51 protein-coding genes (1 of these 51 running past the window's edge) are annotated in these 57,671 nt (G+C 50.3%); 8 read left to right on the top strand and 43 right to left on the bottom strand.

Features of this window, described 5'->3' with window-relative positions:
- Nucleotides 1–222: the end of a DMT family transporter gene (locus P6574_RS00255; protein ID WP_310618411.1), read on the top strand. 681 nt of this gene lie to the left of the window's left edge; only the last 222 of its 903 coding nucleotides appear in the window; its start codon lies off the left edge, out of view; its stop codon occupies nt 220–222.
- Nucleotides 223–445: 223 nt separating this feature from the next.
- Here the strand turns inward: P6574_RS00255 and P6574_RS00250 are convergent, their stop codons facing one another.
- From P6574_RS00250 to P6574_RS00100, 31 genes are all read right to left on the bottom strand, one after another.
- Entirely contained in the window at nt 446–619 is a 174-nt protein-coding gene (locus P6574_RS00250; RefSeq protein WP_310618410.1) for a hypothetical protein, read from the bottom strand.
- Between the two features lie 58 nt (nt 620–677).
- Nucleotides 678–2,795, bottom strand: a complete 2,118-nt coding sequence (gene pnp, locus P6574_RS00245) for a polyribonucleotide nucleotidyltransferase (RefSeq protein WP_310618409.1) — start codon at nt 2,793–2,795, stop codon at nt 678–680.
- 245 nt (nt 2,796–3,040) lie between these two features.
- A complete protein-coding gene (gene rpsO, locus P6574_RS00240) occupies nt 3,041–3,310 on the bottom strand; it encodes a 30S ribosomal protein S15 (protein WP_310618408.1) in 270 nt (89 codons plus the stop codon).
- 222 nt (nt 3,311–3,532) lie between these two features.
- Nucleotides 3,533–4,480: a tRNA pseudouridine(55) synthase TruB gene (gene truB / locus P6574_RS00235; RefSeq protein ID WP_310618407.1), complete on the bottom strand. Its 948-nt coding sequence runs from the start codon at nt 4,478–4,480 to the stop codon at nt 3,533–3,535.
- A 32-nt stretch (nt 4,481–4,512) separates the two neighbouring features.
- The gene (rbfA, locus tag P6574_RS00230; RefSeq protein WP_310618406.1) at nt 4,513–4,935 is read right to left on the bottom strand and encodes a 30S ribosome-binding factor RbfA; all 423 of its coding nucleotides are present in this window, start codon (nt 4,933–4,935) and stop codon (nt 4,513–4,515) included.
- Between the two features lie 81 nt (nt 4,936–5,016).
- On the bottom strand, nt 5,017–7,992 hold the full coding sequence (infB, locus tag P6574_RS00225) for a translation initiation factor IF-2 (protein WP_310618405.1): 2,976 nt from the start codon (nt 7,990–7,992) through the stop codon (nt 5,017–5,019).
- 52 nt (nt 7,993–8,044) lie between these two features.
- Nucleotides 8,045–8,647 (bottom strand): RNA-binding protein, encoded by a 603-nt coding sequence (locus P6574_RS00220; RefSeq protein ID WP_310618404.1) that lies wholly within the window; start codon nt 8,645–8,647, stop codon nt 8,045–8,047.
- A 111-nt stretch (nt 8,648–8,758) separates the two neighbouring features.
- Nucleotides 8,759–10,459, bottom strand: a complete 1,701-nt coding sequence (gene nusA / locus P6574_RS00215) for a transcription termination factor NusA (protein ID WP_310618403.1) — start codon at nt 10,457–10,459, stop codon at nt 8,759–8,761.
- A 93-nt stretch (nt 10,460–10,552) separates the two neighbouring features.
- Nucleotides 10,553–11,143 carry a ribosome maturation factor RimP gene (rimP, locus tag P6574_RS00210; RefSeq protein ID WP_310618402.1) on the bottom strand — a complete coding sequence of 197 codons (591 nt, stop codon included), beginning with the start codon at nt 11,141–11,143 and terminating at the stop codon, nt 10,553–10,555.
- A 269-nt stretch (nt 11,144–11,412) separates the two neighbouring features.
- Nucleotides 11,413–12,099: a tRNA (guanosine(46)-N7)-methyltransferase TrmB gene (gene trmB, locus P6574_RS00205; protein WP_310618401.1), complete on the bottom strand. Its 687-nt coding sequence runs from the start codon at nt 12,097–12,099 to the stop codon at nt 11,413–11,415.
- Between the two features lie 66 nt (nt 12,100–12,165).
- On the bottom strand, nt 12,166–13,350 hold the full coding sequence (gene metK, locus P6574_RS00200) for a methionine adenosyltransferase (protein ID WP_310618400.1): 1,185 nt from the start codon (nt 13,348–13,350) through the stop codon (nt 12,166–12,168).
- Between the two features lie 124 nt (nt 13,351–13,474).
- Nucleotides 13,475–13,882 (bottom strand): helix-turn-helix domain-containing protein, encoded by a 408-nt coding sequence (locus P6574_RS00195; protein WP_310618399.1) that lies wholly within the window; start codon nt 13,880–13,882, stop codon nt 13,475–13,477.
- 190 nt (nt 13,883–14,072) lie between these two features.
- On the bottom strand, nt 14,073–15,683 hold the full coding sequence (gene lnt / locus P6574_RS00190) for an apolipoprotein N-acyltransferase (protein WP_310618398.1): 1,611 nt from the start codon (nt 15,681–15,683) through the stop codon (nt 14,073–14,075).
- Between the two features lie 132 nt (nt 15,684–15,815).
- Nucleotides 15,816–16,928: a hemolysin family protein gene (locus P6574_RS00185; RefSeq protein ID WP_310618397.1), complete on the bottom strand. Its 1,113-nt coding sequence runs from the start codon at nt 16,926–16,928 to the stop codon at nt 15,816–15,818.
- 66 nt (nt 16,929–16,994) lie between these two features.
- Nucleotides 16,995–17,507 (bottom strand): rRNA maturation RNase YbeY, encoded by a 513-nt coding sequence (ybeY, locus tag P6574_RS00180; protein WP_310618396.1) that lies wholly within the window; start codon nt 17,505–17,507, stop codon nt 16,995–16,997.
- Between the two features lie 3 nt (nt 17,508–17,510).
- Nucleotides 17,511–18,545 carry a PhoH family protein gene (locus P6574_RS00175; protein WP_310618395.1) on the bottom strand — a complete coding sequence of 345 codons (1,035 nt, stop codon included), beginning with the start codon at nt 18,543–18,545 and terminating at the stop codon, nt 17,511–17,513.
- Nucleotides 18,546–18,640: 95 nt separating this feature from the next.
- Nucleotides 18,641–20,044, bottom strand: a complete 1,404-nt coding sequence (miaB, locus tag P6574_RS00170) for a tRNA (N6-isopentenyl adenosine(37)-C2)-methylthiotransferase MiaB (RefSeq protein ID WP_310618394.1) — start codon at nt 20,042–20,044, stop codon at nt 18,641–18,643.
- 144 nt (nt 20,045–20,188) lie between these two features.
- A complete protein-coding gene (locus P6574_RS00165; RefSeq protein ID WP_310618393.1) occupies nt 20,189–20,983 on the bottom strand; it encodes a lysophospholipid acyltransferase family protein in 795 nt (264 codons plus the stop codon).
- Between the two features lie 2 nt (nt 20,984–20,985).
- Nucleotides 20,986–21,363: a Fur family transcriptional regulator gene (locus P6574_RS00160; protein ID WP_405048060.1), complete on the bottom strand. Its 378-nt coding sequence runs from the start codon at nt 21,361–21,363 to the stop codon at nt 20,986–20,988.
- Nucleotides 21,364–21,481: 118 nt separating this feature from the next.
- Nucleotides 21,482–21,970, bottom strand: coding sequence for a GNAT family N-acetyltransferase (locus P6574_RS00155; protein ID WP_310618391.1), 489 nt, complete (start codon nt 21,968–21,970; stop codon nt 21,482–21,484).
- Nucleotides 21,967–22,647: a tRNA (adenosine(37)-N6)-threonylcarbamoyltransferase complex dimerization subunit type 1 TsaB gene (tsaB, locus tag P6574_RS00150; RefSeq protein ID WP_310618390.1), complete on the bottom strand. Its 681-nt coding sequence runs from the start codon at nt 22,645–22,647 to the stop codon at nt 21,967–21,969. The genes P6574_RS00155 and tsaB overlap by 4 nt, the downstream gene beginning before the upstream one ends.
- Nucleotides 22,648–22,881: 234 nt before the next feature.
- Nucleotides 22,882–23,442 (bottom strand): NifU family protein, encoded by a 561-nt coding sequence (locus P6574_RS00145; protein ID WP_310618389.1) that lies wholly within the window; start codon nt 23,440–23,442, stop codon nt 22,882–22,884.
- A 155-nt stretch (nt 23,443–23,597) separates the two neighbouring features.
- Nucleotides 23,598–24,092 carry a universal stress protein gene (locus tag P6574_RS00140; RefSeq protein ID WP_310618388.1) on the bottom strand — a complete coding sequence of 165 codons (495 nt, stop codon included), beginning with the start codon at nt 24,090–24,092 and terminating at the stop codon, nt 23,598–23,600.
- Nucleotides 24,093–24,167: 75 nt separating this feature from the next.
- A complete protein-coding gene (hslU, locus tag P6574_RS00135) occupies nt 24,168–25,475 on the bottom strand; it encodes an ATP-dependent protease ATPase subunit HslU (protein WP_310618387.1) in 1,308 nt (435 codons plus the stop codon).
- Between the two features lie 6 nt (nt 25,476–25,481).
- Entirely contained in the window at nt 25,482–26,555 is a 1,074-nt protein-coding gene (locus P6574_RS00130; protein WP_310618386.1) for a hypothetical protein, read from the bottom strand.
- A complete protein-coding gene (gene hslV / locus P6574_RS00125) occupies nt 26,533–27,102 on the bottom strand; it encodes an ATP-dependent protease subunit HslV (protein WP_310618385.1) in 570 nt (189 codons plus the stop codon). The genes P6574_RS00130 and hslV overlap by 23 nt, the downstream gene beginning before the upstream one ends.
- 106 nt (nt 27,103–27,208) lie before the next feature.
- Nucleotides 27,209–27,799 (bottom strand): NADPH-dependent FMN reductase, encoded by a 591-nt coding sequence (locus tag P6574_RS00120; protein ID WP_310618384.1) that lies wholly within the window; start codon nt 27,797–27,799, stop codon nt 27,209–27,211.
- 129 nt (nt 27,800–27,928) lie between these two features.
- Nucleotides 27,929–28,537: a class I SAM-dependent methyltransferase gene (locus P6574_RS00115; RefSeq protein WP_310618383.1), complete on the bottom strand. Its 609-nt coding sequence runs from the start codon at nt 28,535–28,537 to the stop codon at nt 27,929–27,931.
- Between the two features lie 67 nt (nt 28,538–28,604).
- Nucleotides 28,605–29,744, bottom strand: a complete 1,140-nt coding sequence (gene dnaJ, locus P6574_RS00110) for a molecular chaperone DnaJ (protein WP_310618382.1) — start codon at nt 29,742–29,744, stop codon at nt 28,605–28,607.
- 306 nt (nt 29,745–30,050) lie between these two features.
- Nucleotides 30,051–31,970, bottom strand: coding sequence for a molecular chaperone DnaK (gene dnaK, locus P6574_RS00105; RefSeq protein ID WP_310618381.1), 1,920 nt, complete (start codon nt 31,968–31,970; stop codon nt 30,051–30,053).
- A 252-nt stretch (nt 31,971–32,222) separates the two neighbouring features.
- Nucleotides 32,223–33,725 carry an FMN-binding glutamate synthase family protein gene (locus P6574_RS00100; protein ID WP_310618380.1) on the bottom strand — a complete coding sequence of 501 codons (1,503 nt, stop codon included), beginning with the start codon at nt 33,723–33,725 and terminating at the stop codon, nt 32,223–32,225.
- A 140-nt stretch (nt 33,726–33,865) separates the two neighbouring features.
- On the opposite strand from P6574_RS00100, the gene P6574_RS00095 reads away from it, so the two are divergent.
- Nucleotides 33,866–34,468, top strand: coding sequence for an alpha-ketoglutarate-dependent dioxygenase AlkB (locus tag P6574_RS00095; RefSeq protein ID WP_310618379.1), 603 nt, complete (start codon nt 33,866–33,868; stop codon nt 34,466–34,468).
- A 6-nt stretch (nt 34,469–34,474) separates the two neighbouring features.
- On the opposite strand, the gene P6574_RS00090 is transcribed toward P6574_RS00095, so the two are convergent.
- From P6574_RS00090 to ubiE, 3 genes are all read right to left on the bottom strand, one after another.
- Nucleotides 34,475–35,137, bottom strand: a complete 663-nt coding sequence (locus tag P6574_RS00090) for a TetR/AcrR family transcriptional regulator (RefSeq protein WP_310618378.1) — start codon at nt 35,135–35,137, stop codon at nt 34,475–34,477.
- 281 nt (nt 35,138–35,418) lie between these two features.
- The gene (ubiB, locus tag P6574_RS00085) at nt 35,419–37,002 is read right to left on the bottom strand and encodes a 2-polyprenylphenol 6-hydroxylase (RefSeq protein WP_310618377.1); all 1,584 of its coding nucleotides are present in this window, start codon (nt 37,000–37,002) and stop codon (nt 35,419–35,421) included.
- A 6-nt stretch (nt 37,003–37,008) separates the two neighbouring features.
- Complete coding sequence (ubiE, locus tag P6574_RS00080) at nt 37,009–37,812, bottom strand: bifunctional demethylmenaquinone methyltransferase/2-methoxy-6-polyprenyl-1,4-benzoquinol methylase UbiE (RefSeq protein WP_310618376.1); 804 nt, start codon at nt 37,810–37,812, stop codon at nt 37,009–37,011.
- A 109-nt stretch (nt 37,813–37,921) separates the two neighbouring features.
- Here ubiE and mutM point away from each other — a divergent pair, with 109 nt between their 5' ends.
- From mutM to P6574_RS00055, 5 genes are all read left to right on the top strand, one after another.
- Entirely contained in the window at nt 37,922–38,812 is an 891-nt protein-coding gene (mutM, locus tag P6574_RS00075; protein WP_310618375.1) for a bifunctional DNA-formamidopyrimidine glycosylase/DNA-(apurinic or apyrimidinic site) lyase, read from the top strand.
- A gap of 189 nt (nt 38,813–39,001) precedes the next feature.
- Nucleotides 39,002–40,429, top strand: a complete 1,428-nt coding sequence (gndA, locus tag P6574_RS00070; RefSeq protein ID WP_310618374.1) for an NADP-dependent phosphogluconate dehydrogenase — start codon at nt 39,002–39,004, stop codon at nt 40,427–40,429.
- A gap of 107 nt (nt 40,430–40,536) precedes the next feature.
- The gene (locus P6574_RS00065; protein WP_310618373.1) at nt 40,537–41,178 is read left to right on the top strand and encodes a GntR family transcriptional regulator; all 642 of its coding nucleotides are present in this window, start codon (nt 40,537–40,539) and stop codon (nt 41,176–41,178) included.
- Nucleotides 41,179–41,470: 292 nt separating this feature from the next.
- A complete protein-coding gene (locus tag P6574_RS00060) occupies nt 41,471–42,175 on the top strand; it encodes a hypothetical protein (protein ID WP_310618372.1) in 705 nt (234 codons plus the stop codon).
- A 137-nt stretch (nt 42,176–42,312) separates the two neighbouring features.
- Entirely contained in the window at nt 42,313–43,617 is a 1,305-nt protein-coding gene (locus P6574_RS00055; RefSeq protein WP_310618371.1) for an HlyD family type I secretion periplasmic adaptor subunit, read from the top strand.
- 99 nt (nt 43,618–43,716) lie between these two features.
- On the opposite strand, the gene P6574_RS00050 is transcribed toward P6574_RS00055, so the two are convergent.
- The 4 genes from P6574_RS00050 to P6574_RS00035 form a co-directional block, all read right to left on the bottom strand.
- Nucleotides 43,717–44,250 carry an NADPH-dependent FMN reductase gene (locus P6574_RS00050; protein ID WP_310618370.1) on the bottom strand — a complete coding sequence of 178 codons (534 nt, stop codon included), beginning with the start codon at nt 44,248–44,250 and terminating at the stop codon, nt 43,717–43,719.
- 24 nt (nt 44,251–44,274) lie between these two features.
- Nucleotides 44,275–44,967: a pirin family protein gene (locus P6574_RS00045; protein ID WP_310618369.1), complete on the bottom strand. Its 693-nt coding sequence runs from the start codon at nt 44,965–44,967 to the stop codon at nt 44,275–44,277.
- 564 nt (nt 44,968–45,531) lie between these two features.
- Nucleotides 45,532–47,802 carry a type I secretion system permease/ATPase gene (locus P6574_RS00040; RefSeq protein ID WP_310618368.1) on the bottom strand — a complete coding sequence of 757 codons (2,271 nt, stop codon included), beginning with the start codon at nt 47,800–47,802 and terminating at the stop codon, nt 45,532–45,534.
- 53 nt (nt 47,803–47,855) lie between these two features.
- A complete protein-coding gene (locus P6574_RS00035; protein WP_310618367.1) occupies nt 47,856–49,217 on the bottom strand; it encodes a TolC family protein in 1,362 nt (453 codons plus the stop codon).
- Between the two features lie 406 nt (nt 49,218–49,623).
- Between P6574_RS00035 and P6574_RS00030 the strand changes: the two genes are divergently transcribed.
- Nucleotides 49,624–50,397 (top strand): GntR family transcriptional regulator, encoded by a 774-nt coding sequence (locus P6574_RS00030; RefSeq protein WP_310618366.1) that lies wholly within the window; start codon nt 49,624–49,626, stop codon nt 50,395–50,397.
- 65 nt (nt 50,398–50,462) lie between these two features.
- Here P6574_RS00030 and gyrB read toward each other — a convergent pair whose 3' ends face one another.
- The 5 genes from gyrB to dnaA form a co-directional block, all read right to left on the bottom strand.
- Nucleotides 50,463–52,916, bottom strand: a complete 2,454-nt coding sequence (gene gyrB / locus P6574_RS00025) for a DNA topoisomerase (ATP-hydrolyzing) subunit B (RefSeq protein ID WP_310618365.1) — start codon at nt 52,914–52,916, stop codon at nt 50,463–50,465.
- A gap of 140 nt (nt 52,917–53,056) precedes the next feature.
- On the bottom strand, nt 53,057–53,677 hold the full coding sequence (locus P6574_RS00020; protein WP_310618364.1) for a LysE family translocator: 621 nt from the start codon (nt 53,675–53,677) through the stop codon (nt 53,057–53,059).
- Between the two features lie 14 nt (nt 53,678–53,691).
- Complete coding sequence (gene recF, locus P6574_RS00015) at nt 53,692–54,807, bottom strand: DNA replication/repair protein RecF (protein ID WP_310618363.1); 1,116 nt, start codon at nt 54,805–54,807, stop codon at nt 53,692–53,694.
- 97 nt (nt 54,808–54,904) lie between these two features.
- The gene (gene dnaN, locus P6574_RS00010; protein WP_310618362.1) at nt 54,905–56,023 is read right to left on the bottom strand and encodes a DNA polymerase III subunit beta; all 1,119 of its coding nucleotides are present in this window, start codon (nt 56,021–56,023) and stop codon (nt 54,905–54,907) included.
- Between the two features lie 178 nt (nt 56,024–56,201).
- Nucleotides 56,202–57,671, bottom strand: a 1,470-nt coding sequence (gene dnaA / locus P6574_RS00005) for a chromosomal replication initiator protein DnaA (RefSeq protein WP_310618361.1), incomplete at its 5' end; no start/stop codon positions are given.

The following is a 57,671-nucleotide window of genomic DNA, read 5'->3' as shown; positions in this document are numbered from 1 at the left end:
ATGAGAACCGGAGAAGTGTCCGTGGTAACTCCGTTCCGCTATTCCCGTCTCCTGTTCGGCCTGTTTCTCGGAGCTGTAATTTTCGGGGAACGTCCAGACATGATGACCTTGGGTGGTTCTGCTGTCATTGTCGCCAGTGGTGTTTATATCCTGCTCAGTATGAGACAGTCTCCCCGCGCAGTTTCAGCGACTAAAGAAACTCTAGTATCCTCTCGAGACTAGAGTTACACCGAACCGATCAAATCAATAAGCCCCCGATTGCTAATCAGTCGGTGGCTTTTTCCGAATGGTCATAACAATGCCGCCAGACAAGACAAGAGCAGCACCGGTATATACATTCCATGTTGGATTATGGCCGTAGACCAGCTAATCAAGGAAACCGGAAGTAGTGGACAACAAGGTCCCGATAAGAAGCAATCCATCACGCAAATAGAAGAAAAATAGCTTAGTCTAGCCCAATACCGCCTGTGAGAATTTTGCTGAAAAGGGCCACCAAGGCCGCACACAAGGATGCGCTGGCCATCACCAGAATACTGATAGCAAAATCACGATTTAAAATGCGTTTTATAGCCACCTCCCGTATGCAAGCCAGATACGAAAATATTCTAATCGCAATCAAAAAAGGCCAGCTCGGTTGAGCTGGCCTTTTTTCTATCGAGCATTAAAAGCGCGGGAAATTAGCCCTCTTCGCGAGGAATTTCCTTACCAGTTTCCTGATCAACCACTTTCATGGAGAGACGGACTTTGCCGCGCTCGTCGAAGCCCATGAGCTTGACCCAGACTTTCTGACCTTCTTTTACAACGTCAGTTGTCTTGGCAACTTTGCGCGGAGCAAGCTGGGAGATGTGGACGAGACCGTCGCGTGCACCGAAGAAGTTTACGAATGCGCCGAAGTCCACTGTCTTCACAACAGTACCTTCATAGATCACGCCAACTTCTGGTTCAGCTGCGATGGAGTTGATCCAGTTCAGGGCAGCCTTGATGGCTTTACCGTCGTTGGACGCAACTTTCACAGTGCCGTCGTCTTCGATGTTCACTTTCGCGCCGGTTTTCTCAACGATCTCACGGATCACCTTACCGCCGGAGCCGATCACTTCACGGATCTTGTCAACCGGGATCTTGATGACTTCGATGCGCGGAGCATGCTCACCAAGCTCGGAGCGGGCTTCTGTGATGGCGTTTGCCATTTCGCCGAGGATGTGAACGCGGCCACCTTTAGCCTGCTCCAGAGCCACCTTCATGATCTCTTCGGTGATACCGTCGATCTTGATGTCCATCTGCAGGGCAGTGATGCCGTTTTCAGAACCGGCTACCTTGAAGTCCATGTCGCCGAGGTGATCTTCATCACCAAGGATATCGGAGAGAACTGCAAAGCGCTCGCCTTCCTTGATGAGACCCATTGCGATGCCCGCGACTGGTGCTTTCAAAGGCACACCAGCGTCCATCAGGGACAAAGATGCACCACAAACGGATGCCATGGAGGACGAACCGTTGGACTCAGTGATTTCGGATACAACACGCAGGGTGTATGGGAAATCGTGGTGAGCAGGCAGCATTGGGTTTACAGCGCGCCATGCCAGTTTACCGTGACCGATTTCGCGGCGTCCCGGAGAACCCATGCGACCAGCTTCACCTACAGAGTAAGGAGGGAAGTTGTAGTGCAGCATGAAGGTTGCTTTTTTGGTGCCTTCCAGCTGGTCAACGAACTGCTCGTCTTCACCTGTACCCAGTGTTGCAACAACAAGACCTTGAGTTTCACCACGAGTGAACAAGGAGGAGCCGTGTGCGCGTGGCAGGATGCCAACTTCAGACATGATCGGACGAACAGTCGCCAGATCGCGGCCATCAATACGCTTACCGGTGTCTAGAATAGAACCGCGAACGATTTCAGCTTCCAGTTTCTTGAACTGTTCGCCAACAACAACAGCTTCAGGAGCATCTTCCACGCCAGTTACCAGCGCTTCAATTACTTTCGCCTTTGCAGCGTCAACAGCTGTTTTACGCTCAACTTTCTGCGTGATTGTGTAGGCAGCTGCCAAATCCGCACCAGCGATTTCTTTCACTTGTGCAAACAGAGCAGAGCGGTCTTCAACAATCAGTTCACGCGGGTCTTTAGCAGCCTGCTCAGCCAGCGAGATGATGGCGTCGATTACAGGCTGGAATTCGCGGTGACCGAACATGACAGCGCCCAGCATGACTTCTTCGGTAAGCTCTTTAGCTTCCGATTCAACCATGAGAACAGCATCGCCAGTACCTGCAACAATCAGGTCCAGATCGGTTTCAGCCATTTGGTCAACGGTCGGGTTCAGTACATATTCGCCGTTGATCATGCCAACGCGTGCACCGCCGATTGGGCCCATAAATGGAACACCGGAAATTGTCAGCGCTGCGGATGCACCAACCATTGCCAAAATGTCAGGAGCGTTTTCAAGGTCGTGGGACAGAACTGTCAGAACAACCTGAGTTTCGTTCTTGTAGCCATCAACGAACAGCGGGCGGATCGGACGGTCGATCAGGCGGGATGTGAGTGTTTCATGCTCACTTGGACGGCCTTCGCGCTTGAAGTAACCGCCTGGAATGCGGCCAGCTGCGTAAGCTTTTTCCTGATAGTTCACTGTGAGCGGGAAAAAGTCCTGACCCGGCTTTGCAGTCTTTGCGGAAACAACGGTGGCAAGAACTTTGGTTTCGCCGTATGTCGCGAGAACCGCGCCATCAGCCTGACGTGCAATTTTACCAGTTTCGAGGATAAGCGGACGGCCGCCCCACTCAATTTCAACGCGATGCGTATCAAACATATTTTTTCCTAGCGTACGTTTATTTCCCATCCGGCAAGAATTGGAGGGGAAATACGAATCAATAAACAAGAGTTGAGCAGACCCATCCAAATTGATGGGCCTGCCCGTTCTGTTTGGTAGGTTTCATAAAGGCAAGACAGCAAGAAGCTCGACTTCAAGCATCTGGCAATCCTGCCCTTTTTAAAAAACCTACTCCTTCATATACAAAACGCGGCGGTTTGGAAACCGCCGCGTTTGAGGGTGCCTTAGCGGCGGATACCCAGACGCTCAATCAGAGACTGGTAGCGTGCAACGTCTTTGCCCTTAACGTAGTCAAGAAGCTTACGACGCTGGCTAACCATTTTCAGCAGGCCACGACGGGAGTGGTTGTCCTTTTTGTGACCTTTGAAGTGCTCGGTCAGAACAGTGATGCGGTGTGTCAGGATAGCAACCTGCACTTCTGGAGAACCGGTATCACCTTCTTTGGTAGCGAATTCTTTAATCAGTTCAGCTTTGCGCTCAGGTGTAATCGACATCGATTAGTCCTTATAAGTTCAGCTCTTATTGAGCATTTTCAAAATCACGCATGTGAATGCGCGCTGCTTCTTTTTGAAGCCCTTCCCCCAATCGGCCATGCCAAGATGTCGTCCAGCATGGTGTCATCGGGAAAGCTCGGATCGCTCAACATGAAGCAATCCGCGTGGACTATGAAGCAATCTCCTTTAAAACGCCAGAGATATTTTCATGGCCCATAACCCTCAGAGATTAAACACTCTTTTGGGTTTAAATTCTCCTTTGGAAACCTCACCAAAGGCGATGAGAGTGCCCCCGCTGGTCACATAAATGTCCTCGGGTCCGATTGGAGCATTTGCACCGCGTAAGATAATCGGCATACCACGCTTCAGCCTTTGCGCGGCCTCCCCATTAACCGTAACCCCTTCCAGGAGGGAGAGACCGGATTCAACAGGTAGCAAGGCCTCCATCAACTCGGCACTTTCCAAGGGAGACTGCCCCTCTTCCAGTTGTCCGGCCGCGTCCTCAAGCTCCTCCAGTGTCACCATATCGGCTTCACCGAACGAGCCGACCAGCAAACGGCGCAGGCCAGTCACATATCCGCGCGTTCCCAACTCCAAAGCAATATCACGGGCAAGAGAGCGTACGTAGGTGCCTTTACCGCACTCGGCTTCAAACACCGCTTTGTTTTCATCGATTATCTCCCGAAGGGTTAAACGATGAATATCAATGGGCCGCGCTTCCAGTTCCACGTCTTTCCCGTCACGCGCCAGATCATAGGCACGGTTCCCGTCCACTTTAATCGCCGAGAACTTGGGGGGAACTTGCATGATCTCCCCCTGAAACTGCGGGAGAACATTCTCGATCTCTTCACGGGTGGGCCGCTGGTCGCTGGAAGCGATTACGTCCCCTTCTGCGTCATCCGTTGAAGTTTGTGTGCCCCATGTCACTTCAAACTGGTAAACCTTGCGCCCGCCCATCACAAAGGGAACTGTTTTGGTAGCTTCACCAAAAGCAATTGGAAGGCAGCCACTGGCAAGAGGGTCCAGCGTACCTGCATGACCAACCTTTTCGGGGTTGAATACACGCTTCAGCTTACCAAGTGCTTGGTTTGAGGTAAGGTTCAAGGGCTTGTCCAAGACAAGCCATCCATTGACGGGGTAGCGTATTCTGCGCCGCTGCTGCTTCGCCATTCTCTGTGCAATCTCAGTTTTATTTCTAGTTTTTAGTCGCGATCTTCATAATCATCCGAAGGCTCATCAAGGTCACGGCGAACAGCTGGTTCGTTGAGCAAACGGGTGATCCGGTCATCGTCATCAAAACGCGTATCCGCAACAAAGCGCAGGTCGGAGGAGTATTTCATGGTCATGCGACGGGAAACCTGACCTCTGAAGTACTTTGCACTGCGGTTGAGAGCTGCGACAACCCGCTCCACATTCTGCCCCCCCAAAGGCATAACCAGAACAGTTGCAAGGCGCAGGTCAGGTGTCATCCGAACTTCGGGGACAGTGACGATCACGCCATCAAGATCAGGATCACTGAGCCGTCCACGAGAAAGAATGTCACTCAGTTCCTTGCGCACCAATTCTCCAACGCGCAATTGACGCTGGGATGGACCATTGGCCATTTCGTTGTGTGCTTTTGCCATTTTTTGTTCTCACAAGGTCAGAACGCCGACGAAGGAAAACCCACGCCGGCGCCACTATTCATTTATTGCAATTGGTCGAACTTAGAGCGAGCGTGCGATTTCTTCTACCTGGAAGCACTCGATCACATCACCAACACGCATGTCTTTGTAGTTGGTGAAGTTCATGCCGCATTCAACACCGGACTCAACTTCTTTAACTTCATCCTTGAAGCGTTTGAGTGTGCCCAGCTCGCCTTCGTGAACAACAACGTTGTCACGCAGCAAGCGAACCTGTGCACCGCGCTGGACAACACCTTCGGTGACCAGACAACCAGCAACACGGCCAATCTTGGTGATGTTGAAGATTTCCTTGATGTCCGCGTAACCCAGGAAGGTTTCACGGCGCTCAGGAGCCAACATGCCGGACATGGTTGCCTTTACGTCGTCGATGAGATCGTAAATCACGCTGTAATAGCGGATTTCGATACCTTCGCGGCGGGCAGCTTCCTGTGCCTGTTTGTTAGCACGCACGTTGAAAGCCATGATAGGTGCTTTGGAGGCCATCGCCAGAGTGATGTCACTCTCGGTGATACCGCCAACGCCGGCAGCCATTACACGGGCACTCACTTCATCGTTACCAAGCTCTTCCAAGGCACCAGAAATTGCTTCTGCAGAACCTTGAACGTCCGCTTTGATGATAAGTGGGAACTCTTTGTGACCTGTGTCCTGCAAGCCCTTCATCATAGCTTCCAAAGAACCACGGGCACCTGCAATTTTAGCAGCTACCTTGTCGCGCTTCATGCGGAGGCGATATTCAGAGATCTCACGGGCACGGCCTTCTGTCTCAACAACAGCAACCATATCACCGGCTGCAGGAGTTGCCTGGAAGCCCAGAACCTCAACCGGTTTGGAAGGACCAGCTTCCTTAACCTGTTTGCCGTTTTCATCAAGCATTGCACGGACACGGCCCCATTCGCTACCAGCGATGAGAATGTCACCAACGCGCATTGTACCTTTTTGAACCAGAACTGTTGCAACAGGACCGCGGCCCTTGTCCAGCTTGGCTTCAATAACAGTACCTTCAGCAGCACGGTTCGGGTTGGCCTTCAGTTCCAGAACTTCAGACTGAAGCAGAACCATTTCGATCAGCTTGTCCAGACCCGTGCGCTCTTTTGCGGAAACTTCCACATCGATCACTTCACCGCCCATGGCCTCAACAACCAGCTCTTCACGAAGAAGGTCGGTACGGATACGGGACGGGTCAGCACCCGGCTTATCCATTTTGTTGATTGCGACGATGATCGGCACATCAGCTGCACGAGCATGCTGGATCGCCTCTTTCGTCTGCGGCATCACACCATCATCCGCGGCAACAACCAGAATAACGATATCAGTCGATTTGGCACCACGAGCACGCATCTGGGTAAAGGCTGCGTGGCCCGGAGTATCGATGAAGGTAACCTTCTGATCGTTCTGCTCGACCTGATACGCACCGATATGCTGCGTAATACCGCCGGCTTCACCGGAAACCACATTGGCTTTGCGCAGTGCATCAAGCAAGGATGTCTTACCATGATCAACGTGACCCATGATGGTGACAACCGGAGCGCGCTGCTCAAGTGTACCGTCATCGTCTTCTACGGTGAACAGACCCTCTTCAACGTCCGCTTCAGATACACGCTTAACAGTGTGACCAAACTCAACAGCGATCAGTTCAGCGGTTTCCGCGTCGATCACGTCGTTGATTTTCATCATCTGGCCCTGCTTCATCAGCAGTTTGATGACATCAACAGAACGCTCCGACATACGGTTTGCCAGATCCTGAATGGTAATTGCGTCCGGCAGCGTAACTTCACGCATGACCTTTTCACGCACAACCTTCTGCTGACCGGCACGACGCTCTTTTTCACGACGGCGGCGCAAGGATGCCATAGAACGGCTGCGGCCTTCATCACCACCGGTTGCCCGGGTAATCGTCAGCTTCGAGCGACGACGGTCATCGTTACCGCGTGGTGAAGGCTTTTGTGCAGAATCGTTTGTCTTCTTGCCACGAATAGGTGCCTTAATCGGCCCCTTAAAGGTCTTCTTGGTGTTCTCTTTTGCACCCTCGCCTTCCATTGGCGGTGGTGTCGCAGTCGTCAGCGGACGCGTGCCAGCTGGACGAGCCCCGGCAGCGCCTGGACGGCCTGCAGCAGGTTTTGCACCAGTAGTACGCGCACCTGGACGTGGACCATCAAGACGCGGCGGCTTACCATCACGCTGGCGTGGTGCACGTGTCTCGCGACCTGCGCCCTCACGTCCGGCACCCTCACGGCGCGGGCCGGCACCATCACGGCGAGGACCTGCACCATCACGGCGCGGGCCATCACGGCGTTGGCCGTCGCGACCTTGTGAAGGACTGCGTTCTTGAGTTTTTGCAGGTGCAGCAGCTTTTTTGGCCGCAGCTTCAGCATCTGCCTTAGCTTTCGCCTCTGCATCAGCCTTAGCTTTGATAGCAGCTTCTTCAGCTTCTTTTTTCTTGCGAGCTTCTTCCTCAACGCGGGCTTTTTCAGCCTCGATCGCACGTAGACGAGCCAGCTCTTCTTGACGCTTGGCTTCTTCTACGCGGCGTTTTTGGTCTTCAACTTCGCGGATTTTGGCTTCACGCAGCGCAGCCATACGCGCATCGGCTTCGCCCTTGGTCAGCGTGCGAAGGATGTTGCCTCCACCTTGACCCTGGCCTTGGCCACTGCCGCGTCGCTGGTTATTGCGGTTACCGCTGCGATTGGAACCACCACGGTTCGGGCCATCGTTACGACGCCCGTCGCCACGATTTTGTTGCGGTCTTGCAGCAGGCTTTGCAGCTGGTTTGCTTGGTGATGCGGTCGGCGCGGATGCGGAAGACGTGGAAGCCGATGCGGAGCCTTCTTGGCCCGGCACAACGACACGACGTTTCTTCTTTTCCACAACGACAGCCTTTGAGCGCCCGTGAGAAAAGCTCTGCTTTACAGTGCCTTTTTCCACTCCACCTCGTTTGAGGCCAAGCGTTTTACGTTCGCCGCCGCTTTGTTTGTCGTCAGTGTTTTTGCTATCGCTCATATTGCCTTCAGTCCTGCGCCACTGCACCTAATTTGCTATCTACGTTACATCTTCAAGAACCCGTTCGATAACTGGTCAACCGACCAGCTGCGTTTCGAAAGTTTCTACCTGCCTGTCCCGCGAGTAGTGCAGCATGTATTACATTGTCCCGACCCAGTGCCATATTCATCTGAGCCGAGTTAAACAAGCGGATCACATCGAGTGGATCCTCCTTGCCGAATCTCGAAGCGGCTACTGCCGCCAGTTTGCGCACGCCATCTTCCGAAGCGTCTGTTGCGTGCACGAGAGCAAGCACCGCTTCTCCTCGAAGCGCCGCTTCAACTTTCGCAAACCCCGTCGTTAAATTTCCGGCTTTGCGACTAATGGAGAAAGCACCCAGTGCTGCCTGCTCCAACAGTATCTCGACTTGGTCCGCCAAACCCTTATCGGCGTATACTTGCTCCTTGAACCCTCTTGCAAAAAGGCGCCGTTTAATCACCTCTTCAACCGCTTCGCGAGTTCCTTTAATCCAAACGCCCCTTCCGGGGAGATTACATTTGAGATCCACAACAACACTGTTGTCCGGAGCAAGTACGAAACGGAGAAGGCGGGAGATTGGGAGAACTTCGCGCGTCAATACGCAAGTACGCTCTACTCGATCTTTTTTCTTCGCCACGTCGTTTTACCTTGTTCCGTTCGCTGTGCCCTCCAACCCCAGGTTAGAAAAGCTACGCAAGTAGCCCAGAACCTAGGTGAATAATACCCCTAGTTACTAGGGGTACTCTCGTTATTTGGTCGAGGTCTCGTCCTCTGCACCGTTGTCTTGCTCGAAATATTGCTCGGCGTCAACCGTTGTGCTGTCAGTCTCTTCATTTTCAGAGTCAGAGACACCCTCTTCCTCGTCATCTCCGAGTTCTTCACCAGAGACCTCAATAAGGTCATCTGCCGAGATCCAGCCAGCGGCAACACGGGCCGACATTACAATACTTTCCGCGTCTGCCCTTGCCAGATCAAATCCGCTCAAAGAGCCTTCAACGCGTACTGTTTCACCGTTTTTGCGCTCGTTCCAGCCAACCAAATCATCGGCGGCACAACCAGCAAGATCCTCGATGTTCTTGATTTCATCTTTACCAAGGGCAACAAGCATCGCAGCGGTTAAACCAGGAATATCCAGCAGTTCATCTAGGACACCGAGTTCACGGCGCTCTGTTGCCAGCTTTTCTTCCAGTTCCTCAAGATACTCACGGGCACGTTCTTGAATTTCGTTCGCGGTATCTTCATCAAAGCCTTCGATAGAGGAAATTTCATCTGGCTCCACATAGGCGACTTCCTCGATGGAGGTGAAGCCTTCGGAAGCGAGAAGCTGGGAAACAACTTCATCTACGTTCAAAGTTTCCTGGAAGAGATCGGAACGAAGCTGGAATTCTTTCTGGCGGCGCTCAGATTCCTCTGCCTCAGTCATAATGTCGATGCCCCAACCAGTCAATTGGGAAGCAAGGCGAACATTTTGACCACGCCGTCCAATTGCCAGAGACAACTGATCGTTAGGAACAACAACTTCGATACGCTCAGACTCGTCATCAAGAACAACTTTCGCAACCTCGGCAGGCTGCAATGCATTCACGATGAATGTAGCTGCATCTTCATTCCAAGGAATGATATCGATTTTCTCGCCTTGCAGTTCACCCACAACAGCCTGAACACGGGAACCGCGCATACCAACACAGGCACCAACAGGATCAATTGAACTGTCGTTGGAAATAACTGCTACCTTGGCACGGGAACCCGGATCACGGGCAACAGCTTTAATTTCGATAACGCCATCATAGATTTCAGGCACTTCCTGCGTGAACAGTTTAGCCATGAACTGAGGGTGCGTTCTGGACAAGAACACCTGAGGTCCGCGCTGTTCGCGGCGAACGTCAAACACATAGGCACGAATCCGGTCGCCATTGCGGAATGTCTCACGCGGGATCAACTCGTCACGGCGTACAACCGCTTCACCGCGACCCACGTCGATAACAACGTTACCGTATTCTACACGCTTGACAACACCGTTGATGATATCGCCAATGCGGTCCTTGAACTCTTCATACTGACGATCACGTTCGGCTTCACGAACTTTCTGAACAATAACCTGCTTCGCGGATTGAGCTGCGATACGGCCAAAGTCCAAAGGAGGCAGAGGCTCGGAGATAAAGTCACCCAATGTGGCTTCCGGGTTACGCTCCAGAGCATCTTCCAAGGAGATGTCGGTGGATACATTCTCAACGGTTTCCACAACCTGCAACAACCGCTGAAGCCGGATTTCACCGGTCTTCGGGTTAATCTCAGCGCGAACTTCCGTTTCTGTACCATAGCGGGAACGGGCAGCCTTTTGAATCGCGTCTTCAAGCGCCGCAATTACAATTGAACGGTCAATCGACTTTTCCCGAGCAACCGCATCGGCGATCTGCACCAGTTCCAATCGGTTTGCGCTGATGGCCATATCTTGTCCACTCCTTACATGCCTACCTCTTTAACTCGGGCAGGAATTCAATGCTCCTAGATTTGCATCGCCCTTGGTGAGCCAAGAAGCAAATCAGTGATTATAACTTTCGGGGTCAATATCTTCCCCGCGTGCAGCCTTCGCTGCCTTATCCGCCTTCAACGCTGCGTCAATCAGCTCATCAGTCAGAACAAGGCGCGCTTCTGCAATTTCTTCAATCGGCAGAACGAACGTATCCGCTTCACCCGCAGCCGCATCCGTCAACTTAACAGTAACGGTGTCAGCCGCAGTCGCAGTGATTATTCCCCGGAAGCGCTTTCTTCCCGCCTGCTGAGGAATAGCCATATCGACTTTCACGAGGTGGCCCGTCCAGCGAACAAAATCACCGGCACGCACCATAGGCCGATCAATGCCGGGAGAGGAAACCTCCAGATGATAGGCACCACTGATAGGATCATCCACATCAAGAGCGGGAGACACAGCATGGCTGATCTCTTCACATCCCTCAATGGTCATTGTTCCGTCTGCCTGCTCTGCCATGATCTGCAATGTACAGCCGTTGTTGCCCGTGACACGAATACGAACAAGCCGATAGCCAAGATCTTCAATCACTGGCTCTACAATTGCAGCCACACGAGCTTCCAGCCCCTGCTCTTTTACAATTCTCGGATCGCTCTCGCTCACGTTTAACCTTCTTATCTATTCCACGACTGCTTTTACGCAGCCTTGTTTTCATATGGTAACGACACGCGCTACCTGCATAATATCGCCCCAAGAAACAAAAAAGAGCGGGTCCTTTTGGGGCCCACTCTCCGGTTGCTCTAAGGAGCCGATAGAGAATTCATTGAGATCAATATATCCATTTGCAGCTCTTATGCAACAGAAAAACAGACCCTCAGAAAACAAATAGTAGCACCCTGCGAAAGCACCCTTTAAAACTAAAGGGTTTCCAACTAGGCCCGCAAAAACGTGAGGTAACGCCCCACACGCCCTTCACGAATGGCCTTAGCTTCATAACGGGTGCCCGGCCAGCCTTCCCAAGGGGTTCGCCAATCCTGTGCATTTTGAGCGGACCACTCGAAACTTGGATGATCCCGGCAATGACACAATGTCCAGTCAACATACGTGTCAATATCGCTGGCAAACCGAAATTCCCCTCCTGATTTCAAAGCTCTGGCAATGCGGGTCAGATTAATCTGATTAACAAAACGCCGTTTCCAGTGCTTTTTCTTTGGCCAAGGGTCTGGATAGAGCTGATACACAAGGTCTAAAGAGCTTTCAGGAAGCCAGTCCAGCAACTTCCCCGCATCATCATAGAACAAACGAATATTATCGATTTTGTTCGAGTCAATTGCAGACAGCGCCTTCGCCATTCCGCTCTGGAACGGCTCACAACCGATAAATCCAACATCAGGATTGGTTGTTGCCCGGTGGATCAGGTGCTCTGAGCCACCAAAACCAATTTCAAGGCAAATTGACTTGACGGGCTTTGGAAATATCGCCTGCAAATCTACTGGACTATCTTTTTCAATATCCACGGAGATTGTAGGCAGCAGGTCGCGCATCAACGCTATCTGGCGGTCCTTTAGTGGCTTTCCAACGCGCCTTCCAAAAAAGGAACCCTTATAATGATCAGTCATTTCACTCACAAAAGCCGGGACTCTGGCCCCGGCTATTACAACACATGTTATTTTTGATTAGGTTTGTCAGGCTATCTCGTGCGCCAAAACATCACGCAAAGAGCTCACCAGATCCAGCTTTTCCCAAGAGAAGCCACCATCGTTATCCGCTTCACGCCCAAAGTGCCCATAGGCCGCAGTGCGTGCATAAATGGGCTTATTCAAGCCCAAATGCTCGCGAATGCCACGTGGCGTCAGCTTCATAACTTCGCGAATAGCCATTTCTATGGCCAAATTGTCCAGTTTCCCTGTGCCGTGGGTATCGATGAATACCGACTGAGGCTCTGGAATACCAATCGCGTAAGAGAGCTGAATGGTGCAGCGATCCGCCAATTCGGCAGCAACCACATTCTTGGCAAGGTAACGCGCGGCATAGGCAGCCGAACGGTCAACCTTTGTGGGGTCTTTTCCGGAAAAAGCCCCGCCGCCATGAGGCGCAGCGCCGCCATAAGTGTCAACGATGATCTTACGACCAGTCAAACCGCAGTCCCCGTCCGGTCCGCCGATCACGAACTTACCGGTCGGATTGATATGCCAAACGGTTTCATTGGAGAGCCAGCCATCAGGTAAAGCCTTGCGGATATATGGCTCCACAATGTCGCGAACATCGGTGGAGGAGAGAGTATCATCCAGATGCTGCGTGGACAGAACCAGCGAGGCCACACCAACCGGACGGCCATTTTCATAGCGCACAGTCACTTGGCTTTTGGCATCCGGACCCAGCTTCTTCTCTACGCCGCTTTTGCGGGCTTCGGCCAGAAGCCTGAGAATTTTATGGGCATAAAGAATCGGAGCTGGCATCAATTCCGGAGTTTCCCGGCAGGCATAACCGAACATGATGCCCTGATCGCCCGCACCTTCATCCTTGTTGGAACCGGCATCAACACCTTGCGCAATATGCGCTGACTGCTCATGCAGCAGTACCTCGATGTCAATATCATGCCAGTTAAACCCGACCTGCTCATAACCAATATCTTTCACTGCCATACGGGCAATATGGGCAAGATAGTCTTTGGTTAGCGTAGCCGGACCCCGAGTTTCGCCTGCAATTACCAGCCTGTTGGTGGTTGCCAGCGTTTCACAGGCCACACGGGCCTCCGGCATTTCGGAGAGGAAGGCATCAACGATCGTATCTGAAACACGATCACACACTTTATCAGGATGGCCTTCTGAGACCGATTCTGATGTAAATAAAAAATTCTGACGAGCCATTGGCGAGCGTCCTTCTGGGAAGAAAAAAATGAAGCGGCAGTTTAACCGTCGCCTCTTGTGTCATCAACCAATCTTTAACGATCTCGTCAAGCCCATAATTTTGGAAGGACACTTTTGGGTGAACTTATTCGTCCTCTCCGGCAAGGCTTTTAACCAGCTCTACCAGCTTCTTGCGAACCTTTGGATCTTCAATGCGCACAAACGCCTTATTGAGAGCCAGACCGTCAGAGGAGGACAAAAAGTCAACAACATAAGTTGTCTGAGGGTTTTCTCCAACACCCTGCATATCATCGGGAGAACCCGGCGCATCTTCAAAAAAGAACGCTACAGGAACTTTGAGAAGGGTTGCAATATGTTGCAATCGGCTGGCACCAATACGGTTCGTGCCCTTCTCGTATTTTTGTATCTGCTGAAACGTGATCCCAAGCCCTTCTCCGAGCTTTTCCTGACTCATTCCCAGCATCATCCGCCTCAGGCGAACGCGGCTACCAACGTGTACATCAATGGGGTTCGGTGCTTTTTTATTGGGCATTCCACAAGCCCTCTTCTTTCATCTTTACGGCACAGTACCGTTGTGGGTTACTTTACTAAGGCCCTTCTTGCTTGGAGGCCTTTTATTCTTCTTGAAAACGTTCATGGCCCAAGCGCTATCATTTCGCTTAATTGGCGAATGTGGCTAAGACTTCACGCACGTACATGTTGACGATATTTTTCAGCTCGCGTCAATCTTTGCGAGTAGAATTTATAACCCCAATTACCAATAGGATACCGCTAATGGATAGAATAACCCCCAAAAAAACAAGGTCGCCCCACACAGAATAAATAGTAGTTTGGAGTAGTTTAGGCAGTTCAATTCGAATATTACCAGAATCATTAAGAGCAATCTTTGCGAGTACTCTCCCTACGGGGTCCATAACCCCTGAAATACCTGTATTCGCAACACGTATTATCGGGACCCCTTGTTCAATAGCCCTCATTTGAGACTGGGCAAAATGTTGGTAGGGGCCCTGCGTTTCCCCAAACCACCCATCATTCGTTATATTCGCAATAAAATCAGGACGTTCTGCCGGTGACATCGCAGCATACGGGAAGATTGCTTCATAACAGATAAGCGGCTTCATGGTTAAGTTTTCACCAGCCCGCATGGTCCTGTACCTAAATCCACTGGAGAAATCCGCAGGAGCTGGCACCAGCTTATCCACACCCATAGATTGCAGTAGTTTTCGGTAGGGCAGATATTCGCCAAACGGGACGAGATGTACTTTATCGTAAACATCCCGGATACCGTTCCCATCCTCAATTGTGTAAACGCTATTATAAAAAAAACGGCCCTGCGAGGTTTTTTCACCTCTAATTGCCCCCGTAATAAGGGTCTCACCGGGCTTCAACATTTCATCAATCGATGAAAGTGCACCCGGCTCACTTGTTAGTAGATAAGGAAATGCGGATTCAGGCCAGAAAATAAGCGTGTTTCCAGCAGTAGGACCACCAGCGAGGGCGCCCTCTGTCTGCTCGATATAACGGGGAAGCAGTTTATGCCGGTTCTCGGGTTTCCATTTTTCTTTTTGCGGCACATTTGGCTGAACCACTAGCAAATCTACCTTGGTAAATTGCGTTGGGTGGTTGAAAAACCGAACGTATGAAGCAGCCCCGTACCCCACAAACAAGAGCACCATCAAAGCCACTAGCATAAGTTGCCGCCCTATGCTTTTTCCCAAAAGTAAAGCAGGGATAGTGAAGAGAAGAATTGCAAGTAAGCTAAGCCCATAAACACCGAAAATGGCTGCCCCTTGCGCAAACTCCGGTTTCACAAGGAAAATATAACCCCATAAATTCCAAGGAAAGCCCGTAAACAAATGGCCACGGGCATAATCAGAAAGGGAAAGGGCAACTGCAAGAAGTAAAATGCGTTCCCAGCGCTGAGACCAGAAAAAGGAAACCAAGGCTAGAGCCAAAGCCGGAAACAAGCTGATAACCGCAGGCACCCCTGTAACTGCAAAGGGAATCATCCATGCATAGGTTTCCGCTTCAACGAGGAAAGCTTCACCTATCCAGTAAAGGCCCGCCATAAAGAAGCCGAGACTGAACCACCATCCCGTTGAAAAGAAACCAAGAAAGCGCTCTTTGCTAATCTTGTTTGTTCCAGCGGAAGCACCGTCCAAAGTCCAAACCAAGGCTGGCAGGGTAACAAGCAAAACCGGCACCAGCCCAAAGGGCTGGAAGGCGAGGGCTGAAAGCCCCCCCAGGCAGAAGCTCAGAACCCATCGACGGATGGACCAGGACAGGAGAAAGGGCTCGGCCCACTTTTGTAGTATTGCTTCGCTGGAAAACACCCAATCGCCCTCAATAATTTAGAGCACGTTGCATTGCTTTTCATGCACGCCCCGCGCTCTAACTTCTTAATTTTTGAGCGAATTCTTGTCGTTTGAATGAATCCAATCAAACGGAACACGCCCTAGTGCCCCCTATTCAGCGGCGGCATCCAAACGTCTGTGCTTTAAACGTGCAGTAGACGCACGCTGTTCAATGCGGCGTTTGTATATCTTGAGCATTTTAATACGCCGAGGATCAGCATCCAGCACTTCAAACTCATAGCCGGGTAAAGACTTTTCAGATATCAACTCCCCGCGAACGGGAACCCGGTCCAGCAATGCGAACAGCATGCCACCGATTGTGTCAACATCCTCGGTTACTTCCCCCAAACGGAAGTTAGCCCCCAGCTCTTTTTGAATATCTTCCAAATCTACGCGGGGATCTACAACCCAGACACCTTCAGAGACAGATTTTATGAGCGCTTCTTCATCTTTGTCGTGCTCATCTTCAATATCGCCAACCACAGTTTCCACGATATCTTCAAGAGATACAAGGCCGTCTGTTCCCCCATACTCGTCAATCACAAGTGCCATTTGCACGCGTGTCACCTGCATCTTTTTCATCAAATCGGCAGAAGACATGGATGGCGGGACGAAGTGAAGCTCTCTTATCAATCCAGTGCGGGCCAGCGGAGTATTTAAATCAACCTGAGACAAGTCCAGAACTGCTTCTGTATCTTCTTCCGGCTGTTTAGTGTCCGCCGCCTGCTCCTCTGTCTTCAAGGGAAGCAGCTCCGCGCCAGAGGTCGCGTGCTCAGCAAAGTAGGCCATGAGATCCTTAATATGGATCATGCCCCGTGGGTCATCAAGGTTATCGTGAAAGACAGGCATCCTTGAGTGACCGGAGGCTTGAAAGCGCGCCATGACATGGCCAATAGGAGCACAGTCCTCTACGGCCTCAATGTCCGCCCGTGGAATCATGACGTCTTCCACGCGCAATTCTCGCAATTGAAGAATATTTGCTAGAAGTTCTTTCTCGGAAGCTGAAAAGGCCGCATCAGCATCGTTGTCAGTTCGCGCCAACTCATCTTCCAGATCAGCCCGCAGGGCATCTGAGCTGCTTCGGCGCAAACTCCTGAAGGGATTTAGAAACTTTTTTAGCCTGGTCCAAAGGCCAGGCTCTCTCCCCTCTGGATCTCCAGTTTCATCCGGTTGAGCTTTACTCTCAACAATTTCATTTGTCACCGGAGCGTTCGCTCCTGTCATACTTCGAGGTTCTGAACTGTTCATTTCTTTCTCTTCAGCCCAAATATGGCGTTCAACCAAAACGGTTTACTCATCGGCACTTAACGGCGCATCCTGATAGGGGTCTGGGATTCCCAAAAGCGCAAGGATCTTACGCTCCTCCCCTTCCATTTCTTCCGCTTCCTCATCATCTTGGTGATCATAACCAAAGAGGTGCAGAGTACCATGTACAATAAGGTGTGCCAAATGATGATCAAACGGAATGCCAAGGTCACCAGATTCGCGTTCAACGGTTTCCCGAGCCAGAATTATATCTCCCAATAACGGGCCATAGGGAGGCTCTTCTTTATCATCACCTGGAAACGAGAGAACATTCGTTGGTTTATCCTTGTTGCGCCACATGCGGTTTAATTCCTGCACCTGGGCATCATCGGAAAAAACGAGCGAGACTTCCGTATCCGGAATGACTTCCAGCTTCACACTCTGGAATGCCGCGACAAGGCAAGACTCAATTCTCTTCGAGAGCAGTTCTTCTTCCGGCCAGCCTTCTGCTTGCAAGGTTATGTCCACCACAAGAGGACAATGCGCACTGTTACTCATTTTTTACTTTGATCCAAGCTGATTAATGGCCTGCCGGCGCTCAGCCCGGCGGCGGCCATTTTCATCATAGGCATGTACGATCCGCGCAACCAGTTCATGACGAACCACGTCGCTTTCCGTAAAGTTCACCCGTGAAATACCTTCCACTCCATCAAGGATCTTCAATGCTTCCTTGAGACCCGAGGTCTGACCTGCTGGCAGGTCTACCTGACTGGGATCCCCTGTGACAATCATTTGGGAATTCTCACCAAGGCGGGTCAAAAACATCTTCATCTGCATCGAAGTTGTATTTTGCGCCTCATCAAGAATAACGACGGCGTTAGACAGAGTGCGCCCGCGCATGAACGCCAGAGGAGCGACTTCAATCATGCCGCTCTCCAGTCCGCGTTCCAGCTTTTCCGGCGGCATCATCTCATTCAAGCCATCATAAAGAGGACGCAAATATGGATCCACTTTATCTTTCATATCACCGGGCAAGAAACCAAGGCGCTCTCCGGCTTCAACTGCCGGTCGAGACAAAATCATCCGGTCAATTTCGCCGCGCTCCAACAAGGCTGCGGCATAAGCCACCGCAAGGAACGTCTTACCCGTTCCTGCCGGACCGACACCAAATGTCAGATCAGACCGGTCCATGGCACGAATATACGCATCCTGTGTGGCTGTTCGTGCAACCAGTGTTTTCCGACGCGTCGCGATTTGCGCAAAAGCCATACGCGACTTCGGTTCCATGGTGGGCAAGGACAGCTGCGTTTCCGATGCAATTGCCATGCGAACAGCACCATCCACATCACCCACCTGAAGGTCATGCCCTCCCTGAAGGCGAGTGTACATGGCTTCAAGGGCCAGTCTGGCCTGTTCACATGCACTGTGTTCACCGCGAATCGTTACCTGATTACCGCGGGCAACAGCTTCAACACCGATTTTTTGTTCAATCAACGCAAGGTGCTGATCGAACTGGCCGAAAAGGTCGCTAACCAGTCGGTTATCGTCGAATGCCAGAACCACATGCATCATATCTGATGCTGCTGCAGGTTTCATAGCGGCCCCAACTTTCGGGGAAAAATGGGCGTTGCCCTTCAAGCAATCCTCCGTTTAGATCGCATCATTAATATTTTCACGATCCCATATTGCCCTTAAACGAGCTTTCCTTCCAGACTATTTCCGGAACTGGCCAAAATTTCTACTTTGGCTATCTCTCCATACAAGTCTTTTGGCGCGTTTATATGCACAGGTTGAAGCCATGGGGAGCGGCCTGCAAGTTGGCCTTCCTTACGACCCATTTTTTCAAAGAGAACGTCAATAATCTGCCCTTCAAGCGACTTGTTGAAGGCCATCTGCTGCTCACTTAGCAAAGCTTGTAGACGGGCAAGGCGCTCGCTTTTTACAGCTTCTTCCACTTGTTCTTCCATGGTCGCACCCGGTGTTCCAGGGCGCGGGCTGTATTTGAACGAAAACGCGGAACCATACTCAACACGGCGAATCAGGTCCATTGTATCTTCGAAATCCTGATCACTCTCGCCGGGGAAGCCAACGATGAAATCGCCTGACAAAGCAATATCCGAACGGGCATCACGAATTTTGTCCAATAGACGGAAATAATCATCACGCGTATGTTTGCGGTTCATTGCCGCCAGAATTCTGTCGGAACCGGATTGCACTGGCAGGTGCAGATAAGGCATCAAGATATCCAGATCCCTGTGAGCCGCGATCAAGGTATCATCCATATCCCGTGGGTGGGATGTGGTGTAACGCAGCCTGTCGATCCCGTCTATCTCGGCAAGGCGGAACAAGAGCTGTCCCAGTCCCCATTCGCGTCCGTCAGGACCTGTACCATGCCAGGCATTCACATTCTGGCCAAGCAGGGTCACTTCCCGCACACCTGCGGCAGCAAGCCGTTCAGCTTCGCTTACAATTTGCTCGACGTTTCTGGAAACTTCCGCGCCGCGCGTATAAGGAACCACACAGAAGGTGCAGAACTTGTCACAGCCCTCTTGAACGGTCAGGAACGCGGTCACGCCCCTTTTGCGCACGGCCTCCTTGGAAGGAGTTGCCAAGTGTTTGAATTTGTCTTGAATATCAAACTCTGTCTCAACAACCTTGGAACCACCCGCAGCCTTATTCACCAGCTCTGGCAAACGGTGATAGCTTTGCGGACCAACCACAAGATCGACAATAGGTGCGCGGCGGGAAATCTCGGCTCCTTCCGCCTGTGCCACACATCCGGCAACACTCACCATCATCTGCTTGCCGTTTTTGGCTTTTTCTTCCTTCAGTTTGCGCACACGTCCCAGTTCGGAATACACCTTTTCGGCAGCTTTCTCACGAATATGGCAGGTATTGAGAATAACAAGGTCAGCATCCTCCATAGTCTCGGTATTGCTGTAACCTTCTGCACGTAAGGCATCCGACATCCGGTCGGAATCATAAACATTCATCTGACAGCCGTAAGTCTTCACAAAAACCTTACGTTCTTGTTTTTGGTCCGTACTGCTTGCAGGAACTGCTTCTGTTTCCTTATTCTGTGCGAGTGTATCCATTCAATCCTCGGTGCGCTCTTGTCTTTATGAGCGTATCATCAGCCCTCAAACGCGTCTTGTTTGGGGTCTCAATTTTTCTTTGGGGCAGCTTTAGCTGGTTTTTCCCAGTTTGAGAAGCTTTGTGTTATCACGCTTTCTCAAAACTTACGCAGAGCTCTTTCCATAAAGGGCGGCCAGTGTCATGCTCCTCACTTCAGCTTCCATCTGTTTGGCAACCTGCTTTCTGTTGAACTCGGCGCCATATTTGGTTGGCTCACCAAAATGAACTTCCACATCCAATCCGCCTTCTCCGCAAATAGACCATAAGTGTTGTAGCAGCTCCATATTGCCATACCAGGCCACATGCGGTCTCCACATGCGCCCCATGGGCATTCCATGCAGCCGTGTATATGCAATAGAAAGTGGCTGGACGGTGGCACTGTGGGTGGCACTGGTCTGCATCGCCTGATGAACGGCTCCAAGCAGGGAGGAACGAAAAGGCTTCACCTCATTACCGTTACTCGAAGTACCTTCCGCAAAAAGCACAATCGCATCACCACTATTCATCCGGTTTGAAATAGCTTCATTGACGCGCATGGTATCCCGTCTCCTGCTTCGGTCAATAAAGATTGTTCTTTGCAGCTTGGCCAGAAGACCAAAGATCGGCCATGTGGCAACCTCGGACTTGGCAATGAAGGACAGAGGCTGCAAAGAGCCAATAACGAGAATATCCAGCCATGAAGTGTGATTTGAAGTTACAAGAAGGGGCCTGCTATCGGCCACCTTTCCAAGGACGTTAACCCGAATTCCCAAAATTTTCAGGATCCAACGGTGCCAATAGACAGGGATATATCTTTGAATTGGCCAATTACATTTTAAGGCCAGCCACTGCATCGGGATAAGAACAACTGCAAGGCACACAACAAGCAGAAGAGCGCAAATTGCGCGAGTTGTTCTCATACTCAACCCTTCGGTGTTTCTTCTAATGGGACGCCATAAAGCTCCAGACGATGGTCCACCAACTTGTAACCTAGCTGACGGGCGACCTCTACCTGCATTCTCTCAATCTCTTCATTGCGAAACTCGATCACCTTACCTGACCTTAAATCAATCAGGTGGTCGTGATGCACGTCAGACACGGTTTCATAACGGGACCTGCCATCGCGAAAATCGTGTCTTTCAATGATTCCCGCATCCTCAAAAAGCTTAACCGTACGATACACAGTGGAGATGGATATCTTGGGATCGATATCGGAAGCCCGGCGATACAACTCCTCCACATCAGGATGATCATCAGACGTTTCTATTACCGAAGCGATCACACGGCGTTGCTCGGTCATTCTCATACCTTTGAAGACACAGAGTTCTATTAAACTCATCTCAGCTTCTGTGACCATACTTTCCCATACCTTTAGGATAACTTAGTTTATTCTCTTTTAGGCAGAATAGCTCCTTGAATCAATTAAGATTACAGCGCATCACCAAAGCAGTTCCAAAACCCTGACTGCTGCTATAGTAACCCTTGCGCTCTCCTACTTTGACAAAGCCCAAGTTTTTATAAAGCGCAACCGCTGGCTTATTGGCTTCATCCACCTCCAAAAAAAGCTCACTATTGCGTTCTGAATACAAATGAAACATGCCAGCTTCCATGAGTTTACGGCCAATGCCGTTGCCGCGGGCATTTGGCGAGACACCAATGGTCAGAACTTCAGCCTCTCCGGCGGCACTGCGTACAATGAGAAAGCCAAGAGGCTCGGGACTTCGGGCAGTATCTGCGGAGCGGGCCACGAAAAAAAACGTGTTCTTTTGGGCGTAAAGTGCTCGTAATTCGGAAGTCCCCCAACCAATGGAAAAACTCTGCGCATGTATACGTGCCAACTCCGGCAACATGTCTTCGTTGGCTTTTTCAATTACAGCCGGGGATTGCTTTAACCATGAAACAATCATTGTCGACGAATTCGGCCCTTTTGTTGCGGTTTGGCATCTGGTTTACGAAGATATAAAGGCACCGGAGGTCTTTCTTCTGGATCAGCCTTAAATCCACAGCGTGCAATATACTCAATTGAAGCAACAGTATTCTGTCCCAAGATACGCTCCGAAGGCAAACCAGCTTCGTGACCAAGTGCTTCAGCAGCAGAACCGGCTAAGTATGTATCCGACCCCAATGTCTTCGCCAGCTCCTGCAGTGTTGAAACACGCGCTTCATCTGCTGGAGAACCATCCCTTTTGAACTGCTGACAGTAAACCTCATCCCTACGGGCATCAAGCACCACCAAAAGATCACCGGAGCATGAGCGCGTGGCAAGAATTTCACTTGCAATGCACTCCAGTGTTGTGACCCCAACAACCGGCTTGCCAGAAACCAGCCCGAAGCCGCGCGCTATCGAAAGGCCAACCCGAAGGCCGGTAAAGCTACCAGGCCCCACATTTACGACAATACGGTCCAGATCACTGAAACCCTTTGAAGATTCAGCCATCACTCCATCCACCATGCCCATAATCTTTTCGGCATGGCCGCGGCCAATTTCTTCTGTTTGTATGAACAGGTTTTCTTTAGTACGGCCAAGCTCTGCCACTGCCGCAGAACAGGCACTTAAGGAGGTGTCAATGGCTAATAATTTCATACTGATTGCTTAGCGTTCCAAAGGGGGAAAGTCGAGAACGCAATCACCTTTACCCAAAAACTTGCGCTCACACTTAATCAAAAGAAAAGGCGGTCGAGCCGCCTTTCTAGAGCATATTCCGTTTGATAAATTCATTCAAACGACAAAAATTCGTTCAACATAAACAAGTTAGAGCGTCAGGCGTGAATGTAAATAAACGCAACCTGCACTAATCTTTGAACCGCAAAACTGGTTCTAGATCTGTTTTACTTCCTGAACTTCGGGTACGAAGTGGCGCATCAGATTCTGGATGCCATGGCTTAGTGTTGCGGTCGAAGATGGGCACCCGGCACAGGCACCGCGCATGGAAAGGTAGACAATTCCATCTTTATACCCGCGGAACGTGATGTCGCCACCATCTTGGGCCACAGCCGGGCGAACACGGGTTTCCAGAAGTTCTTTAATGGTAGAAACGGTATCAGCTTCCGCTTCATCAAAAAACTCTTCACCGGTATCGTCATCTCCGGTGCTTTCGCCGCGCAAAATAGGAGCATTGGACATAAAATGCTCCATAATCGCCCCGAGAATTGCAGGGCGCATGTGCTGCCAATCCGTATCGTCTTTGGTTACCGTTACGAAATCATAACCAAAGAAGATCCCCTGAACGCCCTCAATTGCAAACAAGGTTTCAGCCAGAGGGGATACGGCGGCCTCTTCCACACTCCGAAAGTCCTTCGTTCCCTCTGCAAGAACGACACGACCAGGCAAGAACTTTAGTGTCGCTGGATTTGGAGTTGCTTCTGTCTGGATAAACATAACCTATTCCCAAGGGCAATCGGGCAATTCACGCTTCAAAGACGCCTTGCCCATTAGTTAGTAGAATGTAATTTATCTATAGATAAAGACTTGAGGTCTGTCTTCAAGTTAAAAAATGTATTTCAGATGCAACTTTTAATTTCCCGCGCATATTATCAAGAAAGTGCAGCAATTGCATCATCATCAAGCGTTCCCGGAACAATCGTAATCGGAATTGGAAAAGTCCCTGCGGACTTGCCGGCAATTGAAGAGACCAGTGGCCCCGGTCCTTCCTTGCTCGTTCCCGCTGCTAACACCAAAATGGAAATATCGGCATCATGGTCAATTAAGGACATAATTTCATCGGAGCGACTTCCTTCCCGCACAACAAGTTCAGGCTCTGTACGCGCCGCAGAGCGGACCTTTTCCGCAGCCTTTGCCAGAATTGTCTCTGCCAGTTCGGTCGCCTCCGCCCTCATAATATCTTCTACCCCCAGCCAGTGCTGGAAGTTTCCAGGCGCGATGACATAAAGCAGGGTAACAACTCCGCTGGTGCTTGCTGCCCGACGTGCTGCATAAACAATTGCACGCCCGCATTCTGGAGTATCGTCCACAACAACGAGAAACTTTCGTTTGTGGCCTTCTTCATTGCTTTTGCGAATTGCTACCATATCAGTATGCTGCCACCTCCCCAGAAGAACGGCAAGCCCAAGAGCTTGCCATCCCGAAATTTGATATGTGCTAGATCACAGAATAAACTGTGACAGGTCAATATTCTTAGCCAGCTCACCGATGTTATCACGAACATAAGCTGCATCAATAACAACCTTGTCGCCTGCACGATCCGGTGCCTCAAATGAAATTTCGTCCAGAATGCGCTCCATTACAGTTTGCAATCGTCTGGCTCCAATATTTTCAATGGTGGAATTAAGATCAACAGCGATAGAAGCGATCTCGTCAATGGCATCATCGGTGAAGTCAATCTCAACGCCTTCGGTCCCCATCAAAGCCACATACTGCTTGATCAGGCTCACCTCTGTGTCGGTCAGAATGCGGCGGAAATCTTCTTTTTTCAAAGCGCGAAGCTCAACACGGATTGGCAAGCGACCTTGTAACTCAGGAAGCAGATCAGACGGCTTGGCCACATGGAATGCGCCTGAGGCAATAAACAGAATATGATCTGTTTTCACAGGACCATGTTTTGTTGAGACAACAGTTCCTTCAATAAGAGGCAAGAGATCCCGCTGTACACCTTCCCGTGACACATCCCCGCCACTGCGCGCATCTTTGGCGCAGATCTTATCAATCTCATCAATGAACACGATGCCGGAATTCTCAACAAGGTCGATAGCTTCCTGAATGAGCTTGTCTTCATCCAGCAACTTGTCTGATTCCTCTTCCAGAAGAATCTTATGGCTCTCGCGCACGTTGACGCTTTTCTTCTTCGTCTGGCCGCCAAACGCTTTCCCGAACATGTCGGAAAGGTTCATCACACCAATGCTGCCGCCTCCGGGCATGCCCGGAATATCAAAGTTTGGCATTTGCGGTGCTGCGCGCACTTCAATCTCAATTTCCTTGTCGTCCAGATCACCCTCTCTCAGCTTTTTGCGGAAACTGTCGCGGGTGGCAGGGCTCGCATTTTCACCCACCAATGCGTCAAGCACACGCTCTTCGGCTAGCACATGGGCTTTGGCTTCTACTTCTTTGCGACTGCGCTCGCGCACAAGAGAGATACTAGATTCAACCAGATCACGAATGATCTGCTCCACATCGCGCCCAACATAACCGACCTCAGTGAATTTGGTTGCCTCAACCTTGGTGAAAGGCGCGTTGGCAAGCTTTGCAAGGCGGCGGGAGATTTCCGTTTTACCTACGCCGGTTGGACCGATCATAAGGATGTTTTTCGGCAAAACCTCTTCCCGCAAGCTGTCATCCAGCTGCTGGCGGCGCCAACGGTTTCTCAGAGCAATTGCGACTGCTCGCTTTGCGTCTTTTTGACCAATGATGAAGCGATCAAGTTCGGACACTATCTCGCGTGGAGAAAAATTCGACATTCTTTCTTACTTTCTTACGGACGGGACGAGCTTTTGAACGGGCGTATTGATGAGAGGAGCCATGACTATTTTCCGAATAGAAGCCCAACCAAACCCAAGTACCAAAACAAACAGTCCCAATATTACCAGTGCCAAGGCAGTCACGCCCACTTCATCCATACTTGTGGATCCCAGCAGGCTGAAAATTGCGTATCCAAGATAAAGCAGCCCTGATACCAGAATAGCTCTACGATCAACGATGAGCGCCAGAACTCCTAAAAACGAAACAACCGCCACGATCAAAAGCGCTGAACTGTAGCTATCTGATTGTTCTGCTAATGTGGAGAGCGCCGGGTGAACGATCAAGGGGGCCGAGAGCAAATGTAACCAAAAGGCTCTGTCAGAGTTAAGGCTGGAGCGGGTGACATCGCGCGCATCGAAATACATGGCAGCGAGAAAACACAGAACCCCCGCTACAAACAAAATCACCTCAAGAGCATAGTCTGGCACACCTTGCGAACTCTCATTAAACCAAGTGAGAACTGCGAGCGTGAGCAGGCCTGCGGCTTGAGCGGCCGCAATTGGAACTTTGTATAAAAAGTTGAATATTAAAGAGCCAATGGCACCGCTGACCAGCACAATAATCAGATTGTAGGATTCCAGATCAAACAGATTCCCGTGTCCCCACTCCGAAAGGTCAGACAAGCCGCTTCCAAGTACTCCCTCATTCACCAACCAACCGGCAACCAAGGCAAAAAACAATGAAAATGCCATGCTTAAGACGATTGAGGGTAAAGACAGCTTTTGGCGGCGGGTGAAAATTTCTGCCAAACCTATGCTCGCGAGAACTCCAGTACCCATGACAATAATCGAGGGAAGTCCAAAAGCTGACCCTCCTGTCACAATGCCAATAAGCAGTAACACAATTCCAATCACGATGAAGATATCATGAAAACCACGCACAAAGCGTACTTCTTCTGCATCCTCAACGGAGATCGGCCTATCATCTTGTCTGGCTAGAAAATTCTGCAGCTCGTCAGCCTGACCTGCAGATAAAATCCCACGCTTGACCGCTAAATCAAGGCTTTCCCGAGCTATCATCCAGTGTCTCCACGATTACGTTCTCGTTGGTATAAACACAGATTTCAGCGGCAATGGCCATAGATTTTCGGCAAATTTCTTCAGCGGAAAGGTCCATATCAACAAGAGCCCTAGCTGCTGAAAGCGCGTAGTTTCCACCTGACCCAATGCCCATGACACCGTTTTCCGGCTCCAGAACATCGCCAGTCCCAGTGAGAACGAGAGACACATTTTTGTCTGCAACAAGCATCATGGCTTCCAGACGGCGCAAATAGCGGTCTGTACGCCAGTCCTTTGCCAGCTCGACACAAGCACGCATCAACTGGCCGGGATATTGCTCAAGTTTCGCTTCCAAGCGCTCGAACAAGGTAAATGCATCGGCGGTTGCGCCCGCGAACCCGGCAATCACTTCACCTTTGGCAAGAGGACGGACTTTACGGGCAGTTCCCTTGATAACAGTTGGCCCAAGAGAGACCTGCCCATCCCCTGCAATCACAACCTTTCCGCCTTTGCGGACAGTCAAAATGGTAGTCCCATGCCATAGTTCAGGGCCTCGATTGTCACTCATACAAATCTCTCCAACTGCAAAGAGCTAACATAAAACAAAAGCCTGTTGGCTTTCCCTGTATGTATGCAGTCCAATGGGCCTTGCCAATGCAAACAGTTAAAAAATATCAGGAATTTTCCATCTTTACATAGCCTGACTCTCGAACAAGGCGCTCAACCATTTTGGTAAGGCGTTTTTGAGCGAATTCTTTCGCCAACTCACCATTCTCATTAAACGCTTTTCCGGCAAAGTTTACTGAGATCATTTCGGGAATCACTGTTGCCCCTAATGAGACCTCCATTATCACCCTGAGATGCATCAGGCTGCGCATTCCACCATAAACACCGGGAGACGCCCCGCCTAGGGCATACACACCCTTCGAGAAAACTTCTAGAGGCTCTTCACCTGTTTTGATGATACGGCTGATCCAGTCGAGAGTATTTTTCAGCAGCGGTGTGACAGAGGAATTATACTCAGGGCTAGCGACAAATATGCCCTGATGCTTTTCCAATAACACTCTGAGTTTATGGGCGTTTTCAGGGATACCGTGTTCTTCTTCCAAATCTCCATCATAAATAGGAAGAGGATAATCTCTCAAACTCACCTGTGTCACATGTGCATTTTCCAATGACAGGTGTCTTGAAACAAGGGAGGCCAGCTGAGTATTAACGGAGCCACTTCTGACCGAACCAGATAAAACCAAGATACTAGGATTCATAGTCAATTCGCCTTTGCTTCTATGCTCATACTGACTTGAAATATAAAGCGGCGTTCCGAAGGCTTCTTGAAATTATTCAAAACATTTCATGACTATTTGAAAACACCTAGGAAAGAATCGACTGTGCCATTAGGGAACTCTCCGATAAACCCAAACAGATGCAGGCGGTAAATTCCTCCAGACCCATGCGCCCCGCATTTGCTGGCAAGGATGATCTTCTTTGGGAATAGGAGAAGAAAGAGAGTAAGTATATAGAATAAAAGGAGCATTAGGCTTAAGAAGATCCAAGGCATCGTCCACACACCTGAGGCGATCTTCTAGTGGGCGTGGCCACATTGGCAACCCTGATACAACAGCTGACAAAGATCCTGAGCGTATATGGCTAAGGGACTTTTTCAGGTTATAGGCATCCCCTTGTATAATATTTGAATCTGGATACTTGCCACGTAGCAGATTGCAAAAATCATGGCTGTATTCAAGACAGGTCAGTCGAGGACCATCAATCGTACCAGATGCCAGAATCTCTTTGGTAATAGCACCTGTACCCGGGCCAAGCTCCACAACATCGCCTTCTCTATCATCAGGTATAAAACTGGCAATTTTCTTTGAAAGAGCGGAACTGGAAGGGGCAACGGCCCCCATTTGCAGCGGAGAGGCGGCCCAACTCCGAATAAAGCGCGTCTCGTCCAAGATCTTCTTTAATGCACTATCTGCTAAAATCTTTGAACTTTGAAACATTCATCCCTCCCAAACAAGAAGTACATATTTCTACGGAATGGGAGGGATATCAAGTTTAATTCTGGTTCTAACTTTTAATATTTTCTAGGAATTCTTTTGCCCTAGCAAAGAAACCACTCGATTCGGGGTGATTTTCACCTGATGTTTCCGATTCGAATTCTTGAAGAAGTTCACGCTGACGCTTCGTTAACTTGGAGGGGGTCTCAACAACAACTTGGATGTACATGTCACCATGCTGGGAAGACCTCATTACGGGCATCCCTTTACCCCGCAAGCGGAATTGTTTTCCAGTCTGCGTGCTTTCAGGCACCTTAACCCGGGCAGTTGCTCCATCAAGACTTGGAACTTCAAACTGACCGCCAAGCGCTGCTGTTGTCATGGACACCGGAACCCGGCAGAAAATATCAGCGCCATCACGCTGGAAAAATTCATGGGGTTTGATGGACAGGAAGATGTAAAGATCGCCTGAGGGGCCACCTCTTAAACCGGCTTCCCCTTCGCCGCCAAGGCGAATCCGTGTGCCATCTTCAATTCCCGCTGGAATGTTGACTGAAAGAGTACGCTGCTGCGTTGTGCGGCCTGTGCCGCCACAGCCTTCACATGGATCTGCAATAACTTCACCGCGACCCTGACAGGTTGGGCATGTGCGCTCCATGGTGAAGAATCCTTGCGCAGCACGGACACGGCCAATTCCACCACAGGTAGAGCAGCTTGTTGGTTTCGTGCCTTTCTTGGCACCCGAACCACTACAAGAATCACAGGTAATCGAGGTTGGAACTTCAATCTCTACGCTCTTACCCGCGTAAGCCTCTTCCAGTGTGACTTCCAGATTATAGCGCAGGTCCGCACCGCGTTCACGGCCAGAACCACCACGGCGTGCACCACCGCCACCGCCGCCGCCAAAGAACTCATCGAAAATGTCGGACATGGCAGAGGCAAAGTCTGGCCCCTGTTGGCCACCACCGCCACCAAAGCCACCATTTTCAAAGGCAGCATGGCCATAACGGTCGTAGGCAGCGCGCTTTTGTGAATCCTTCAAGATGTCATAGGCTTCGCTAACTTCTTTGAAGTTTGCTTCGGCTTGGTCATCACCCGGGTTGCGGTCGGGATGATATTTCATTGCGAGCTTACGGTAGGCGCTCTTGAGTGCTTTCTCATCAACCTCCCGCGTAACACCGAGCACTTCATAGTAATCGCGCTTAGACATTTAAAATCAGCTCCAAAGACTGTGTATCAGGCAGAACCAACACCATCTCAAGCTTCCAGTTTACCCCATGAAGCATGCCCAAATCCTTTTCGGTTAAAGGTGAGAAACAGAGTAAATCTAAAGCGAAATGTCTGGCTATGTTGCCATTGTACTTCTGCAGTCTTCAATGACTGCGTAAAACTTTTAGGGTGTGGAAGCACATAGCTCATATAAGCTAACAGAGCAATGTGAGAGGCCTATTGAGGCATCTTCACCCTTTAATCCAAAGGGGCCTGCGGAGAAAACTCCCCGCAAGCCCGTAAAGACTTACTTAGACTTTTTGTCGTCGTCGTTGACTTCTTCAAAGTCAGCATCAACAACATCGTCTACTGGCTTTTGAACGTCGCCATCATCTTCGCCTTCGTCTGCACCTTCGCCTTCTTGCGCAGCTGCATACATGGCTTCACCCAGCTTCATGGATGCTTCCATAAGGGTCTGAGTTTTAGCTTTGATGTCTTCCAGATCGTCGCCGTCAAGCGATTCTTTCAAGGCAGCCAAAGCAGTTTCAATAGCGGTTTTCTCTTCTTCACTCACCTTGTCGCCATAGTCTTTCAGAGACTTTTCGGTGGAGTGGAACAGAGCTTCACCCTGGTTTTTGGCTTCAACCAGCTCTTTACGCTTCTTGTCATCTTCAGCGTGAGCTTCAGCATCCTGAACCATCTTTTCGATGTCATCATCGGAAAGACCGCCAGATGCCTGAATGCGGATCTGCTGTTCTTTGCCTGTGCCCTTATCCTTCGCGGATACGTTCACGATGCCGTTGGCGTCGATGTCGAACGTTACCTCAACCTGAGGAACACCGCGCGGTGCTGGTGGAATACCAACCAGATCGAACTGACCGAGGATCTTGTTGTCCGCAGCCATCTCGCGCTCACCTTGGAACACACGAATGGTCACAGCAGTCTGGTTGTCCTCAGCAGTTGAGAAGACCTGACTTTTCTTCGTTGGGATCGTTGTATTGCGGTCGATCAGGCGTGTGAACACACCGCCAAGTGTTTCGATACCCAAGGACAAAGGTGTAACATCAAGAAGCAGAACGTCTTTAACGTCGCCTTGCAGAACACCAGCCTGAATTGCTGCACCCATGGCAACAACTTCGTCAGGGTTCACACCTTTGTGTGGCTCCTTGCCGAAGAACTGCTTAACAACTTCCTGAACTTTCGGCATACGGGTCATACCACCGACGAGAACAACTTCGTCAATTTCACCCGCGGCCAAACCAGCGTCTTTCAGTGCAGCTTTCATCGGAGCAACGGTGCGCTGAACCAGCTTTTCAACCAGCTGTTCGAACTTGGCACGTGTCAGCTTCAAGGTAAGGTGCTTAGGACCGGAAGCGTCTGCAGTGATGAACGGCAGGTTGATTTCGGTCTGGGACGCAGAAGACAGCTCGATTTTTGCTTTTTCAGCAGCTTCTTTCAGGCGCTGCAGAGCCAGCTTGTCGGTTTTAAGGTCAATGCCCTGCTCTTTTTTGAATTCAGTAGCAAGGTAGTCAACCAAGTGCATGTCGAAGTCTTCACCACCGAGGAAGGTGTCACCGTTTGTGGACTTAACTTCGAATACGCCATCGCCGATTTCAAGAATGGAAACATCGAATGTACCACCACCAAGGTCGTATACAGCGATTGTTTTACCATCGTTCTTGTCCATGCCGTAGGCAAGGGCAGCGGCGGTTGGCTCGTTGATGATACGCAGAACTTCAAGGCCAGCGATCTTACCGGCATCTTTTGTTGCCTGACGCTGAGCATCGTTGAAGTATGCAGGAACTGTAATAACAGCCTGAGAAACACCTTCACCAAGGTATGCTTCAGCTGTTTCTTTCATCTTTTGCAAAATGAAAGCGGAAACCTGTGACGGGGAGTATTTCTCACCCTCAGCTTCAACCCATGCATCGCCGTTGTCGGCTTTAACGATTTCGTATGGGACAAGCTTTTTGTCTTTAGCAACGGTTGGGTCATCAAACCGGCGACCAATCAAGCGCTTTACAGCAAACAATGTGTCGGTTGGGTTTGTAACAGCCTGACGTTTAGCTGGCTGACCAACGAGTTTCTCACCGTCATCAGAAAACGCAACCATGGAAGGTGTTGTGCGTGCACCTTCGGAATTTTCAATTACTTTAGCTTCTTTACCGTCCATGACGGAAACGCACGAATTTGTCGTGCCGAGGTCGATACCGATGACCTTTGCCATATTACTCTCTCCTTTCGGCAGACCGACCGAACCCTAACGGCGTTCGGACAAAGCTAAACTTTTCATTCAGCCGGTCCCCATAGTGGTTGTTGTGCGAGCTTGTGCAAAGCATAAACGCAATGTTCAAAAGGCTATATAAGAAGGCTCTTTTAGCCCTGCAAGACATGAAAGCTTATATATCGGCCTAAGAATTAATTCGGCGTCTCACTTATCCCGCTTTTCCAGTATTTTCTTTGGATAACTAACCTTTTGCTACTCAATATTTTGCAGGTACTCCGGCAACAGCTGTGTGAATGGAACCGAATATCCCCCTTCTTGCATAACCCGAACATGCTCATGGGAAAGCAAACGAGGGGAATCGACACCGCAAGATCGGGCGATCATCTCCACCTCATGACGGATCTGCTCACAGTAGTTCATCACTCTCACACTTTTTTCCTCAGGATCAAGCCCAGCCTGAAGAGCTTTATCATGGGTTGTTATGCCCGTTGGACACGTATTCTTGTTGCACTTGAGGGCTTGAATACAACCAAGCGCAAACATAAATCCACGAGCTGAAACTGCATAATCCGCACCTGCGCAAAGCGACAAGGCAACGTTCGTAGGTGTAACCAACTTCCCCGATGCGATCAATCGAGTGCGATCTCGCAGGCCATGTCGCTTCAAAATCGTATCAACCAGCGGAATTGACTCTCGAATAGTCAGCCCCACATTGTCCATCAAAGGCATAGGCGCCGCCCCTGTCCCTCCATCAGCCGAATCAAGTGTTATAAAGTCAGGAGCGAACTTCTCGCCTCTACGGTTGATCTCCAGACAAAGGTCATCAATCCAACCAGCAGATCCAATTACTGTTTTGAAACCCACTGGCTTTTGGGTCAACTGCCGGACCATTTCAATAAAATCCAACAGTTCGGCAACAGAGCTGATTTCGGGGTGACGGTTCGGAGAACGGGAAGACTGCCCCACTTCAATGCCTCTGATCCGGGCAATGTCTTCTGTCACCTTCTCACCCGGCAACATTCCTCCTTTGCCCGGTTTCGCCCCTTGCGACAGCTTGACCTCGATCATTTTCACTTGCGGGTAGGCGGCGATCTTTTTTAGTTTTTCCGGGTCTAATGTGCCATCAGCGTTTCGCACACCATACTTTGCCGTTCCAATTTGAAAAATAATATCTGCGCCCCCTTCAAGGTGATAGGGCGACAGCCCCCCTTCTCCCGTATTCATCCAGCATCCTGCCATTTTCGCACCTTTTGAAAGCGCAAGAACCGCAGGCTTTGAAATTGCGCCGTAACTCATTCCGGAGATATTGAAAAAGCTGGTCGGAGTGAAACTGTGTTCCACATGAGGGCCAATTGTCAGCGGAGCGGCTTTTTCTATTTCCTCATCCATTTTGGCAAACGGGCAGTTTACAAAAATGGCCGTACCGGGCGTGAAGAGATTTTTAGTGGAGCCGAAAGCCAACGTGTTGTCTTTACGCTCCGCAGCATGATTTGCCCAGTTTCTCTCGGCCCTGTTAAAGGGCATTTCCTGACGGTCCATTGCAAAAAAGTACTGCCTGAAGAACTCCCCAAGGTACTCGAACAGGGAGCGAAAGCGCCCGACAACCGGAAAGTTGTGCCGAATTGCATCTACATGTTGCCTGCGATCAATAATATACATGACAATTATGGAACCAACCAAAACCACCAGGAGCAAAGCAAATGCTGCGGCAAAAAGATTGAGGACAGCAATTAAAACAGGTGGCAGCAGATGCATGGTATTCTCCCGTAGGCTAACATCCCCGTCCGATATTACCCGCACCTGTGAAAGCAGGTCGTGTTATTTCCTGAGGAAATGCAAACACTTTAAAATCTGTTCATTCACTTACTAAAGCATTTCGCTGAAGGAAGGTTTAAATGCAGCTACCTGAAGGGCTTCGCTATTTGCCCGATTACTTCAATAGCGAGGAACAAAAGGGGCTTGTAGAAAGGCTGCGGCAGGTCACGACCCAAGCTCCCCTTTTCCAGCCCCTCATGCCCCAAACAGGGAAACCCTTTTCAGTCAGAATGACCAATTGTGGCCCTTTGGGCTGGGTTTCCGACAGGGCGGGCTATCGCTATCAAAATAGGCATCCAGTCACAAATAAACCTTGGCCAGACATTCCCGAAATGCTGCTAAGACTTTGGAAAGAAACTGCCCAATACCCAGCACTGCCAGAGGCCTGCCTTATTAATTTTTATGGCGCAGATGCCAAAATGGGGATGCATAGGGATAGCGATGAGGCAGACCTTACAGCACCGGTTGTATCTGTAAGTCTTGGAGATACCGCCGTGTTTCGTATTGGCGGAGAAAATAGAAGAGATGCGACGCGCTCATTCAAACTCAGGTCAGGTGACGTTGTCATTCTTGGAGGAAAATCACGCAACTGCTATCACGGCATAGATCACGTTATCACCGGAACGTCTAGACTTTTGAAAAATAGCGGACGCATTAACACAACTCTTCGCCGTGTCACTTAGTCCTGATTAAGCTTCTTCCAGCGTTTTTTGGGAGATAAATCCTTTAATGCCGCTTGCGACATACCCCAGACCACGCTCAACCAATCCATCCCGAACACTTTGATCTTTAAAGGTCTCATCAGAGTTTCCTGTAATGGTGTACAAGATTTCAACCGCAGAGCTGTGCATCAGGAAGATCATAAATTTGAGTTCGCTCTCACTCAAATGAGCATTGTTGGCAGCACTTGTTATGGCGCGGGCCATGCGGCGAACCATTAAGGGAGTTTCCCAGCCGTGCGTAAGCTTCTGCCCGACTTCCGGATCAGACATAACCTGACGAACCAGCACGATAAAAGGAACCATTTTTCCGGTTTCACGAGAAATACCGTGGACGATGAGCGGCTCAATAAAGGCGCGGGTTATCTCTTCGATGCTTGGGCTGCGCCCGCCAACTTCCAGCGCATCGAGCCTCTGCATTCTCATATCGTCGATTTCGGAAAGCCTGCGAAGAATAACAGCCCGGACAAGGTCTTCTTTACTGCCGAAATGATAGTTTACAGCGGCAACATTTGCGCCTGCCATTTCGGTAATCATGCGTACAGAAGTTGATCCCAATCCATTCTCTGCCAGAAGGCTCTCCGCGCTATCAAGCAGCCGCCCACGGGTTCCCAATTCAGAGCTATCGGTCACGTTATTCTCTCCAAGCACAATGAATATTAACGACTACTTGCAATACCCCTAGGGCATATAAGCGTTCTTATTCATACCACGATTGCTTTAGTTTTTATCCGCTTACAATTTATTAATAATAAATAGTGAAACGAACAATTACCCTAAGAAAACTTGGTGTTCAACCTAAAGAATACAAAGTCGCGATCAACTAAACTTGATTCAGAGAAAAACCTGTTATCTTAAAATTACGTTTGAAACCTCGTTATATATTAAACACTGATTCTATTGGTAAATATTCCCTAGATTAGCTGGCTAAATGCTATACTGGCAAGACTTAAAGCGATAACCCAAAGGGCAACTCGGCCAGAGCGGCCATACTTTGCTTCCGCCTGTCCGATGGCCTCGGCTGTTTCGCGGTCAAACTTCAAACCGTTCTCGGCCATCAACTCAAGTTCTCTTGAAAGTTTGCCAGCACGCTCTGCCAGAAGAGGCATACTCACAGCCATCTTGCCCAGCACCCCAACACCGGACGCAAGGTCAGAAATACGGCCAACTGGACCCAAGTTCTGCTCAATCCAGCTGCGGATCACAGGGTCCGCCGTTTTCCACATATCTAGATATGGGTTGAGAGAGCGCGCAACACCTTCAACCACCACCATGTTTTTTTGCAGCATAATAAGCTGGGGTTGCGTGTGCATATCAAACATCTCGGTGACTTCGAAAAGTTGCGTCAAAAGACGCGCCATCGAAATTTCACTGGCATCATGCCCGTGAATGGGCTCACCGATAGCCCTGATTGCCTGTGCAAAGATGTCAACGTCCTGATCTGCAGGCACATAACCGGCTTCAAAGTGAACCTCGGCAACCCGCCGATAATTTCGGGAGATAAAGCCATAGAGGATTTCAGCAAGGAAACGGCGTTCTGCCAGATGAAGCCGGCCAGTGATGCCCATGTCCACCGCGACAATGGTTCCATCATCTTCAACAAACAGGTTGCCCTGATGCATGTCCGCATGGAAAAATCCATCGCGCACCGCATGGCGCAGGAAGTTCTGGATCACGCGGTCCCCAAGGTCTGCCAAATCATGTCCGGCATCTTTGATCGCCTGCGTGTTGGAAAGCTTGATCGCCTCAATCCATTCCATGGTCAAAACAGAGCGGGACATGCGCTTCCAGTCCACGGTTGGAACACGGAACTTTTCATCATTGGCGCAGTTGTCACCCATTTCCGACAGGGCTGCGGCTTCCATCCGCAAATCCATCTCCATGGTGACCGAGTATTCCAGTGTCTGAACCACGGCGACGGGACGCAAGCGGCGACTGGCGGGGCTAAAGCGCTCTGCAAGCCGCGCCACCAGATAGAAGCTTTGCAAGTCCTGCTTGAAACGGCGCTCTACACCGGGACGAAGTACCTTAACGGCAACCTTGTGCCGTTCTCCATCTCGGTCAATCACATAAGCTGGGTGTACCTGCGCAATAGATGCAGCTGCCACTGGCTCGCAAAATTCGTCAAACAGGTCTTCCACCTGAACACCGAATTGCGTTTCAATGATTTTCCGCGAATGCTTGGTGTCAAATGCAGGAACATTATCTTGCAAGGCTGAGAGTTCTTTTGCAGCAACTTTGCCAACCACATCCGGTCTTGTCGCCAGAAACTGGCCAAGCTTAACATAGGACGGCCCCAGTTGATTGAGAGCATCGGTCAACCGTGCGGCAGCAGCTTTTTGTTCTACTCCGCGCCGTTCCACCAAACGCCCAAGACGAATGGCCAGACGCGGACCAGGAGGAAGGTCCGGCAAGGACACCAGCCCAAACACCCCTTCACGCGCAAGAACGTAACCAGCTTTCACAAGCCGCATTAACGGCAGAATCGATGCAAACATATCTCTTTAAAACTTCCAACCGGAATGGAGGGCAGCAATGCCACCAGTATAATTTCGAAAGGTCACGCGTTCAAATCCGGCTTTCCTAATCATATGAGCGAACCGCTCCTGATTTGGGAACTTACGGATAGACTCAACAAGGTATTGGTAAGGGTCCCCATCGCCGGTAACCGCTTTCCCGATCGGCGGGATGGCATGGAACGAGAACAGGTCGTAGACTTTATCGAGAGCTGGAACATCAACCTGCGAGAACTCCAGACACATGAAACGCCCACCACGCTTCAAGACCCGATGTGCCTCTTCCAAAGCACGTTGAATGCGCGGAACATTGCGGATTCCAAAGGCAATTGTATAGGCATCAAAATACCCATCCGGAAAAGGCAGATCCTCGGCATTGCCCTGTACGAACTCAATGGACTGGTCAAGTTTGGCTTTTGCGGCGCGGTCTTTCCCGACCCCCAACATGGATCCATTAATGTCACAAACCGTCGATTTCGCAGCATAATCCGACTTTTGAACAACGCGCGTTGCAATATCGCCCGTCCCTCCGGCCACATCCAGATGCTTCCACTCGCGCTCTTTGCGCTTGGGCGGGTTCAGGTTGGAGACCATGGCGTCTTTCCAGAGCCGGTGCATGCCTCCAGACATGAGATCGTTCATCAAATCATAGCGCGAGGCAACCTTGTGGAACACATCATCCACCAGCTCCTGCTTCTGCCCTTTTTGAACAGTTTGAAATCCGAAGCTGGTTGCCATCTCCGCAGGATCAGTTACAGATCCGCGCTGGTTCGGGGAGGTTTCAGGTGTCATATCAAAAAATCACTCCAATTCGCCGCGGAACATAGTACAGCTTGAAGCAAAGCGCTATCTTTACCATGCCTATTCACAGGACCTACCACACTTTTTAACCGGACAATCCATGCCAGAGCTACCAGAAGTAGAAACAGTCAAAACAGGCCTAGCACCTTATTTCGAGAATGCAACCTTTAGCGAAGTTGAAGTCCGCCGTCCCAACCTCAGATTTCCCTTCCCTGAAAACTTCAGAGAAAACATTCTGGGCAAGCAGGTCACAAATATGGGGCGCCGCTCCAAGTACCTGCTGGTTGACCTGAGCAGCGGTGATGTGCTGGTGATGCATCTGGGTATGTCCGGCTCCTTCCGTATCATTGAGCTGGACAGCTCTGGAAAACCTGTGAATGACGCGGATGAGCACAGCAAACTGCCACAGCATGACCATGTGGTCTTTCACCTTACCCCTGTGAAAGCGGGTCAAGGAACGCCTGCCAAGGTGATCTACAACGATCCGCGCCGGTTCGGCTTCATGACCCTCATTCCACGGGAAGCTTTGGAGACCCACGCACTTTTCGCCAAGATGGGCATTGAGCCCCTTGGAAACCAGCTGAGCGGCCCGTTCCTGCAATCCCTGTTCTCTGGCAAAAAGTCCAACCTGAAGTCCAGCCTGCTTAACCAGCAACTCATTGCAGGGCTGGGAAATATCTATGTTTGCGAGGCTTTATGGCGTTCCAAACTGGACCCGCAGCGCGCCTCTTCCACTGTGGCTGACAATGCGGAGCAAGCGGAAGTTCTTGTCGCCAATATTCGCGCGGTGCTGCAAGACGCCATTGCCGCAGGCGGATCCACATTGAAGGACCATGTGCAGGCAGACGGCTCTTTGGGATACTTCCAGCATAGCTTTGCCGTCTACGGCAGAGAAGGCGAAGCCTGCCGAACAGAGGGCTGCACGGGCCAAGTGGCGCGCATTGTCCAGTCAGGACGCTCAACTTTCTACTGTCCTGAGTGCCAGCACTAAAAGCCGTTTAGATCCTGTAAACTTTGGCGAAGGGCTGGGGCGCAAGATGGGCTGTTTTCGCCTACCCTCCCTTGGCACAAATGTATTTTTAGCCTATTGCAACCCCTAGCTCATACAAATTGGCGTAAGGTGCTTTCATAAAACCTGAAGCGCCAACATAACCACGACAAGACTGCGGAGAACAGCAAAATGACCCAAGCAGATATCGGTCTCATTGGACTTGGCGTAATGGGCGCCAACCTTGCTTTGAACATCGCCGATAACGGCTACAAGGTTGCTGTTTTTAACCGGACTCCAGACCAGACCGACGCACTCATCAAGAATGCGGCCCACTTGCGGGACCAGTTCATCCCTTGCTACTCGCTGGAAGAGCTGACAGCGGCCATTAAGGCCCCACGCCCGATTATCATGATGATCCCAGCCGGTGACCCGGTCGACCAGCAAATTGCAGCGCTTACCCCTTGGCTGGGGGAAGGCGATTTCATGATTGATGCGGGAAACAGCTCGTTCCACGACACCAACCGCCGCTATCAAGAGCTGGCGGACACTCCCTTCACATTTGTTGGCATGGGCGTTTCGGGCGGCGCAGAAGGCGCCCGCCACGGCCCTTCCATTATGGTCGGTGCCTCACCAGAAGCATACGCACGCATTGAACCCATTCTCAAGGCCATTGCTGCAAAGCATAACGGCGAGCCTTGCTGTGCCTTGATGGGACCGGAAGGGGCTGGCCACTTTGTTAAAACACTGCACAACGGCATTGAATACGCCGACATGCAGATGATCGCCGAAATCCATGAGGTTCTGAGTAAAACCCTTGGTCTGTCCATCAAGGAGCAGGCGGAGGTCTTTGCCAAGTGGAATGAAGGCCCCCTCGCCTCCTACCTCGTTGAGATTACGGCAAATGTTATGGGCGTGGTGGACGAAGAGAGCGGTAAGCCAATTCTGGATGTTATTCTGGACACTGCTGGTCAAAAGGGCACTGGCCGCTGGTCGGCTGTTGAAGCCCATATGCTTGGCGTTCCCGCCACGGGCATTGACGCAGCCGTTGCCGCCCGGTGCATTTCATCGCAGCGGGCTTTGCGTCAGGAGATCGCCAAGGTTTACCCTGCAACCGACAAACCGCTCACTTGGGAAGAAAAGCAGACGGGCATCAAGGCCTGCGAGAACGCCATGATCGCCGGTAAAATCGCCGCCTATGCGGAAGGTTTTGATGTGCTAACTGCCGGTTCCAAAGAATACGGCTGGAGCCTGCCACTGGGAGACATCGCCCGCATCTGGCGCGAAGGCTGTATCATTCGCTCCCGTTTCCTCGATGAGATTGCCAGCGCATACGATGAAAACCCAGAGCTGAAGTCGCTTTATCTGGCCCCGAGCATTGCTGCACGCATGAAAGAGGCGGTGCCATATCTGCGTGAGATGCTCGCAAAGGCTATTTTAAGCGGCATTCCTGTTCCAGCGCTTTCCTCCGCTCTTGGCTCTTTCGATTTGTCTAGGCAGAAAAGAACTGCTGCCTATGTCATCCAAGGCCAGCGCGATTTCTTTGGCCAGCATGGTTTTGAAAGAACGGACAAGGAAGGCTCTGGCTTCCACGGCCCTTGGCCTGCAGGCGGGGCCTAACCACCTGCTTGAAATGATATTTTGGGGCTGCACACTTGCAGCCCCATTTCCAAGAACTTAAGATAACAAGATTGTAACCAACACACGCTCACAGTTTAGGACCTCACGTGACATTAACATCCCCCAATGGCGCGGAGATTTACCGCCTCCTGATTAAAGCCATCGAGACACGTGAGCTGAAACCGGGCAACCGCCTTCGTGAAGCTGAACTGGCTGAAAAATTCGGCGTCAGCCGCACGCCTATCCGTGAAGGTCTAAAGCGTCTGGAAGCGCAAGGGCTTGCCATTCACGAGCCCAACCGCGGTATGGTGATCCCTTCCCTTGACCATAACCAGATCAGCGAACTCTACTTCCTGCGCGAAGTGCTGGAAGGTACCGCCGGACGCCTTGCCGCGCAGCACGCGTCAAACGCAGAAATTGAAATCCTGCAGGAACTGGTGGAAGAGGACCGGGCGAATCTGGCCGATGCGGAAAAGCTCATCAAGACCAACCGTGAATTCCACCGCCGCTTCTATCTTGCCTCCCATAACCGCTATCTTGTTGAGCAAATCGATCATATGCGCCTCTCCCTGTTGCTGCTGGCAGGCACAACCTTGACCGATGACGACCGCAGACGCCACGCCATCGAAGAGCACGCGGAGATTGTTGATGCCATCAGCAAGCGAGATTGTGAGCGCGCCGACAAAGCAGCCCGTCAGCATATTGCCGAAGCCCACAAAGCAAGATTAAAATTCTTCACTCAGCTCTGAACCCCTCTACGCTATTACAAAGAGAGGCTTGGGAAAAGGGGCGGATTGCGACTGGCACCCCTATATTTTTTGCCAAAAGCGGCATGGTTCACAGTATACCAAAAGATAATATAAGCTACATGCCCACAATAGTTACTTGAAGCCTCTAACTTGGGCATTAAATTCGCAAAATGATGTAAATTTGCCCAAGCAATTATAAGTATAACCTAAAATTTATATTAAAATAAATCATCATGCAAACGAGCTATAAGGTCAAACTTAAGTATAGCATACTGCAAAGGTGATCCTATTCATGATAGAAACCCTTATTTCAAACCATACGGATGATAGAGAGTTAACCAGCCTTCTTGGAACGATGGGACGGCAGCGGATGCTGTCACAGCGCATTGGCCTGTTACTCTTGAACTATCTTCTAAAAACAAGCAGTAAAGCCGATCCGGAAACAGACCTGCTGACCTCCTTGGACAAGGCCCTACAAGACTTCCAAGAGGCCCATGAGTTGTTACTGCACGGCGACAAAAGCCGGAACCTGCCTGCAATGGTCGTCGGACGGGTTAAAGAGACGCTGTATGGCAAGCGATGCAGCATTCAGGTCATTGATGAATTTATGCAGCAAACCCGAGACATTCTGGAGATCTTGAGAAAAGACGAAGTGCCCGAGCCGCAGGAGCTAGAACACTTTACAAGCTTTATTCTTTCTGAGGTTCTGGAAGAACTTCAAGCTGTTGTGATTGCTTTGGAAAAGGAGATTCAGGACTTCATGGGACAGAACCAGCATGAAGCCCAAAAAGAAAAGGAAAAGCTGGCACACGCTATTTCCAAAATACAAAAGGCTTCAAACTATTCCCGTATGGTTGCTCTTAATGCTCGAATTTCGGCTCATAGAGCAGGCAAATATGGAAGCGAGTTTGGGAAGCTCACAGAAGAAATGAAGGGGATATCGGATTCAATTACCGAAAACTCCGCGCACATTCTACAACATTTGCAGGTAAAATAGCGAAAGGCTTGAGCCTTTGCCTTTGGTGAAGAAACCCTTAAAAACTCCCCAAACTTTTGGGCTAGATACGCACCTTACATCAACTTGGTTCCCTTAGGCTAAAGCTGACACCATTCAAAACCACCGATGTAGCAAACATGATTACCTTGGAAAATGACCGGCAAGACAAACCACCCATTTTGGCGGGCAGTTTGATCCTCATAATCATCAGCCTTTTAGTTATAGGGGTAACGTGGAGCGCCTATGCAAAACTGGATGAGGTAACCCGCGGCGAGGGAAAGGTAATCCCTGCTGGTAGGACACAAATCATACAAGCCTCAGAAACAGGGAATATTGCGGAAATCTTCGTAAAAATCGGGCAGAGCGTGAAGAAAGGGGACCTTCTTTTTCGCCTTGATGATACACATAATTCAGCCGCCCTTGGCGAGCTGACAGCAAGAAGCCGCGCATTACGCGCCCAAATTGCCCGCTTGCGTTTAGAGGCATCTGGAAATGTTGCTGAGAGCAACTTTCAATGCCCTAAGGACATCACACAAATGGCCTCACAAATATGCCAGAATGAACTTCGGCTATTTAGAAGCAAACAGGCAACCATAAAACGGCAGCTTCAAACCATAGACCAAAGGCAAATACAATCCCAAAGTGAACGGCAGGAGGTAGAGTTAAACCTTGTCGGTCTGGATGAGAGCCTCAGCATCGCTCAAGAGGAAATCAAAATGCTGGAGCCTTTGGTGAGGAGACAAATAGCCCCGCGCACCGATCTTCTGCGCGTTCAAAGAGAAGTTGCCGACCTTAAACGCCAAAAGGCTACGGGTACGGAAAGCCTCTTCCGGCTTGCTTCTGAACAGGCCGAACTGGAATCGCAAAAAGAAGAAATTAAAACGCAAGAACACGAAGATATCTTGAATGAACTGACCGAGCGTATCGCAGAACTGTCTGTTATAACTGAGAGTATTCGGGCGGCCCGCCGGAAGCTTGCTCAAACCGATACATTTTCACCTGTCGACGGTGTCGTTAATAAAATTGAAGTCAATACAGGTGGAGCTTTTGTAACCGCTGGCACAGAAGTTATGGATATTGTTCCCAACGGGGAGAGCTTGTTGTTCGAAGCCGAATTAAACCCCAAGGATATCGCTTTCATTCGTTCCGGCCAGCCAGCTGTCATCAAAATTTCTGCCTACGACTTTGCCACTTATGGTGGTCTGGACGGGCAGGTAGCCCACGTTTCAGCAGACGCGCATCAGGACGAGGAAACCGGAGAAACCTATTACTCCGTGATCATTCAATCCAAAGATTCCTATATCGAGCTGAATGGCAAAAGGTACCCACTCATGCCGGGCATGATGGGGCAGGTCGATATCCTGACAGGTGAAAAATCCATTCTCTCTTATCTTCTGGAACCGATCATCACAGCAAAAGATCAGGCACTACGGGAACGCTAGAGTCAGGACCCATACTGAAAAGTGTTCGCTCCTAATAATTCTGGGACAGCTCAAGTGAGTTCCTATCTTCCACTCGAGCTGCTCAAATATGTTTTGGATTTATTTGCTTACATAAAATTTTTGAACAACAGTGAGGAGTTGCTTCTTCAAATCTTCATTGCGCAAATTTCCAGCTTCCATATCAAAGTTGTCGTAGAAACTTGGTATGGACAGGCTCCCTTTCAAGTCCACACCGAAAAAGGGAGCAGAGCCGGTTGCAGCTTGCAACACACTGGAGGCGCCGCCGGGGCCTGGGGACGTGGACAGATAAACACTAGGCTTATCTTGGAAAACCCTCTGATCGATGCGAGAGACCCAGTCAAACAAGTTTTTATAGGCAGCGGAATAAGAGCCATTGTGTTCTGCAAAGGAAACGACGACAGCATCTGCCTCTTTGATTTTCCCTAGGAAAGCTTTGGCAAGCTCTGGCTGCCCCAGTTCTTTTTCTCTGTCTTCACTAAAAATTGGAAGTTCAAAGTCATTGAGATCGAGAACCTCAGTTTGTGCGCCTTCTACTAAAGAGGCTGCATAGGTTGCCAGTGCTTTATTAATGGACGTTGTGCTGTTGCTAGCGCCAAATGCGACGATTTTCATGGGTCTTCTCCGCGATATTAATTCTTAGGAATTTGCAGTGAACTGGATGACAACCAAGCCAAAGCCATCTTGAGAGGAGATTTCCAAAGCCTCTCCTTCGATCAAGTCGCCAGCTTTAACGTTTTGGCCGTTGGCGCGTGCTGTTCCTTCTGTGATCAACACAATGAAAGGGTTCTCTAGCCTAAGAATTTCATTTTCGCTCAAGTATCCGACTTTACAAGTCATTGTATTATCGAATGTTTCTGAGCTGTTACCACCTAAGACCGTGGTCAACTTGTTCTTATCAAGTTTGAAATCCTGATAGGCTGGTGTAAGGCCTTTCTTTGGTGGGTTAAACCACATCTGGACAAGGTCTGCGGGCTCACCGTTCAGGCTAAATTCCGCGTGCTCGATACCTGTTCCAGCCCGCTGGACCTGAATGCCGGGGCCGGTGATTGTTGTCCCGTGCCCCATGGACCCCTCATGCCCCACTGCGCCTTTGGGAATAAAGCTCACAATGTCCACATCGGCATGTGGATGCATGGGCGCGCCATCATCTGCTTTAAAATATCCGTTTGCAAGATAGATGAAATCACCAAGCCCATGACTGATATCGGTTCTATTTTTCGCGGAAGCCCAAAGGTTCGGGTTCATGACCATTCTTGTTTCAACGATTCCGGCAAAGCCGCCCAAGGGTAGATCTTCCCGATGAATAATGCGAATTTCACTCGTGTTCATAACCACTTCCCTCATTCGTGATGTTTGACTTGAAGTGAACCTACCGAGAATTATCATCGATTAATAATATTGTTTTTTCACTATAACGATCTAAAAAATAGATCATTTATGATACGGCTGGTTTGCAGCATGCGGCTTGCTGCGCTTTTGATAGGTTATGAAACAATAAGGGATGTTCTTTTTACGGGTTTTCCTCGAAGGGAGGAAGAACTCAATATACTGATCTGTAACAGTTTTTTAATCCTGTTACTGTCATAGCCACGACTTGAGGTCTGGACCTTAGCAACAGGTAAATCTAGCAGAATCGCTTCTGCTCCCCTGCAATCACTAGTTTGCACGGTTGTCAGATAAAGCGTGAGCGGACGGCCTGCTCCATCACCAACGTCGTACAGCTTTGTGTTTATTCCGCCTATGACGCGACCGACCCGACCTCCGCAGCAGCCTCTTCGACTCAGCACGAGGGCCCGTACTCCATAATTGCTGAAGGCACAGAAAAAGCATAGGGCAAGCGTATCAGCGAAAAATGGAGCCGGCTTTCGATTAAAGATACGTACCTAAGGGCGCTTACTCGGGCTTGTTTTCATCCGCATCAGGAGAGGTATCCAGACCTTCATCCCCATCGGCAGGTGTCCCCTCCTCCTGATTTTCAGTTAACTGTTGCCTACCCTTAAGTTTTTCAGCGCGCTCTGCCAAGGCACGTAATACCTCACTCTTTGGTCCATCAGCGATTAGCCGGCCTGCCTCCAGAATAATCAAACGGTCCACCAACACAAGCATTGCTTGCCTGTGAGTTGCCAGAACCAGCGTTTGTTCCGGCCAGATCGCTTCTTTCAAGTGCTTGATCAAAACACGCTCAGAAGCAAGATCCAGTGCGCTGGAAGGTTCATCGAGAAATAAAATCGGCGGTGACATCAAGAACACGCGGGCCAAGGCAATTGACTGAATTTGGCCACTGGACAGAAAAGAGCCACGCTCGCCAACCGGCATGTCATAACCCAAGGGGTGTCGCGCGGCAAAGCTATCGACCCCGGCCATACGGCAGGCAAACAAAATTTCATCATCACTTGCCCCGGGCTTAGCCACCAGAACATTTTCCTTGAGGGAGCCGCGAAAGAGATCTGTTTCCTGCACAACCAGCCCAACAGCCTTGCGAACCTCATAGGGGTGATATTGCCTGATATCCACGCTATCTATCAAAACCTCGCCGGAAATCGGAGAATATAACCCCGAAGCCAGACGGGCTATGGTGGTTTTACCTGAACCGATTGGTCCCAGAATTCCAACCTTCTCTCCCGCTTTGATATGAAATGAAATATTGCTCAGAACATTTTTCTCAACGGCCGGATATTGAAAACCAACATCTCGAAACTCCAGTTCTCCATCCAGAACAATGCGGTTCACATAATCCTTAACACCAGTTCGCTCATCAGGTTGGGACATAAGGCTGCTTAGAGTTTTCAATGCGGAGATGGCATAGCGCGCCCGTGTCATGACCATTGTAATCTGGGTAAGAGGAGCAACTGCACGCCCTGAAAGCATGACAACTGCGATGATAACTCCCATGGTGATCTTGTTTTCCGCAAACAAATAAACACCACTGACAACCACCCAGACAGTCACCATCTGCTGCAGAAACTGGGCCAGCGTTATCGCCAGATTGCTGTAGGCCTTCACCTGAGCCTGCGTCCGGCTGCCTTCTGCAATAAAGCGCTCCCACTTTGCTAAAAAGTAGCCTTCGGCACGCAAGCTTTTCACTGTTTCCATTGCATTGACGCTCTCAACCAGAAGCCCATGCCGCTGCGCCGTATCTGTTTGAGCGCGTTCCAGATAACGGGAAACAATGGTTTGCAGGATAAATGAAGAGACAATCACCAAAACCACTGCGATTGCAGGAACAACAACCATCCAGCTACCTAGAAAATATATGACCAACAAAAAGAGGAATAAAAAGAAGACATCTACAATCAACGACAGGGTACTGGAGGTGAAAAACTCGCGAATATACTCATACTGGGAAACGTGGTTGGCAAAAACTCCGGTAGATTCGGGGCGCTCCTGCAGCCGGATATTCAAAACCTTCTCAAAAAGTGCCGTGGAAATATGGTGATCCAGCCGTCGCCCAACATAATCGATAAGTGAAGCCCGCGAGACTTTTAGCAGGAAGTCAAAGATAAACGCCAATGACAGGCCGATGGCCAAAACCCAAAGGCTGGCAATGGCCTCATTTGGCAAGACCCGATCATAGACATTCATCACAAACAGGGGAGAAGCCAATGCCAGAATATTGATAAAGCACGCAGCAAGGATCACCTGCACCATACTTTTCCAGTAGGCCATCAAAGGTTCCCAGAACCAGTCATCCTCCTTCTTCTGTTGTTTGCCTGCTGCTCCCTTAAGCCTTTTGTCCTGCGGGGCGGTAAATATAATAATCCAACCTCCATAATCAGCTTCCAAATCAGTTTCAGCTATGACGGTGGGTTCGCTTTCTCCGGGGATCTGGACATCAAATAGCCCTTCTGCCTCTCTTCCCAGAAGCACCACAGGCCCCAACTTCTTCAAGTAAATGATAAGAGGCAGGGTAAAGGGACCAAGCTTGGAGAGTTTCCCCGTTTTCACCGAAGCTTCCAGCTCGATCCGTTTGGCTGAGCGAACAATCAGCTCTGGCGTAAATTGTTCATGGTCGTGAGGAAGGCCGGCGGTGAGGACTGTGAGTGAGGTTGGGCGATTAAATTGGGTCGCAACCACTTGCAGGCATGAGACGAGAGGATCCGGATGGTCCTCGCTGATATCACCATGACGGAGGTGTAGATCTGTCCTTTGTGGAGGCCTTACCATAGTTAAATACTTCCCCAATATCTTGCGAGAACGGCATTAGCACTCCATTTAGTCTACTCTAAATTAACACCCAAAATATCAATGCGCCCACGATTGGGGTCCTTTCGGACAAGATCCTTAGGTTTAGGTAAAGGAGGAACTTTCGCCTCCACACGCGCGTAAGCTTCCGCTTGGGGTGGATAGGCCGTGCGAACGGCATTTAACAATCTTCCAGTAGCCGCAACGACCTGATAATCAGCAAAAACCGCAGAATAGTTCGCCGAGTGCACAAGCACATTGGTATTAAAGCGCGTATTTTGAGCGTCTAAAAGGTCAAGAAGTGAGCGAAGGCCGATTCTAAACTGTTCCCGATAGGACGTTACAACCTGATTGTTGGCCCGTGCCTGCTCTTTAAGCTTTCTTTCCAGAACCCGCTGTTGTGTGCGGGTTACCCAAGCTGACCGCACAGCTTCTTCCACTTCCCTGACACGTACATCACGAAGCATTTCTGCCTCACCAAGCCGGCGAATTTGTTCCTGTACATCCGCACTATCAATCCCGCCACGGTAGATATTCCAAGTCATTGTCAACCGAACTTGCAGATCCGTTGTGCGCTCATCATCGCCATCAATTTCCTCGCCGGTTCGCGCGCTGCCTTCAACGCCAAGCCTTGGGTAAAAAGGTGATTTCGCCGCCTTCAACTCCGCAGCAACGACATCAACTTCCGCTGCCGCAATTTGAATTTGCGGATTGTGTGTGCGTGCAAGAGCTACGGCCTGAGGTTGGGACGTTGGGATAAAGCTGCCAAGTGTCCCCAATGCAGATACTTTGTTCACCGGTTTGCCCACATACCTTTGCAGGCGTACCAGAGCAAGCGCCCTTCCTTCCTGAGCTTGAATCATGCGGCTTTCTGCGGCCAAAAGCCTCTCAATACCTTGCTCCAGATCAGCACTCGTCAAAGTTCCACTTTTGGTACCTTCGCGTATGTCCCCCAAAATATCTCGATGAAAATCGATGTTCTTTTGTGCCTCGACAATAATTGCCTCTTGTAAAAGAACTTCGATATATTCCCGTGTAACCTGTAGTCCAATAAACTCCGAACGCTCATAGACTCGGAAAGAGGCGCTATCCACGCGGGAGGCTTGCCGTTCAACTTCTGCCGCCCGTCCAAAGCCATCGAAAATGTCCTGACGGACAAAGACCGCAACATCTCTTGGAAACAGAGCGTGCCCATGCTCTCCCAACAATCTCCTTGAATCGTTATCTAGTCTGCGCACACCAACACCAGATTCAACATCAATACTGGGCAGATAAAGCCCTCGAGCTTGTCTGAGTTCAAACTCAGTCGCTTCCCGGTTTTCCTCGGAAGCGAGAATATCCGGTTCTGTGGCAATTGTTTCCTGAATTGCTTCGTGAAGCGTAAGAGCTTGCGCCATATAGAATCCAATATTGCAATAACTACCTATAGCAATAAGAATAAATACCAACAAAAATCTAGATGAATAGATAATATTCATTAGGTTAATATCCAGTCTACGTAGAATTCATATAAACACTAATTAGTATACTTACAAATACTACGCACTTACTCAACATATCAATACAATACATTAACCTAGTCAAATAGGTATCTTTAATATTTAGTAGTAGTTTAAAGAGAAACCCATTTAGAAAACTCTACGCAACAGTCAAAATTAACTATTGTTTTAAACAATGCAAATAACGGGATAGTTTTTAACAATTTCATATTAATTATAAGTATAGTTAATTAAACCTTCCCAAATCTACTTAAAGTAAGTATTCTGGTATGTTTAAAACTAACATAATATAACGGTTAACAAAATGCTCAGCAACACACCATGTTCAATAGACTATACGCGCCTGATAGGCGCAGATGTTGACTTGGAGCAGAAATTTGGCCTGAATCTGAAGAAACAGCCTAAACTCCGCAAAAGTGATACAGTTTATTTCAGCCTGAAGCGGCAAGTTGTCATGGGGGTCATTCCTCCCGGTCAAAGCTTGGGAGAGCAACAGCTTGCATTCGAATTTAATTGCGCCCAAGGAACCATTCGTGAAGCCCTTATTCGTCTAGAGCAAATCGGCTTTGTCATACGTCACGATTATAAGGGAACACAGGTCTCAGAGCTCATTTTGCCAGAAATCCGGCAAATGGTTGCCATTCGAAAACAATTGGAAATGATGGCCACAGGCGTCATTGCCTCCAGATTGAATGATGACGCATACGAGCTTCTTAAAAAAGTTATTGAAGTCATGCATGAAACAGCTCAGGAGGGCGACACCTACACTTGTAGTGACTATGACCGTTTTTTCCATAGGGTTCTTTTTGCAGCATCGGGCTACAATGGTCTTGCTCCAATTCTGGACCGCTGCAACCTGCATATTCATAGGTTCTCTTTTGGAACCCGTGAACGCCCCTTAGACCCCCAGGAGATCTTGGAATTACACAATGACCTTTTGGAAGTCTGCCGGAAAGGAAGTCCTGAACAGGCCTCCAAAGCAGCTTTTGATCACATTGAAGTTCTTATTGATAAATGGGACCCCGACCTTGGGAGACTAGCGCCCACAGAGCCACTTCAGCTAAACGAAAGCGCCTGATCCAATAAAAAATGCCCGAACAAGTATTCTTGTTCGGGCATTTTTAATAGGTTTCGTTATTTCGGCTATACGTCCAGATTTGCCACAGCCAGTGCGTTGGTCTGGATAAAGTCGCGGCGCGGTTCAACTTCATCGCCCATCAGTTTGGTAAAGATATCATCGGCAGCATCTGCCTCTTTTACCCTCACCTGAAGGAGAGAGCGAACATTCGGATCCAGTGTGGTTTCCCAAAGTTGCTCAGGGTTCATTTCCCCCAGACCTTTATAGCGCTGCATGGAAATTCCGCGCCGCCCTTGGGCATAAATAGCGTTCATAAGAGCTTGAGGTCCGCGAATTTCTGCAGATTTATCACGGCGGGAGAAGACACAAGCCTTCTTGAAGACTTCATTGAGGTAGTCAAAATGAGAGTTCAGGCGCCGCGCATCAGCAGAACCCAATAGCGCTGCATCAATAGTCGCCACTTCTTTCACGCCGCGCACAATACGGGTAAAGACCAGATCCCCATCTTCGGTTGCCTCGCCTTCCCAGCCCCGCTCGAATTCATCGGCAAGGATATCAAGACGGCGGGCGATATAAGCCGCTGCTTCTTTCGCCTTTTCCCGATCATGCAAGGTATCAGGGTTCAGAGCTCCGGCGATTGCCGCCTGTTCCACAACACCGCGGTCATAACGGGCGTGCAGACCATCCAGAATAGCTGTTACATCCCGCGCGCTTTCTGCCAACGTACGCAGATCCTCACCAGAACGCATTTCGCCATTGGCGAGCGTAAGCGTGGTTTCATCCAAACCACCCTTAATCAGGTACTCCTGCAGGGCTTGTTCGTCTTTCAAGTACTGCTCGGATTGGCCGCGCTTCACTTTGTAAAGCGGTGGCTGAGCAATATAAACGTAGCCGTTTTCAATCAGCTCCGGCATTTGGCGGAAGAAGAAGGTCAGCAACAGTGTACGAATGTGTGCACCATCCACATCCGCATCGGTCATGATGATGATTTTATGATACCGCAGCTTTTCCGCGTTAAACTCTTCGTTTCCGATCCCTGTTCCCAGAGCGGTAATCAAAGTTCCGATCTCCTGCGAAGAGATCATCTTGTCAAAGCGCGCACGCTCAACGTTCAAAATCTTACCACGCAGTGGCAGCACGGCTTGGTTGCCACGATCACGGCCCTGTTTGGCAGATCCACCCGCTGAATCACCCTCCACTATGAAGAGTTCGGCTTTGGAAGCATCACGCTCCTGACAATCCGCCAGTTTACCGGGCAGCGACGCCACGTCTAGCGCCCCTTTGCGGCGGGTCAATTCCCTCGCCTTACGGGCGGCTTCGCGGGCACTTGCCGCTTCGACAACTTTCGAGACAATGCTCTTGGCTGGAGCCGGATTTTCTTCCAGCCAAGAGGAAAGCGCTTCACTCACAAGGCTCTCAACAACCGGGCGCACCTCGGAAGAAACCAGCTTGTCTTTTGTCTGGGAAGAGAACTTTGGATCTGGAACCTTAACGGAAAGAACACAGCTCAAGCCTTCGCGGCAATCTTCACCTGTCGGGTTTACTTTCTCACGTTTCAGCAAGCCGGAGCTGTCGGCATAGCCGGTAATCTGGCGGGTCAACGCGGCTCTGAGGCCAGCCAAGTGTGTACCACCATCACGCTGCGGGATGTTGTTGGTGAAGCAAAGAACCTGCTCGTGGTAGCTGCTGTTCCACCACATGGCCACTTCAACAGTAATACCGTCTTTTTCGGCGATCATGGTGACCGGATTTTCAATCAACGGATGCTTGGCCCGGTCAAGGTAGCGCACAAACGCTTCCAGACCGCCCTCATAGTAAAGCTCTTCCGTCTTTGGCTCCACACCGCGGTTGTCGGTCAAAATGATACGGGCACCAGAGTTGAGGAACGCAAGTTCACGCAGTCGGTGCTCAAGGGTGTCATAGTCGAAATCGGTTTTTGTGAAGGTCTCGGGAGACGGCATGAAAGTCACTTCCGTACCCGATTTACCCGGCGCATCCCCAACCGCTTTAAGTGGCGCTTCAGCTTCACCGTGGCGGAAACGGATGAAGTGCTCTTTATCGGAGCGGAAAATACGCAGGTCCAGCGTGGTGGAGAGCGCGTTCACCACAGACACACCCACACCGTGCAAACCACCAGAAACCTTATAGGAGTTACTGTCGAACTTACCACCCGCATGCAGCTGGGTCATGATAACCTCTGCCGCAGAGATGCCCTCTTCGGGGTGCAGGTCAACAGGAATACCGCGGCCATTATCGGTCACAGTCACCGAACCTTCGGCGTTCAAGGTCACTGTCACATGATCTGCATGACCGGCAAGGGCTTCATCGATGGCGTTATCAACCACCTCGTAGACCATGTGATGCAGGCCGGAACCGTCATCCGTATCACCAATATACATGCCCGGACGTTTGCGAACAGCATCGAGGCCCTTCAACACCTTGATGGAGTCAGCGCCATATTCGCCTGCGCCATTCGTCTGTTCAGGTATGCTCGTTTCAGGGGTTGATGTATCGCTCATCCGAATCACTTTATTTAGGTTTAAAGACCAATAGGTAAGTTATAAATATTAAATGGCAAGGCGCAACCAACCAGAGGGTTCAGACCGCTTTTAAGCCTAGAGAAACATTGGATAAACTTGAATGTCTGCCGTGAGCTGGGCTAGCGCGTCACAATGGTTCCCGCAACGCCCATCATCACCACACCAGCGCCTTTATTCACCCGCTTCATAACCTTGGGGGAAGTAATCAGCCTACGGGCTCGCAGCCCCATTAAAACGTAGGAAGAAAACACCAGAATCAGCACGCTCCACACGATGGCGAGCAGCTCTACATACCCCACCCACGAGATCTGTTCTAACGGTACAATATTGGGAAGAAGGGCCACATAAAACACAACAACTTTTGGATTGCCCAAAGTGAGCAGGAGACCAGACACATAAGAGGCCCAAGAAGACATTGCCTTGTCCTGCATTTCTCCGCCTGCATTGAGCACAACAGCTTCGGAGTTCCACATTTTCCAGGCAATATAAACCAGATAGGCAGCGCCCAGATACTTCATCAAAGTGAACGCAAAGGCCATAGAAGAGATCAGCGCCGCCAAGCCCAGTACCGCACAAGATAACCAAAGCATATCGCCGGTTATCATGCCCAGACAAAAACCCAGTGCACCACGCTTGCCAGAGCCTAAAACCCTCACAACAAGAGCCGTTATACCCGGTCCCGGCGTCAAAGCGGCCATAAGCAGGGTTGCGGCGAAAAACAGGAGGGCAGACAAATCCATAGTACGATCCCAGTTTACATCTGTTTTAGTGAGACACAGGCATCGCTCACTTCAAATATTTGCGCATCCGGCGGCAGCGCATTAAACAACATAGCGTCGGTACCTGTCATAAAGACTTGCCCGCCCATAACATTCAACCGGGAGAACAGGGCTTCCCGCCGGTTCGGGTCAAGGTGTGCTGCCACTTCATCCAGCAAAAGCACAGGAGAGAGGCCAGACACAGCCTTCGTCAAATCCGCATGTGCCAGAATGAGGCCGATCAAGAGCGCCTTTTGCTCTCCAGTGGAGGCAATGGCAGCAGGTAGCCCTTTATCAGCATGTACCACATCCAGATCGGAGCGGTGAGGCCCGTCCAGCGTGCGGCCCGAAGCTTTGTCCCGCATTCGGCCACTCTTTAAGAGATCCTTAAAGCAGTCCTCACAGTCAGACGCTGCCATCGCGTCAGTGAGGTCCTCAAAGCTGCCCTGCAGGCCAATCTCGGCTTGAGGGAAAGGCAGGCCCAAACTTACTTGCTCGCCAATCTTATGCGCAAGAAGGCTGACTGTCTCCCGCCGCGCCAGAGAAACAGCGGTTCCCAGCTCTGCCACCTGCGCTTCAATTGCATCCAGAAAGTAGCTATCACCACCATCTTGCAATAGGCGATTGCGTTGACGCAAAGCCCGCTCGAAATTGGAGACCATACGCCCATGGGAAGGATGGAGAGAAAGCACAAGACGATCCAGAAACTTGCGCCTGTCCCCTGCAGATCCTGTAAACAGGCTGTCCATACTGGGAATGAGCCAGATAATGCGCAGGTACTCCAGCAAACTCTCGGAACTTCGCATATCCTCCCCTTCAATGCGAAGTTTTCGGGAAGGCTCTGAGGCTGAATAGCCCGTTCCCATGCGGGTATCTCCATACTCACCGCTGAGTAACGCGCTGACGGCCCAGCTTCCCGCACCATCTGCCCGCGCCATATCCGCAAGATTGGCACGGCGAATACCGCGGCCAACGGTAAGCAGGGAAATTGCTTCGAGAATATTGGTTTTTCCGGCCCCGTTACTGCCGGTAAACGCCACCATATTGCTGTTTAGGGAAACCGATGCGGACTTGTAATTTCTAAAATCTGTCAGAGAAATGCTCGTGAGCATGGCAAAGCTCATTGCTGTTTTTTAAATTATCCGACAGCCGAAGGTATCTCGCACCATCAAGCAGGAAAATGCGGGCCGCATCCGGCCCGCACGAAATTTAAACGCGCATTGGCATCAATACATAAAGAGCATCGGTTTCACCGCTTTCCTGAACAAGGGTCGGTGAACCGGAATCAGCTAAGCGGAACAAAGCGCCATCAGATTCCAGCTGCGCAGCAATATCAAGCAGGTACTTGGAGTTAAAGCCGATTTCCATATCATCAGAATCGTACTCAACCGCCAGCTCTTCCGTTGCAGTACCCGAATCCGGGTTCGTCACGGTCAACACAAGCTTGCCTTCGGAAAGTGACAGTTTCACAGCGCGGCCACGCTCGGAAGCAATGGTTGACACACGGTCAACGGCTGCCTTGAAAACGTCGCGGTCCACCAGAAGTTCCTTATCGTTATTCTTAGGAATAACGCGGTCATAATCTGGGAAGCTGCCATCAATGAGCTTGGAGGTAAGCACCACAGAACCAATGGTAAAGCGGATTTTCGTCTCCGAAATTTCCACCTGGACTTCAGCTTCCGGATCTTCAAAGAGCTTCTGGATTTCACCAACAGTCTTGCGCGGTACAATAATACCCGGCATGCCCTGTGCCCCTTCAGGGGACGGCATTTCGGCCTGCGCCAAGCGGTGTCCATCGGTTGCAACAGCGCGGAACTGAAGACCCTCACCATTTTCAATGGTATGCATATAAATACCATTCAGGTAATAGCGCGTCTCTTCTGTCGAAATTGCAAACTGAGTGCAATCGGTCAGCCTGCGGATGTTGCCCGCAGTTGTCTTGAAGCTGTTGGAGAACTCACCGGCAGTGAGGTCAGGGAAGTCCGTAACCGGCAGAATCTGAAGCGAAAACTTGGAACGACCCGCACGAATTTCCATCGTGCTGTTATCCTCGGAAGTTTCCAGAACAACCTGCGAGCCCTCCGGCAATTTACGGGTAATCTCGTAAATCATATGGGCAGGAACAGTGGTTGCCCCCGGTGTCTCAACAACAGCTGAAATTGTTTCGGTGACTTCAAGATCCAAATCAGTCGCCTTAAGCTTCAGGTCGCCACCTTCTGCTTGCAGCATGACGTTTGAGAGGATCGGAATCGTGTTTCGTCGTTCAACAACACGGTGTACGTGCGCTAATGACTTCAGGAGCTCGGTCCGCTCAAGTGTCGCCTTCATGCGATCCGTCCGTTCTTCTGGGCAGCTGAAACAGCTGCAAATCTTCTTTTCCTCAAAAGGAGGGGTAAAGAAACTGCCCTGAGAGAGACAAAAAAGCAAGAGGGCGCTCCTAAGAGCGCCCCGATAATCACTGAAATATACATGTAAGCCGGGTAAACTGCTCGAAACGAACCTGTATTTAGGCGTCCAGCATGCGCTTGAGCAGTTCCAGCTCCTGCGCCAACCCGTTATCTGCCTTTTGCAGCTCCTCGATTTTACGAACAGCGTGCAGCACTGTGGTGTGGTCACGATTTCCGAAACGACGACCGATTTCCGGCAGTGAACGCGGGGTCATCATCTTGGCCAGATACATGGCAATCTGACGCGGACGAACGATTGTCCGTGTACGGCGCGCTGACAGTAAGTCGGCTTTGGAAACGTTGTAGTGCTTGGAAACAACCCGCTGAATGTCTTCAATCTTCACACGGCGCGGCTCAGCTGTTCTGATGAGGTCACGAAGCGTGATCTCAGCCATATCCAGTGTTACCGGTGAGTTTGTCAGCTGGTTATGGGCAACAAGACGGTTCAACGCCCCTTCCAGGTCGCGGCCTGAGGATGTGACGTTACGAGCCACATAGTCCAGCACAGAATCAGGCACGGCAAAGTTTGGATAGTTGCGCTGCTGGTTGCGCATACGATCTTCAATAATCGCTCTGCGCAAGCCAAAGTCCGGCTCGGAAATGTTTACCACGAGGCCGCCAGCAAGACGGGAGCGTACGCGGTCATCAAGGCTTTCCAGATCAGCTGGTGCCCGGTCCGCTGCCACAACAACCTGGCGCGCACCATCAATAAGGGCGTTCAAGGTGTGACAGAATTCCTGCTGGATCTGCTTCCCATGAAGAAACTGCATATCATCAATCAGCAGAAGGTCGATTGAACGCAAGGTTTCCTTGAAGTTCATTGCAGACTGCGCCTGAAGTGCAGCCACAAAGCGATACATGAAATGCTCGGCTGTCAGGTACAACACGCGTCGTCCTGCATTGCGTGCCTGATTTGCAATCGCCTGCATCAAGTGGGTTTTACCCAGACCAACCGATGCATGAAGGTAAAGCGGATTAAAGGTAACTGCGCCGCCACTTGCCACCTGACGAGCTGCCGCAAGCGCAAGTACGTTGGATTCGCCCTCAACAAAGGTTTCGAAGTTGTATTTAGGGTCGAGAACAGCCCCTTCAAGAACGTCTTTGCCTGCAGCTTCCGCGCGGCCAATCGAGCGGTTCCCCATCATCGAAACAGGGGAAGAAGCCCGCATTCCAATTGGATCATTCACCTGAATCGGGCGTGAATCCGACGCTTTACCGTTCATCGTTGGAGACGGTGCAGCCTTGGCCACAGGTGGCCGGGCACGAATCGCACCACGAACCGTTAACTCAATCCGATGGATTTCTTCACATTCATTTTGCCACAACCCCATCAAGCGGTCGCGGTAGTGGGATTGAATCCACTGCTTCAAAAATCGCGTTGGGACAGAAAGACGAATAGTTCCGTCATTGTGCCCTTCTAGGTCTACGCGCGCAAACCAGCTGGTAAATACATCTTCACCAAGTTCCGCACGTAGGCGCTTTTTAACGCGATCCCACTGCTCCGGCCCCGGAGCGCTTTGAACGAGCAT

Source organism: Pseudovibrio sp. M1P-2-3, assembly GCF_031501865.1.
In the GTDB taxonomy this organism is placed as follows: domain Bacteria; phylum Pseudomonadota; class Alphaproteobacteria; order Rhizobiales; family Stappiaceae; genus Pseudovibrio; species Pseudovibrio corallicola.
This window is presented reverse-complemented; position numbering and strand designations above follow the sequence as displayed.

Coding starts and splice junctions, on each gene's coding strand:
- P6574_RS00030 (WP_310618366.1), top strand. CDS start 49,624: ATGCTCAGCAACACACCATGTTCAATAGACTATACGCGCCTGATAGGC.
- gyrB (WP_310618365.1), bottom strand. CDS start 52,916: ATGAGCGATACATCAACCCCTGAAACGAGCATACCTGAACAGACGAAT.
- infB (WP_310618405.1), bottom strand. CDS start 7,992: ATGAGCGATAGCAAAAACACTGACGACAAACAAAGCGGCGGCGAACGT.
- recF (WP_310618363.1), bottom strand. CDS start 54,807: ATGCTCACGAGCATTTCTCTGACAGATTTTAGAAATTACAAGTCCGCA.
- P6574_RS00055 (WP_310618371.1), top strand. CDS start 42,313: ATGATTACCTTGGAAAATGACCGGCAAGACAAACCACCCATTTTGGCG.
- P6574_RS00140 (WP_310618388.1), bottom strand. CDS start 24,092: ATGGTAGCAATTCGCAAAAGCAATGAAGAAGGCCACAAACGAAAGTTT.
- P6574_RS00120 (WP_310618384.1), bottom strand. CDS start 27,799: ATGAATCCTAGTATCTTGGTTTTATCTGGTTCGGTCAGAAGTGGCTCC.
- P6574_RS00145 (WP_310618389.1), bottom strand. CDS start 23,442: ATGTTTATCCAGACAGAAGCAACTCCAAATCCAGCGACACTAAAGTTC.
- P6574_RS00050 (WP_310618370.1), bottom strand. CDS start 44,250: ATGAAAATCGTCGCATTTGGCGCTAGCAACAGCACAACGTCCATTAAT.
- ybeY (WP_310618396.1), bottom strand. CDS start 17,507: ATGAGTAACAGTGCGCATTGTCCTCTTGTGGTGGACATAACCTTGCAA.
- nusA (WP_310618403.1), bottom strand. CDS start 10,459: ATGGCCATCAGCGCAAACCGATTGGAACTGGTGCAGATCGCCGATGCG.
- miaB (WP_310618394.1), bottom strand. CDS start 20,044: ATGGATACACTCGCACAGAATAAGGAAACAGAAGCAGTTCCTGCAAGC.
- P6574_RS00130 (WP_310618386.1), bottom strand. CDS start 26,555: ATGATAGCTCGGGAAAGCCTTGATTTAGCGGTCAAGCGTGGGATTTTA.
- truB (WP_310618407.1), bottom strand. CDS start 4,480: ATGGCGAAGCAGCAGCGGCGCAGAATACGCTACCCCGTCAATGGATGG.
- dnaN (WP_310618362.1), bottom strand. CDS start 56,023: ATGAAGGCGACACTTGAGCGGACCGAGCTCCTGAAGTCATTAGCGCAC.
- ubiE (WP_310618376.1), bottom strand. CDS start 37,812: ATGACACCTGAAACCTCCCCGAACCAGCGCGGATCTGTAACTGATCCT.
- P6574_RS00160 (WP_405048060.1), bottom strand. CDS start 21,363: ATGACCGAGCAACGCCGTGTGATCGCTTCGGTAATAGAAACGTCTGAT.
- ubiB (WP_310618377.1), bottom strand. CDS start 37,002: ATGTTTGCATCGATTCTGCCGTTAATGCGGCTTGTGAAAGCTGGTTAC.
- pnp (WP_310618409.1), bottom strand. CDS start 2,795: ATGTTTGATACGCATCGCGTTGAAATTGAGTGGGGCGGCCGTCCGCTT.
- P6574_RS00115 (WP_310618383.1), bottom strand. CDS start 28,537: ATGTTTCAAAGTTCAAAGATTTTAGCAGATAGTGCATTAAAGAAGATC.
- P6574_RS00045 (WP_310618369.1), bottom strand. CDS start 44,967: ATGAACACGAGTGAAATTCGCATTATTCATCGGGAAGATCTACCCTTG.
- dnaK (WP_310618381.1), bottom strand. CDS start 31,970: ATGGCAAAGGTCATCGGTATCGACCTCGGCACGACAAATTCGTGCGTT.
- P6574_RS00020 (WP_310618364.1), bottom strand. CDS start 53,677: ATGGATTTGTCTGCCCTCCTGTTTTTCGCCGCAACCCTGCTTATGGCC.
- P6574_RS00100 (WP_310618380.1), bottom strand. CDS start 33,725: ATGCATCTGCTGCCACCTGTTTTAATTGCTGTCCTCAATCTTTTTGCC.
- P6574_RS00175 (WP_310618395.1), bottom strand. CDS start 18,545: ATGAAACCTGCAGCAGCATCAGATATGATGCATGTGGTTCTGGCATTC.
- rbfA (WP_310618406.1), bottom strand. CDS start 4,935: ATGGCAAAAGCACACAACGAAATGGCCAATGGTCCATCCCAGCGTCAA.
- metK (WP_310618400.1), bottom strand. CDS start 13,350: ATGGCTCGTCAGAATTTTTTATTTACATCAGAATCGGTCTCAGAAGGC.
- trmB (WP_310618401.1), bottom strand. CDS start 12,099: ATGACTGATCATTATAAGGGTTCCTTTTTTGGAAGGCGCGTTGGAAAG.
- P6574_RS00155 (WP_310618391.1), bottom strand. CDS start 21,970: ATGATTGTTTCATGGTTAAAGCAATCCCCGGCTGTAATTGAAAAAGCC.
- dnaJ (WP_310618382.1), bottom strand. CDS start 29,744: ATGTCTAAGCGCGATTACTATGAAGTGCTCGGTGTTACGCGGGAGGTT.
- P6574_RS00060 (WP_310618372.1), top strand. CDS start 41,471: ATGATAGAAACCCTTATTTCAAACCATACGGATGATAGAGAGTTAACC.
- gndA (WP_310618374.1), top strand. CDS start 39,002: ATGACCCAAGCAGATATCGGTCTCATTGGACTTGGCGTAATGGGCGCC.
- rpsO (WP_310618408.1), bottom strand. CDS start 3,310: ATGTCGATTACACCTGAGCGCAAAGCTGAACTGATTAAAGAATTCGCT.
- P6574_RS00185 (WP_310618397.1), bottom strand. CDS start 16,928: ATGACAGGAGCGAACGCTCCGGTGACAAATGAAATTGTTGAGAGTAAA.
- P6574_RS00095 (WP_310618379.1), top strand. CDS start 33,866: ATGCAGCTACCTGAAGGGCTTCGCTATTTGCCCGATTACTTCAATAGC.
- P6574_RS00040 (WP_310618368.1), bottom strand. CDS start 47,802: ATGGTAAGGCCTCCACAAAGGACAGATCTACACCTCCGTCATGGTGAT.
- mutM (WP_310618375.1), top strand. CDS start 37,922: ATGCCAGAGCTACCAGAAGTAGAAACAGTCAAAACAGGCCTAGCACCT.
- tsaB (WP_310618390.1), bottom strand. CDS start 22,647: ATGAAATTATTAGCCATTGACACCTCCTTAAGTGCCTGTTCTGCGGCA.
- P6574_RS00035 (WP_310618367.1), bottom strand. CDS start 49,217: ATGGCGCAAGCTCTTACGCTTCACGAAGCAATTCAGGAAACAATTGCC.
- hslV (WP_310618385.1), bottom strand. CDS start 27,102: ATGAGTGACAATCGAGGCCCTGAACTATGGCATGGGACTACCATTTTG.
- P6574_RS00195 (WP_310618399.1), bottom strand. CDS start 13,882: ATGCCCAATAAAAAAGCACCGAACCCCATTGATGTACACGTTGGTAGC.
- P6574_RS00165 (WP_310618393.1), bottom strand. CDS start 20,983: ATGAGAACAACTCGCGCAATTTGCGCTCTTCTGCTTGTTGTGTGCCTT.
- hslU (WP_310618387.1), bottom strand. CDS start 25,475: ATGTCGAATTTTTCTCCACGCGAGATAGTGTCCGAACTTGATCGCTTC.